At 43.9% G+C, this 57,671-nt stretch carries 50 protein-coding genes and 1 pseudogene (2 of these 51 running past the window's edge); 17 read left to right on the plus strand and 34 right to left on the minus strand.

From position 1 onward, the window contains the following. The 6 genes from AHMF7605_RS16370 to AHMF7605_RS16395 form a co-directional block, all read right to left on the minus strand. Positions 1 to 1,548, minus strand: partial view of a RagB/SusD family nutrient uptake outer membrane protein gene (locus AHMF7605_RS16370; protein ID WP_106931138.1) — the 5' portion only. The gene continues 42 nt to the left of window position 1, outside the view; the window shows 1,548 of its 1,590 coding nt (coding positions 1-1,548); it begins with the start codon at positions 1,546 to 1,548; its stop codon lies beyond the left edge, outside the window. Between the two features lie 26 nt (positions 1,549 to 1,574). Continuing rightward, entirely contained in the window at positions 1,575 to 4,781 is a 3,207-nt protein-coding gene (locus tag AHMF7605_RS16375) for a SusC/RagA family TonB-linked outer membrane protein (protein ID WP_106931139.1), read from the minus strand. A 757-nt stretch (positions 4,782 to 5,538) separates the two neighbouring features. Then, positions 5,539 to 7,227: a RagB/SusD family nutrient uptake outer membrane protein gene (locus AHMF7605_RS16380; RefSeq protein WP_106931140.1), complete on the minus strand. Its 1,689-nt coding sequence runs from the start codon at positions 7,225 to 7,227 to the stop codon at positions 5,539 to 5,541. 32 nt (positions 7,228 to 7,259) lie between these two features. Then, a complete protein-coding gene (locus AHMF7605_RS16385) occupies positions 7,260 to 10,619 on the minus strand; it encodes a SusC/RagA family TonB-linked outer membrane protein (RefSeq protein ID WP_158267528.1) in 3,360 nt (1,119 codons plus the stop codon). 83 nt (positions 10,620 to 10,702) lie between these two features. Next, a complete protein-coding gene (locus AHMF7605_RS16390; RefSeq protein ID WP_158267529.1) occupies positions 10,703 to 11,668 on the minus strand; it encodes a FecR family protein in 966 nt (321 codons plus the stop codon). A gap of 189 nt (positions 11,669 to 11,857) precedes the next feature. Then, the gene (locus tag AHMF7605_RS16395) at positions 11,858 to 12,433 is read right to left on the minus strand and encodes an RNA polymerase sigma-70 factor (RefSeq protein ID WP_106931143.1); all 576 of its coding nucleotides are present in this window, start codon (positions 12,431 to 12,433) and stop codon (positions 11,858 to 11,860) included. A 261-nt stretch (positions 12,434 to 12,694) separates the two neighbouring features. Between AHMF7605_RS16395 and AHMF7605_RS16400 the strand changes: the two genes are divergently transcribed. The 5 genes from AHMF7605_RS16400 to AHMF7605_RS16410 all read left to right on the plus strand — a co-directional run bounded on the left by AHMF7605_RS16400 (position 12,695) and on the right by AHMF7605_RS16410 (position 15,902). After that, positions 12,695 to 13,111, plus strand: coding sequence for a MarR family winged helix-turn-helix transcriptional regulator (locus AHMF7605_RS16400; RefSeq protein ID WP_106931144.1), 417 nt, complete (start codon positions 12,695 to 12,697; stop codon positions 13,109 to 13,111). A gap of 219 nt (positions 13,112 to 13,330) precedes the next feature. Continuing rightward, positions 13,331 to 14,407 carry a winged helix DNA-binding domain-containing protein gene (locus tag AHMF7605_RS16405; RefSeq protein ID WP_106931145.1) on the plus strand — a complete coding sequence of 359 codons (1,077 nt, stop codon included), beginning with the start codon at positions 13,331 to 13,333 and terminating at the stop codon, positions 14,405 to 14,407. Between the two features lie 44 nt (positions 14,408 to 14,451). Then, positions 14,452 to 14,592 carry a hypothetical protein gene (locus AHMF7605_RS29780; protein ID WP_158267530.1) on the plus strand — a complete coding sequence of 47 codons (141 nt, stop codon included), beginning with the start codon at positions 14,452 to 14,454 and terminating at the stop codon, positions 14,590 to 14,592. A gap of 37 nt (positions 14,593 to 14,629) precedes the next feature. After that, the gene (locus tag AHMF7605_RS29785) at positions 14,630 to 14,770 is read left to right on the plus strand and encodes a hypothetical protein (protein ID WP_158267531.1); all 141 of its coding nucleotides are present in this window, start codon (positions 14,630 to 14,632) and stop codon (positions 14,768 to 14,770) included. Positions 14,771 to 15,161: 391 nt separating this feature from the next. Beyond that, entirely contained in the window at positions 15,162 to 15,902 is a 741-nt protein-coding gene (locus tag AHMF7605_RS16410; RefSeq protein WP_233219159.1) for a 3-keto-disaccharide hydrolase, read from the plus strand. A 78-nt stretch (positions 15,903 to 15,980) separates the two neighbouring features. On the opposite strand, the gene AHMF7605_RS16415 is transcribed toward AHMF7605_RS16410, so the two are convergent. The 14 genes from AHMF7605_RS16415 to AHMF7605_RS16475 form a co-directional block, all read right to left on the minus strand. After that, the gene (locus tag AHMF7605_RS16415; protein ID WP_106931146.1) at positions 15,981 to 16,604 is read right to left on the minus strand and encodes an FMN-binding negative transcriptional regulator; all 624 of its coding nucleotides are present in this window, start codon (positions 16,602 to 16,604) and stop codon (positions 15,981 to 15,983) included. A 195-nt stretch (positions 16,605 to 16,799) separates the two neighbouring features. After that, a complete protein-coding gene (locus AHMF7605_RS16420; protein WP_106931147.1) occupies positions 16,800 to 18,380 on the minus strand; it encodes a M12 family metallopeptidase in 1,581 nt (526 codons plus the stop codon). 165 nt (positions 18,381 to 18,545) lie between these two features. Continuing rightward, positions 18,546 to 19,787, minus strand: a complete 1,242-nt coding sequence (locus tag AHMF7605_RS16425; protein WP_146153607.1) for a DUF418 domain-containing protein — start codon at positions 19,785 to 19,787, stop codon at positions 18,546 to 18,548. 217 nt (positions 19,788 to 20,004) lie between these two features. Continuing rightward, entirely contained in the window at positions 20,005 to 20,343 is a 339-nt protein-coding gene (locus tag AHMF7605_RS16430) for a nuclear transport factor 2 family protein (RefSeq protein ID WP_199200251.1), read from the minus strand. Positions 20,344 to 20,388: 45 nt separating this feature from the next. After that, positions 20,389 to 21,660: a tail fiber domain-containing protein gene (locus tag AHMF7605_RS16435; protein ID WP_106931150.1), complete on the minus strand. Its 1,272-nt coding sequence runs from the start codon at positions 21,658 to 21,660 to the stop codon at positions 20,389 to 20,391. Positions 21,661 to 21,904: 244 nt separating this feature from the next. After that, on the minus strand, positions 21,905 to 22,363 hold the full coding sequence (locus AHMF7605_RS16440) for a DUF3574 domain-containing protein (protein ID WP_158267532.1): 459 nt from the start codon (positions 22,361 to 22,363) through the stop codon (positions 21,905 to 21,907). Between the two features lie 8 nt (positions 22,364 to 22,371). Next, entirely contained in the window at positions 22,372 to 22,932 is a 561-nt protein-coding gene (locus AHMF7605_RS16445; RefSeq protein WP_106931152.1) for a cupin domain-containing protein, read from the minus strand. Between the two features lie 134 nt (positions 22,933 to 23,066). Next, a complete protein-coding gene (locus AHMF7605_RS29790; protein WP_158267533.1) occupies positions 23,067 to 23,213 on the minus strand; it encodes a hypothetical protein in 147 nt (48 codons plus the stop codon). 112 nt (positions 23,214 to 23,325) lie between these two features. Next, positions 23,326 to 24,024, minus strand: a complete 699-nt coding sequence (locus tag AHMF7605_RS16455; RefSeq protein WP_146153608.1) for a hypothetical protein — start codon at positions 24,022 to 24,024, stop codon at positions 23,326 to 23,328. A 195-nt stretch (positions 24,025 to 24,219) separates the two neighbouring features. After that, complete coding sequence (locus tag AHMF7605_RS29795) at positions 24,220 to 24,375, minus strand: hypothetical protein (protein WP_158267534.1); 156 nt, start codon at positions 24,373 to 24,375, stop codon at positions 24,220 to 24,222. Next, a complete protein-coding gene (locus tag AHMF7605_RS16460; protein WP_106931155.1) occupies positions 24,335 to 24,727 on the minus strand; it encodes a cupin domain-containing protein in 393 nt (130 codons plus the stop codon). Before AHMF7605_RS16460 ends, AHMF7605_RS29795 begins: the two co-directional genes overlap by 41 nt. A gap of 52 nt (positions 24,728 to 24,779) precedes the next feature. Then, complete coding sequence (locus AHMF7605_RS16465; RefSeq protein WP_106931156.1) at positions 24,780 to 25,343, minus strand: hypothetical protein; 564 nt, start codon at positions 25,341 to 25,343, stop codon at positions 24,780 to 24,782. A 69-nt stretch (positions 25,344 to 25,412) separates the two neighbouring features. Beyond that, positions 25,413 to 26,987 carry a M12 family metallopeptidase gene (locus AHMF7605_RS16470; RefSeq protein WP_106931157.1) on the minus strand — a complete coding sequence of 525 codons (1,575 nt, stop codon included), beginning with the start codon at positions 26,985 to 26,987 and terminating at the stop codon, positions 25,413 to 25,415. A 211-nt stretch (positions 26,988 to 27,198) separates the two neighbouring features. Continuing rightward, positions 27,199 to 27,804, minus strand: a complete 606-nt coding sequence (locus AHMF7605_RS16475) for a cupin domain-containing protein (protein ID WP_158267535.1) — start codon at positions 27,802 to 27,804, stop codon at positions 27,199 to 27,201. A 260-nt stretch (positions 27,805 to 28,064) separates the two neighbouring features. Between AHMF7605_RS16475 and AHMF7605_RS31125 the strand changes: the two genes are divergently transcribed. Both AHMF7605_RS31125 and AHMF7605_RS16485 read left to right on the plus strand, forming a co-directional pair. Next, entirely contained in the window at positions 28,065 to 28,274 is a 210-nt protein-coding gene (locus AHMF7605_RS31125) for an AraC family transcriptional regulator ligand-binding domain-containing protein (protein WP_106931159.1), read from the plus strand. A gap of 15 nt (positions 28,275 to 28,289) precedes the next feature. Continuing rightward, positions 28,290 to 29,051, plus strand: a pseudogene (locus AHMF7605_RS16485) (AraC family transcriptional regulator ligand-binding domain-containing protein); the annotation flags it as partial. Here the strand turns inward: AHMF7605_RS16485 and AHMF7605_RS16490 are convergent. From AHMF7605_RS16490 to AHMF7605_RS16540, 11 genes are all read right to left on the minus strand, one after another. Continuing rightward, complete coding sequence (locus tag AHMF7605_RS16490) at positions 29,038 to 29,565, minus strand: hypothetical protein (protein WP_106931161.1); 528 nt, start codon at positions 29,563 to 29,565, stop codon at positions 29,038 to 29,040. The pseudogene AHMF7605_RS16485 and the gene AHMF7605_RS16490 sit on opposite strands and share 14 nt — an antisense overlap. A gap of 257 nt (positions 29,566 to 29,822) precedes the next feature. Further along, on the minus strand, positions 29,823 to 31,109 hold the full coding sequence (locus AHMF7605_RS16495) for a flavin-containing monooxygenase (protein WP_106931162.1): 1,287 nt from the start codon (positions 31,107 to 31,109) through the stop codon (positions 29,823 to 29,825). A gap of 21 nt (positions 31,110 to 31,130) precedes the next feature. Further along, positions 31,131 to 31,769, minus strand: coding sequence for an NAD(P)-dependent oxidoreductase (locus AHMF7605_RS16500; RefSeq protein ID WP_106931163.1), 639 nt, complete (start codon positions 31,767 to 31,769; stop codon positions 31,131 to 31,133). 58 nt (positions 31,770 to 31,827) lie between these two features. Further along, positions 31,828 to 32,751: an RNA polymerase sigma factor gene (locus AHMF7605_RS16505; protein ID WP_106931164.1), complete on the minus strand. Its 924-nt coding sequence runs from the start codon at positions 32,749 to 32,751 to the stop codon at positions 31,828 to 31,830. Positions 32,752 to 33,294: 543 nt separating this feature from the next. Beyond that, positions 33,295 to 33,819 (minus strand): cupin domain-containing protein, encoded by a 525-nt coding sequence (locus tag AHMF7605_RS16510; RefSeq protein ID WP_199200252.1) that lies wholly within the window; start codon positions 33,817 to 33,819, stop codon positions 33,295 to 33,297. 64 nt (positions 33,820 to 33,883) lie between these two features. Next, positions 33,884 to 34,381: an SgcJ/EcaC family oxidoreductase gene (locus AHMF7605_RS16515; RefSeq protein WP_106931165.1), complete on the minus strand. Its 498-nt coding sequence runs from the start codon at positions 34,379 to 34,381 to the stop codon at positions 33,884 to 33,886. Next, a complete protein-coding gene (locus AHMF7605_RS16520; RefSeq protein WP_106931166.1) occupies positions 34,381 to 35,220 on the minus strand; it encodes an alpha/beta fold hydrolase in 840 nt (279 codons plus the stop codon). The genes AHMF7605_RS16515 and AHMF7605_RS16520 overlap by 1 nt, the downstream gene beginning before the upstream one ends. A 256-nt stretch (positions 35,221 to 35,476) precedes the next feature. Further along, positions 35,477 to 36,262, minus strand: coding sequence for an alpha/beta fold hydrolase (locus tag AHMF7605_RS16525; protein WP_106931167.1), 786 nt, complete (start codon positions 36,260 to 36,262; stop codon positions 35,477 to 35,479). A gap of 130 nt (positions 36,263 to 36,392) precedes the next feature. Then, positions 36,393 to 37,265: a helix-turn-helix domain-containing protein gene (locus AHMF7605_RS16530; protein WP_106931168.1), complete on the minus strand. Its 873-nt coding sequence runs from the start codon at positions 37,263 to 37,265 to the stop codon at positions 36,393 to 36,395. A 528-nt stretch (positions 37,266 to 37,793) separates the two neighbouring features. Further along, the gene (locus AHMF7605_RS16535) at positions 37,794 to 38,846 is read right to left on the minus strand and encodes an acyltransferase family protein (protein WP_106931169.1); all 1,053 of its coding nucleotides are present in this window, start codon (positions 38,844 to 38,846) and stop codon (positions 37,794 to 37,796) included. A 26-nt stretch (positions 38,847 to 38,872) separates the two neighbouring features. Continuing rightward, positions 38,873 to 39,469, minus strand: a complete 597-nt coding sequence (locus AHMF7605_RS16540) for an ankyrin repeat domain-containing protein (protein WP_106931170.1) — start codon at positions 39,467 to 39,469, stop codon at positions 38,873 to 38,875. 287 nt (positions 39,470 to 39,756) lie between these two features. Between AHMF7605_RS16540 and AHMF7605_RS16545 the strand changes: the two genes are divergently transcribed. The 6 genes from AHMF7605_RS16545 to AHMF7605_RS16570 all read left to right on the plus strand — a co-directional run bounded on the left by AHMF7605_RS16545 (position 39,757) and on the right by AHMF7605_RS16570 (position 53,130). Continuing rightward, on the plus strand, positions 39,757 to 41,832 hold the full coding sequence (locus AHMF7605_RS16545; protein WP_106931171.1) for a helix-turn-helix domain-containing protein: 2,076 nt from the start codon (positions 39,757 to 39,759) through the stop codon (positions 41,830 to 41,832). 311 nt (positions 41,833 to 42,143) lie between these two features. After that, on the plus strand, positions 42,144 to 44,561 hold the full coding sequence (locus tag AHMF7605_RS16550; protein WP_106931172.1) for an ABC transporter permease: 2,418 nt from the start codon (positions 42,144 to 42,146) through the stop codon (positions 44,559 to 44,561). A gap of 189 nt (positions 44,562 to 44,750) precedes the next feature. After that, positions 44,751 to 47,174, plus strand: coding sequence for an ABC transporter permease (locus AHMF7605_RS16555; protein WP_106931173.1), 2,424 nt, complete (start codon positions 44,751 to 44,753; stop codon positions 47,172 to 47,174). Between the two features lie 168 nt (positions 47,175 to 47,342). Continuing rightward, entirely contained in the window at positions 47,343 to 49,763 is a 2,421-nt protein-coding gene (locus AHMF7605_RS16560; protein ID WP_106931174.1) for an ABC transporter permease, read from the plus strand. 196 nt (positions 49,764 to 49,959) lie between these two features. After that, positions 49,960 to 52,332, plus strand: coding sequence for an ABC transporter permease (locus tag AHMF7605_RS16565; protein ID WP_106931175.1), 2,373 nt, complete (start codon positions 49,960 to 49,962; stop codon positions 52,330 to 52,332). A gap of 66 nt (positions 52,333 to 52,398) precedes the next feature. After that, positions 52,399 to 53,130 (plus strand): head GIN domain-containing protein, encoded by a 732-nt coding sequence (locus AHMF7605_RS16570; RefSeq protein WP_106931176.1) that lies wholly within the window; start codon positions 52,399 to 52,401, stop codon positions 53,128 to 53,130. Between the two features lie 121 nt (positions 53,131 to 53,251). Here the strand turns inward: AHMF7605_RS16570 and AHMF7605_RS16575 are convergent, their stop codons facing one another. Further along, entirely contained in the window at positions 53,252 to 53,749 is a 498-nt protein-coding gene (locus AHMF7605_RS16575; RefSeq protein ID WP_106931177.1) for a hypothetical protein, read from the minus strand. Between the two features lie 265 nt (positions 53,750 to 54,014). After that, complete coding sequence (locus AHMF7605_RS29800) at positions 54,015 to 54,155, minus strand: hypothetical protein (RefSeq protein ID WP_158267536.1); 141 nt, start codon at positions 54,153 to 54,155, stop codon at positions 54,015 to 54,017. A 138-nt stretch (positions 54,156 to 54,293) separates the two neighbouring features. On the opposite strand from AHMF7605_RS29800, the gene AHMF7605_RS16580 reads away from it, so the two are divergent. Together AHMF7605_RS16580 and AHMF7605_RS16585 are read left to right on the plus strand one after the other, a co-directional pair. Next, the gene (locus AHMF7605_RS16580; RefSeq protein WP_106931178.1) at positions 54,294 to 54,539 is read left to right on the plus strand and encodes a hypothetical protein; all 246 of its coding nucleotides are present in this window, start codon (positions 54,294 to 54,296) and stop codon (positions 54,537 to 54,539) included. A gap of 45 nt (positions 54,540 to 54,584) precedes the next feature. Then, complete coding sequence (locus AHMF7605_RS16585; RefSeq protein WP_106931179.1) at positions 54,585 to 54,815, plus strand: hypothetical protein; 231 nt, start codon at positions 54,585 to 54,587, stop codon at positions 54,813 to 54,815. 161 nt (positions 54,816 to 54,976) lie between these two features. Here the strand turns inward: AHMF7605_RS16585 and AHMF7605_RS16590 are convergent, their stop codons facing one another. Beyond that, a complete protein-coding gene (locus tag AHMF7605_RS16590) occupies positions 54,977 to 56,098 on the minus strand; it encodes an alpha/beta hydrolase (RefSeq protein WP_106931180.1) in 1,122 nt (373 codons plus the stop codon). Between the two features lie 131 nt (positions 56,099 to 56,229). On the opposite strand from AHMF7605_RS16590, the gene AHMF7605_RS29805 reads away from it, so the two are divergent. Together AHMF7605_RS29805 and AHMF7605_RS16595 are read left to right on the plus strand one after the other, a co-directional pair. Continuing rightward, positions 56,230 to 56,382: a hypothetical protein gene (locus tag AHMF7605_RS29805; RefSeq protein WP_158267537.1), complete on the plus strand. Its 153-nt coding sequence runs from the start codon at positions 56,230 to 56,232 to the stop codon at positions 56,380 to 56,382. Positions 56,383 to 56,465: 83 nt separating this feature from the next. Then, positions 56,466 to 57,671 carry the 5' portion of a Fic family protein gene (locus AHMF7605_RS16595; protein ID WP_106931181.1) on the plus strand. Its footprint extends 129 nt past the window's final position, so the window shows 1,206 of its 1,335 coding nt (coding positions 1-1,206); its start codon is at positions 56,466 to 56,468; the stop codon falls past the right edge of the window.

The following is a 57,671-nucleotide window of genomic DNA, read 5'->3' on the forward strand; positions in this document are numbered from 1 at the left end:
TATTTCAGGAACTGGAACAGGAAACAAAAGATTCTTTGCGGTTAAAGGCTGATTGGAGCTTTTGTTAACATGGCCTACAAAATCATCAAACCCTTTAGTAGTTTCGTTGTAAACTTTGCGCAGCCGCACCATATCAAACCAGGTTATTTGTTCGTAGCAGAGCTCGTGCCAGCGCTCCTGCCAAACCGCTTCCCGGAATTGCTGTTGACTTAAGCCATTTAATTCAGGAATTTTGGCTCTTCTTCTTACTTTATTGATAGCCTCATAAGTATCTACCGTTGGGCCACCTACTTCATTCTGCGCTTCGGCGTAAATTAACAGCACTTCGGCGTAACGAATCTGAGGCACGTTCAGGTTATTATTACGCGTGCCGTTCACACTAGTTTTAGTAATAGTGCCGTTAGGCTCGATCTTAGTAATAACAGTACCACTAGAAGTTAGGTTAAAGTGTTTAAAAATGTAGGGAGCACCCAATTGAAATTCATCTCCATTACCATTTGTGTAATAGCTGGTATAAAAATATCCTTCCTGGTTTTTAGCTCGCAAATCTCCTGGCTCATAAGAAGCATAAAACGCCGGAGTAGGAATGGTGCTGCCGGTTCCGCCCGGACCATTGTACGTAACGGGTTTAAAGTTAGGATACATATTCTCCATAGGATTACCCGCTACCACGTTATTATACTGGAGCATAAAAATATGTTCTACTTTATTCTCCGTGGCTTCACTGTGTACCTCATAATAGGTTTGGAAAAGATTTATAACACTAGGATTAGCATTGGCGTAGGTAATTACCTCGAAGGCTTTATCGGCGGCTAATTTATAATACTCCGCGCCTTTGTTTAACGGTTGGCCAGCCATGGTTAAATATACCCGGGCTAACTCTGATTTTACCGCTGCCATGGAGGCATGGCCACTAGCATCCATCCAAGGCAAACCCGATGCTTCGGCCGCCTTCAAATCCTCTACAATTAAATTGTAAATCTCTTGTTGAGGAGTCCGGGTCGGAAAAAAATCTTCCGACTCAATAGTCTGCGGTTCGGTAATTAAGGGAATATCGCCCCATAACCGGACGGCATTAAAGTAAGCCCAAGCGCGTAAAAACCGCGCCTGACCCAATACCCGGTTTTTCTGTCCTTCGTCCATGGGGGTAATATTTGGCACTTTCGACAGCAATTGGTTGGACTGGGCAATTACCCGGTATAAGCCATTCCACCAGTTAATAACGTGTTGGGTATTACCGTCGTAATTCAGTCCGTACAGGTTATTTAAATCCGAATTCTGAGCGGTTTCGGTAGTAGAGGTACCGGTAGGCGCTTCCAGCAATTGCCAGCTGGATGAAAAAATACCGGCTCCATCGTATACAGTTCGCATATCAGCGTACACAGCAGCCAAGGCCGCTTCGGCATGATCCGGAATAGTGTAAAAGTTATCAGGGGTTAAGTTAGACGGTGCTTCTTCGTCCAGAAAATCTTTACAAGAAGTAGGACCAAGCAGTATGGCGCCGCAAAGCAATATCTTGCTTATATTTTTTATTATCGTCAGCTTCATATTTAGATGTCTTTTCTATTTATATGTTATAAAGTAACCTGCAGACCAAACATAAAGGTTCTAGGTTTTGGATAACCGTGCCAGTTAATACCCTGCGAGAAAGCACTGCTATCATCGCCTTGGTTAGTAGGAGTTACTTCCGGATCGCCAACGATATCATCGCCGACAAGCAGGAAAGCATTCTGCACGGAGGCGTATACGCGCAACCGGTTTAAGCGAATTTTATTCGTAAAACCTGCCGGAACAGTATAGCCTAATAAAATATTCCGGCCGCGGATAAAGGAACCATCTTTCACCCAGTGCGAATCTACGTTGGTAACGTAGCCAGCTCTGGTATCACGGATTTCAGCTATATCCGAGTTTTGGTTCTGCGGCGTCCAGGCACCTAAAACAGATTTATAGCTGTTGGCCAAGGCTTGACGGTCTTCGCTGGCGTGTAGGGTAAGATCCAGCACGTCGTTACCATAAGAATATTGCAACTCAACGGTTAAATCCAGGGCTTTATAGCGGAAAGTATTTAAGAGCGCTCCCCAAGCTTTCGGGCTGCCGTTACCAATAATGCTCCGGTCTGCGTCGGTAATAGCGTGGTCGCCGTTCACATCCAGGTATTTAATATCACCGGGCAGGATAGTTAAGCCATTACGGTAGCTGGTAAATTTGGCCGCTTCATCTTTCTCGGCTTCGCTCCATACGCCTAAACGGGTAAGACCCCAGAAAGAGCCTACTGGTTCGCCAATACGAATAATGCTGGTCTGGTTTGTAAAGTTAGGTCCACCCACACCAAAGATATCGGCCGGAGTAGCTAAAGTAAGTACCTTATTCCGGTTCATCGAAATATTAAAGGTAGTGTTCCAGGAGAAATCGCCGGAGTTTACGTTGGTGGTATTTAAAGCCAGTTCAATACCTTTGTTTTCCATGGAGCCTACGTTTTTCCGGATAGAGCCATAACCACTGGTACGCGGCACGGGAGCATCCAACAACATATCGGTAGTTTTACGGTAGTAAACATCGGCTTCTAAGCTAATCCGGTTGTTAAGCAAACCTATTTCTAACCCGGCGTCATACTGAGCAGTTTTTTCCCATTTTAAATCAGGGTTGGCTAAACGGTTAATACCCGTTCCGCTTACCCTTGTATCGTTAAATATAGTAGCAAAATTAGAGCTTAACAGAGCTAAAGAAGAATAAGGCGGTATTTCGGAGTTACCGGTTAAGCCATAACTCGTGCGTAATTTTAAGTTAGAGATCAGACTGTTATCCTTCAAGAAATCTTCTTCCGATATCCGCCAGGCTAAGGCGGCGGAAGGGAAGAAGGCAAATTTATGATTTTCCCCGAATTTAGAAGAACCATCGGCCCGACCGGTTACAGTCAGTAAATATTTATCTTTCAGGCTGTAATTAATCCGGCCAAAGTAAGAGTTAAAGGCACTCCGGGATGCTCCGGAACCAACTTCCGGACGAACTGCGCCGGCACCTAGGTTATTAAAGCCAAAATAATCGGTCGAAAAGCCCCGTACCAGCGCACTAATGTTAAAGAAGTTAGTTTCCTGCCAAGAAATACCCGCTAGTGCCGTAATAGAGTGGATTTCAGCAAACCGCTTATTATAAGTTAAATAATTTTCCAAAGACCAGAAACTTTCTTTCCGGTTACGGGTGGCGGCAAAACCCTGATCGCCGATGGATAAAGTCCGGGTGCTGGATTCGTTGTTTTCCTGAGTCATTACGTTTACTCCCAACACGGTACGCATTTCCAAACCTTTTGCCAGGTTTAAATTAGAAAACAAGCTACCGGTAGTAGTTTGGGTATTTAAAATATACTTCCGGTCGTATAGGCGGTGCATGGAACTCATGGTACCTTCGGCAAAAGGATAATCGCGGTTTTCGGCAAAGATCCCCGTCTCATATCTTACCGGCAAGAAGGGGAAGTCTTCCACAATCTGGCGGGCTACGGCATCGTTAATATCTACCAGGTTTTCGGTTTGGTTATTATAAGCCAGTGAACCGCCTATTTTTAACCATTTTTTCACCTGATCGTCGATGGTAAACCGGCCGGAATAACGTTTCATGTAGGAGGTTCTCACCAGTCCTTCGTCGTCGCGGTAACCCAGCGAAAGCGAATAAGTAGTGCGGTCGTTACCCCCGCTAAAGCCTAACTGGTGGTTTTGAGAAAGTTTATTCTGGGTGGTTTCTTTCAGCCAGTCGGTGTCGTGTAATGGCTGAAGATTGGCATCAAAAACCCCCGGATGAGCGGCGCTAAATTGAGCTCTTCTAATTTTAGGATCTAAATAAGCCCATTTGCCTGCGGCCCAGCCAACCGGGTCGTATTTAGCCATATTGGCCCAGGCCAAATCTTCGGTAGCCAAGTATTCTTTGGCATTTAACGCTTCCGGCCGATTCGGGCCAATGGTATTCACTCCAAAATCCACGTTATAAGTTACTTGACCATCGCCGGATCTGCCTCTTTTAGTTGTAACCAAAATAACGCCGTTTGCCCCTCTGGCACCGTAAATAGCCGTAGAAGAAGCATCTTTCAATACTTCCACGGACACAATGTCATTTGGGTTAATATAGTCAATGGCATTACTAAATTGGGCTTGGTTACCTTGGGGCAGCATTACTCCATCTACCACGTACAAAGGGTTGTTAGAGGAGTTAATAGAGCTAAAGCCCCGCACCCGCACCGTAGTACGGCCCCCCGGACGACCGGAGTTGTTATTTACTTGTACCCCCGCCATCCGGCCGGCTAAGGCTTGGTTTAAGGAAGGAGCCGGCCGCTCTTGTAATTGTTCGGCTTTTACGGTAGCTACCGCCCCAGTTAAATCGGATTTGCGTTGCGTACCGTAACCAATTACTACTACTTCTTCCAGCGCTTTGGTATCGGGTGCCAAGGTTACGTTTATAGTAGCTTGGTTATTAATCGGCACTTCTTTGGTTTGGTACCCGATAAAGGATATAACTAAAGTACCGTTGCCATTAGGAGCGTTCAGCGTAAAACTGCCGCTGGGGTCGGTAGTAGCCCCGTTGGTGGTACCCTTCACCAAAACGGTAGCTCCCGGAACGCCTTCGCCTTTTTCGTCGGATATTTTACCGGAAATAGCTGTTTGCGCAAAAGAGAAGCTAAGAGTACTTAAAAAAATCAAAAGGAAACACGTAAATTTTAAAATGGCTCCAACGGATGGTAGTAACTTAGGTACACCATGGTGGTTCCGGATCTTAGCGGGTAAATTAATTTTCATGTTAATTTCTTTTCCTGGATTAGAATTGCACTTACAGTAGCGGCCAGGTAATAGTACAAGCCGCACAAGAACAGCAGGTTAGGAATTAAAACCTGAACGGAGAGAAAAACAGGTGTTGGGAGAAACCAATCTACGCAAATAGAAAGATGCTGCCACACCAACTGATAAGAAAACAATGGCCTTTTGCCATTTGACGAGAGAAGTATGGTAACTGGTTTATTTCATAGGTGACTTATGGTTTAGTTGGTTTTTAGCATTAATAACTTATAATATTTTAAAGTGAAACTTTAATCGTAAATCTTACGAAGCAATAACAGATTAAAAAGACGTAGAGAAAAAATATTAATTACTGGTTGATAACACTAAATTGTAACCTAAAACCATAAGGAGCGCACGTTTAAAAACTACCTATTTCAGGCGCTGCTCTACCGGGAAGGAAATGCTGTATTAATAGGAAATATAGTTAGAATATTCCGTTAAAAATACGCTTTTTTAACATTTATCAGTAAGCGTTTTTAATATTTATTAATAAAATCATCCTCATTGGAATATTAAAGCTTTGTTTCTTTACTAGTTTATCAATGCAAATAGGAATAACTGTAAAGGCTAAAAACTTACTTCTGACAAAAGCATTCTTTAAGGGGAAAGCTTTATTTTTAAGATCAAATTATACTTTATAAAATCTAATGAAAACCAAGAGGATACCTAAAAGCTATCCCCTTGGTAAGTTTGCTATTAGTTTTTTATCAAAAGAAAATTAAAATCCATTTGACTTAAGAAGTGGATTCGCATTCAAGACCCGGGCCGGTATTGGGAACACGCTCACATCTTTGGCATCTTTCGGTTTAGCCCACCATTCCTCGCCAAACCGGTTCCAACGAACTAAATCAGTGCGCCGGTGCCGCTCGCCAATAAACTCTCGGCCCAATTCGTCTAAAAATTCATCGTCCGTTAAAAGACTTAAGTTATTTACGTAGCTATTAGCTGGCCAGGATTCCGCAGAAAAGTTTCTTTGCCGTACAGCATCTAACAAAACAGCCGCTCCTGCTTTATCGCCTGCCCGGTATTTTGCTTCGGCCAAAGCATAGTAAATCTCCGCTAAACGAATTTCGGGAACTGAATTATTTTGAAACAAACCTTTTGAGTCGGGTAACCACGGAAATTTGAGTAATCTTACGCCCGAGTTTTCTTCGCCGGTAGTAACCATAGAGCCTTTGGTAATTCCGGCCGCCCCTTCAGAAAAGCGACCCACCTGATCTACGTAACGCAATGGCTTGTTATTGTACTCTTCGGTGCCATTAACCATTTTGGTACTGTCAAAGCCAAAGCCTTGGGCTTTATTAAATTCGTATTGCTGGCCAACCAGGAAGAATCCTTCATAATCACCATTGGCGCTAGTAGTCCGGAAAGGCTGTTTCCGTTTATCCTGATCGGAGTACTTTCCGTAAGGTTTTCCTAATTTATAAGGATAAGGGTTGCCCTCCATATCCAACGAAGGAGTTAAGGTAATGCCATTCCAACCACCCCAATCATTATCCAAGGAATACCGGGCTTGGTAATGCATCATGGCGTTGTACATCCAGCCCATTTCGTACAGATTACGCGCGTGCGGGAATTCAAAAATATTTTCCGGAGAGCGATAGCCTTTTATGCCCGAACGGAAAGGTCCCCGATAATCGGAATCAAGGCTGTAAGTACCGTATTTGCCATCAATAATTTCCTGAGCAATTTGAGCCGTTTCCGTGTATTTAGCCGTACCGATCCATTTCTCAGCGTTTAAGTAGAGGCGTACTAACAACGCCGCGGCTCCCCCTTGATCAAACCGGCCCGCTCGGGTATTCTTGGGCAGATTGGGCAATGATTCTTTTACTTCTTTTTCGATATAAGCAAATACTTCCTGCGGAGTGGAGTTTGGATTTAAGGTAGAAGCATCTTCCGAAATAGGCACGTTCCGGAAATAGTCGATCAAAAATAAGTAGAACCAGGCCCGCAACGTTCTCAATTCAGAAATGTGCTGCGTTTTTTCGGCTTCTGTTAAACCTAGTTTAGTGTAATCCAGCTTGTTTATATCGTTAATAATAACGTTACATTGCCCAATTCCTTGGTAAGGACCATTCCAAGCGCCATAAATATGACCATCATCGGAATTCCATGCGTGCCCGTGTAAACGCACCCAGTCACCGCCGTCGTATCCGTGCTTCCCTTTTTGCGGCCATACGAAATGGTCAGCGGTTAATTCAGAAAGCAACCAACGGTCTCCGTCCCATCCAGTCCAATGGCCATGTTCGTAAGGCCGGGTTACCGCGGCAATAATACTATTTCTATCGCTGTAATAATTATTAGCGGTTATAATATCGAAAGGTTCCTCATCCAGATCAGTACAAGCCGGAGTCAGCCAGACAATGGCTACTAATGGTATTAAATATAAAAATTTATATCGGTTCATATTTTTAAGCACTTAAATTCTACACGCACAAATTAAAAAGTTACCTGTACTCCTAAGACAAAATTCCGAGCGATAGGGTACAAGTCGAGACTGCCCAGGCCTGGCTCTAAACCAGTAACACTAATAGCGGCTGGATCCAGACCGGTAAATTTGGTTAGAGTAAATACATTCCGGATAGTGCCATACAACCGGAAATTTTCAATTTGCTTCACGCCTAATTTGGGTGCCCAACCTAAAGTCAAATTATCTAACCGGAAATAGTTACCGCTCTCCAGGAAATAATCGGTAATTACTTTACCAGATTTGATGTGCGCATTACGACCATAAGCATCCTTCAACAGGTTTACCCCTGGTTCGGAAGTAAGCCCATAATACATTTGGTACAAATTAAGAATGTCATAGTCAAAACGGCCCCGGAAAAAGAGGGTCAGGTCGAAGTTGTGATAAGTAAAAGAGTTGTTCCAAGCTACATCGTAGCGCGGCATGCCATGACCAATTTGTGTACGGTCACGGTTCCGGTCACCTTCCTCCGAAGCTTTAATCTTTTCGGTACCTTCCTGGCCATTTTTCCAGATTAAAATGTTACCATCATCATCTACACCGGCGTACTTATAACCATAAAAACTACCTATTTCAGAACCTTCCTGCAAACGGTAGGCCTCCCCGGGGTTACCCGGAGAAGGTAATGATCCTAAATCCTGGTAGTCGGCTCTATAAATGCCACTGGAAAATTCATCCATTCTGGATTTTGCATAAGAAGCAGTAAGACTAGTTGAATAATTAAAAGCTTCGGTATTTACTAATTGGGCATTTAAGGTTAATTCAAAACCACGAGAGCTTTGCGTACCTACGTTCACGTACATCCGGTCGTGGAGATAAGGGGGAACCGGAACCTGGTAATCATTTATTAAATCGCTGCTCTTCCGAATAAAGGCATCAAATGATCCGCTTAGCTTACTAGAAAACAAGGTAAAATCTAACCCGGCATTATAAGCAACGGATCTTTCCCAACGCAAATCGGGGTTGTAATTATTAGCCGGGCCCCATACCTGGATCCATTCTCCCTGGTCGTTTTGATAACGGCCATATCCTGTATAACGAGGCATAGCGGTATAACGATCAAAACCAGAACGGCCAGTTACGCCGTACGATACCCGTAATTTTAAATCGTTAATGACTTTTAGATTTTGAAGACCAGGTAAGTTAGAAATCCGCCAGGCCGCTGAACCAGCCGGGAATAAACCCCATTTATTATTAGGCCCAAACTTGGTATTACCTTCGTACCGTACTGAACCGGTCAAGAAGTAGGTATCGGCAAAGCCATAATTTACCCGGCTCAGAAAACCAATGGTTTTTTCTTTACTTTTCCAGGAATCCATCCCCAACCGACCTGCTTCGTTACTATAAAGCCCCGATTCTAAGTTATTATAAGAAAAAGCATCCGATAAGAAATCCTCATTTTCGGCCCAAAAACCTTGGTTATTAAATTCCTGGTAAGAATATCCAGCTAACGCTTTTAAATCGTGCTTTCCGAAAGTTGCATTGTAATTGCCGGTCCACTCTAAAGTATAATCTCTCCAACGTTCATTCTGAAGTCGGGCCCGACCTAAACGTCCGGAGTTAATGGAACCAGAATTCTGAGAACCATAATACTCTCGACGTAACATATCCTGACTTTGGCGGGCTACCTTGAGATCCGTACTCAAATTTTTCAGAATATTCAGGCGGGTAGTAATATCGATAATGGAATAAGATCGGTCAGCGCCATTTTCGCGGGTGGTTAAATCCTGCACCGGGTTGAACGTATTATACCCCTGTAAATTATTGTACCGTAAAGGGTTGTTAGGGTCCATTAACGGTATCGTCGGATTCAGCTGAACAGCTTGTCTAAAAGCACCATAGTTAGTGTATTCTTCGCCGGCATCGCGGAAAGACAAATTACCGTTAAACTCCAGTAACCCGTCTAATGCCCGCTGCATAAAATTAGCCCGTAGACCGTATTCTTTGCGGTCAGTGGCAATATCAATGCCTTGTTTAGTCCGGTATTGGCCCGAAATCCGAAAAACAGAATTCTCGTTACCCCCGGAAACTGCCAGGGAGTGGTTCTGACCAAAATTATTTTCCCGAATTAGTTCATCGTACCAGTTGGTACGGGCGCCCCGATCCGTATCTCGTTGCTTCTCCAAAAACTCTTCTGCCGAAAGTATATCCGGCTTGACGGCTACAGCATCATGTTCTACATAACTATCATAAGTAACGTTTACTTTACCGCTGCGACCTCTTTTGGTTTGTACCAGAATTACGCCATTAGCTCCCCTTGAACCGTAGATGGCCGCCGAAGCGGCATCGCGCAGTACGGTAATAGATTCAATGTCCTGTTGCGCTACGTTCCGGAGGTCACCACCCGGCATACCATCAATTACTACCAGTGGTCCGTTACCTGCCTTATAGGACGAAGCACCCCTTACCTGAACATCGGTACTCCGGTTCGGGTCAGCCGCCGCTGGGTTAGAAATAGTTACGCCCGGTACTTTTCCATCAATCAATTGCAAAGGACTGTTAACGGCTCCCTGCACAAAATCTTTACTGGTAACGGTAGTTACCGCGCTGGTTAATTCCCGTTTTTGTACGGTACCATAACCTACAATTACTACTTCTTCCAGGGCTTTGGTATCGGGTACTAGGCCAATGTTAAAGGTAGTTTGGTTATTAATGGCTATTTCTTTGGTTTGATAGCCAATAAACGATATTACTAAAGTACCGGTACCATCGGGAGTACTCAGCGTGAAATTACCATTCGGGTCGGTGGTGGCTCCGGTGGTAGTGCCTTTTAACAGCACCGTTGCCCCCGGAATACCTTCGCCTTTTTCATCGGTTACTTTACCGCTAATATCCAGGACAACCGCTACGTTCGTATTAATTGGTTCTGCAATAATATTAACCGACTGCGGCAATAAAGCTAAATAACTGCCGCGTGCTGTTCCGGCGCTATCCAATTGTAGGGCTTCTTTATTGATTTTATCGGCATCGCTTACTTTTACCGGCGATATAACGTAAGTATTGGCGCCAATCTTCTCAAATTTAAGTTGCAGCGGACTTAGAATAGCTTCTAATTCACTCTCTATACTCTGCCTCCGGTTGCTTTTCTCGTTTATTACAACCGTTTTGTTTTGCACAAATTCGTCTTTGTAGAAGAAAGCTACATCGTATTTTCTTTCTAAAATTTTTAACATTCCTTCCAGGCTGCTTCTTTTGTTTAAAGAAGTGGCTGTTTCCGTGCCGGTATTATTGGCCGTGAGTTGCGAGGAGAGTACTTGTTGCCCATTCACATGAAAGCTAATCAACGCTGCAGCTACGCACGCGACGCTTTTGTATGGTATTTTTACTTTCATAAAAACTAGAATTAAAGGTTTACAACGCATAAGTAATTAAGTAATGGCATTAACCGTCCGAAAGCGGCCCCAACAATAAGAGCCTATTCCTTTTGAATAGTTATCTGGTTATTATTCTTTGATATTTTTAAGTCAAATGCTTTGCTCAGGCTCAGTAATAATACTTCTACATCTTGTTTCGGTACCCGGCCCGAAAAAGTATGATGGAGCAAACTTGTGTCCGTTACTGTTACCCGCAAACCGTAGGTATCTTCCAGAATAGCCACTAATTCCCGCAGAGAGGTTTTATCTAAAACCAGCAGTTTGCTGCTCCACGAGGAGTATTTTTCGGGGTTTACTTTGGTTTTGGCTACTTTAGTAGTATGAGGCACGAGCTCTACCATTTCGCCGGGCTGCATAATAATTTCCTGCTCTAAATCCGGCAGATGCAACCGTACTTTACCAGATTTTAAAACCACCCGCGAGTCGTTGCGCCGGCTGGTTACATTAAACTCGGTACCCAGCACTTCTACCTGCATTTTACCGGGCACATTCACTAAAAATTTTTGATGGTTTTGCGTGTGCTTTACCGAGAAAAAAGCTTCGCCTTGCAGAATTATTTCGCGGTTTTGCGTCGTATTCCAAGGAGTATATTCCACTACCGAGTTGCCGTTTAAAGTAATCTTGGAACTATCGGGCAAGGTAAAAGTAGCTATCTCGCCGTAATCGGTAGTTAAAACAACTTTATTCGCCCGGAAAAACAGTTTATAAGAAATAGCCAGCGCCAACAATCCAACAACTGCCGCGGCTACTCTAAGGTACTTAACCGGCCGCATTCTAATAATTTTAGCTTCTTTTTCTGCTTTTAGTATTACTGTTCCTTGAATCTTTTGCCGGATACCTGCTAAAATTTTTTCTTCCAGTCTTCTTTTTTCTTCCGCGGATAAAGCAGGGGTGTAGGGTTGCTCTCCGGAAAAAGCATTATAGTACTGCTCTACTAAAGCCCGTTCTTCGGGAGTAGCAGTTCCCTGTAAATATTTTTGAATAAGCAGGTGAATAGGGGTTTTCATCGCCGGGGTTTTGCGGTACATCTATAGGACACTGCTCCCCTGCCCTTACCGCCATCCCGACAGAAAATATTTTTTATTTTTTAATAAATTTAGAAAAGCACTACCCCATAACTGGTAATAGCTACAAAAGAAAGGAGGACACGAAAAATAGGAAAGAATAAGAATTTAGTTATAACTTATTTTTGTGGCTTAGAATAGCCACAAAAACAGCAGCGTGAAGGTGAAATCTTTTAAATTAAACCGTAATACGCGTAAAGCCTTACCCACCTGCTTTTCCACGGTATTTACCGATACGTTTAATTTAAGCGCAATTTCTTTAAAAGAAAGTTGTTCCCGCCGGCTTAACTCGAAAGCAGCCCGGCATTTTTCGGGCAAATTACTTACCTGGTTTTGATACGCCGATTCTAAATCATTCACGTAAATTTCTTCTTCTAAATTATTAGTAATAGCAGAGGCTTCTTCCCGGACAACCTGCAGGTGGGTTTCCCGAACCTTTTCGTGCCGCAGGTGATTTAAAATCCGGAACTTTAACGCGCCAAACAAATAGGCGGCTACTGATTCTTTAATTTGAATCTGATCTTTTTTTTCCCAAAGCTCCACGAACAAATCCTGAATGATTTCTTCGGCTTTTTCCGGAGAATGCACACGTTTATAGGCCACATCGAATAATTCCGGCCAATACTGCCGGTAAATACTATCGAATGTTGTTAAATCCTTTATTTTAAAGGGTGTGTCTGTTTGTTTGGTAGTAGTTGGAGCAGCCAATTATGTAATATATTTATACCTAATTGTTTATATAATTCCGTCGAAAAATATAACCAATTTACCGGCTTAACTTTACATATCCAATCTTTGCCAAATTAGGTGCAAAATAGTACTGCAAAAATTTCAGTGTGCGCGGCAACACACTAAAAAAGTAATAAAAAGATGCCGAATAGTATTAAAATTTACTCCTTAACTAAATATTTTTTTGCAAGAAAATTATTTTAAAAAATAGCTCTTACCCCTCAACCAGCAACAGTAAACATGCAAGCAAAAAACCTTCCCATTGGCTATTGGATAAAACAAGCGGATACTTTACTTACCCAGGGCATTGATGCGCTACAAAGCTCTTTGGGACTAACCAGATTAAAATGGCAGATGCTGCATACCATTCGGGAAAAAGAGCCAATACATACCAACGAATTAACCGCCCTGTTAAAGCCCTTCGCCGAAAAAAGTGTCTTAGAAACTACTTTAGAAGCGCTGAAGCAAGACTCATTGATTTTGGAAAAAGAGGAACCACTATCTCTTACAGCTAAAGGAATAACCTTACACGCAGTTTGCTTTGAGCAGCAAAAAACTTTCCGGCAAAAGGCTATGGCGGGTATTACCGAGCAACAATACGAACAAACCGTGGCTACTTTGCAAAAAATAGCAGAAAACCTTTCGCCCCAAATATAGCTTTGGGCTGCCCGTATAAATAGTTAAAAGGCAACCCGAAGATAAAAATTGCCTAACGAACAAGTATTTACCCCTTAATTAAGAAGAAATAGCCCATTCATTTACCCAAGCCGCTTTCTTTAATTTACTTTTATATTTAGTATCTGGTTATTTAATAGAATCGTCCGGTTCTGATTTTGAGTCTGTCTTATATTTACACCACCATTACCCCATCAAGAAATGACTTCAGCTGATATTGCCCTGAATCGCCTTTTTAATCAGCAAATTGAACGAACGAAGTTTACGGCTCCGGGCGAGCTGGTGCATTGGCTAGGAGCCATCCAAGCGCAAGACTATGCAATGGCCAAATGGGCGATTGGTTTACGCGTGCCGGATGGCACCGACCAAGTTGTAGAAGATGCCATTAACCAAGGCCATATTATCCGGACCCATATCTTACGCCCTACCTGGCATTTTGTGGCTGCTCCCGATATCCGGTGGATGTTACAGTTAACCGCGCCGCACCTAAAAAGAATAGCCGCTTCCATAAACCGGAAATTAGAATTAGACGATCTACTATTTCCGAAAATTTACCAGATTCTGACAAAATCTTTAGCGGGCGGCCAGCAGCTTACCCGGCAAGAACTAATGGCGGCACTTAACCAGGCGGGTATTCCAACCAATGCTTTACGAGCTAGTTATATTATGTTTCAGGCAGAAATAGAGGGAATTGTGTGTAACGGGGCCAGACGAAATAAACAATTTACCTACGCCTTACTAGACGAAATAATACCTCCCGCCACCCAAACTTTTTCCCGGAACGAGGCTTTGGCCGAACTGGCTAAGCGTTATTTTACCAGCCACGGCCCCGCCACCATTCAGGATTTTGCCTGGTGGAGTGGCTTGTCTTTAACCGATGCCCGCCTGGGTCTGGCTCATACTAAAGCTAATCTAATCTTTGAAATTGTAGTTGGCCAAACGTATTGGTTCGCGGAAAAAGCTGCTATTGAAATACCTAAGCAGGAAAACTTGCATTTACTGCCGGCTTTCGACGAGTTTATGGTGAGCTACAAAGACCGAACGGCTTCCCTTTTACCCGCTTATTCAAAAGCAACTATTACCGGTAATGGCATATTTAAACCTATACTGGTGGTAAACGGAAAAGTAGCTGGGCTTTGGCAACCTGTTCCGCAAAAAAATAAAATAAAAGTGCTGCTTTCCCTTTTTGATTCGTCCGCTAATTTGAATGAAGAATTATTGGCAACTGCGGTTAAGAAATATGGGATTTTCCGGAATGCCCCCCTTAAGATCAGTTAATTTGAGCTGTTTATAACATTTATTTTCAGGATTTTGTATTCTCCATGGCGAAAAATAAATTACAGGATGTTGCTTTCCAGAGCGTAGATGATTTTCTGGCGTATCTGCCCGAAGATGAATTACCGGTAGTAGAATTTTTACGGAAATTTTTTTTTATTGCCTGCCTAACTGCACCGAAAAATTAGCTTACAATGTGCCGTATTACCGGGTAAACAAGAATATTTGTTTTATTTAGCCGGCATCTATAAAGTGGGGCAAGCAGGTAACTTACCAGGAGTAAGATTTGGTTTTACCAACGGCAACTTACTTCACGACGAAATAAACTACCTGAACCAAGGGAGCTGGAAACAAGTTTGCTGGTAAGATTTCACGAATGTCACCAATATAGAGGCTGACCTTCTGAAAGCTTATATTTTTGAAGCGGCTCTGGTAGATGAGCAATTTAAAAAAGTAAAAAAGAAAGGGTATTAAGTATTTAAATTACAGGTCATAAAATAACATGGCAGAAAAAGCCTCACCATATTAAGAAGACCCGAAGAAATTAAATAAATACTCCCGAGAAACAGTAAATTACCGGACCGATTGTATGTGCTGCTTACAAGCCAGGAGCAAAGCTCATTATATTTTCCTTGATTTATAGTAGGAAAGTACCAGAATAAGTTGCTGATTTTGTAATTGAAAAGAAATCAGTTAAAATATGTAAGCAACCCTTAAGAACGGGTAATACCAAAAGAATATTTTAAAATAAAAAAACATGGGTAGCAATATGAACAAAATGAGCATCCTACTTTTACTGGTTCTTGGATTTTTCTCTTTCACTAAGTCTAATAACGCGGGAGGTCCTTCGGCCAGTGATTCTTTACAAATAAAATCCAAAAGTTTATTCAACGGCAAAGATTTAACGGGCTGGCATGTAGATGTCCCTCAAATGGATAATAATGCAAAAGCTAGAAATCCCTTTATTGTTCGCAAGGGGCTATTAGTTAGTTTGGGAACTCCCGAAGGCCACTTGATTACCGATGCTAAATACCAGAACTATCGCCTTGAACTAGAATACCGGTTCGCGGCAAAACCGGGTAACTGCGGCGCTCTGGTGCATGTTTCTACCCCAAGGGCGCTTTACGAAATGTTCCCTAAATCCATCGAAGTGCAAATGATGCATCAGAATGCCGGCGATTTTTGGTGTATCGAAGAAGATATAACCGTACCTAACATGGAAAAGCGCCGGGGTCCAAAGGAAAAATGGGGTGTAAACGGCGATAAACTGCGCCGGATTCCCAACCTAACCGATGGCTCCGAAAAACCACTAGGCCAGTGGAACTCGCTTACTATTGAATGCCTGGACAATGCCGTAAAAGTTTGGGTAAATAACGATTTGGTGAACTATGGCTTTAACGCTACCGCCCGGCAGGGCCAGATTGCGTTACAGGCGGAAGGTTCCGAAGTAGAATTCAGAAAAGTGTTGTTAACGCCCATCACGAAACTGAGCAAATAATCTGAAAGCCAACTAACTGCAGCTAATAGGATAGGTGTGACTGACGGAGTTGTATTTTCTTTTATCGAATTTTACTGGTTACTTTAAAGTAGTTTGATTCTCTTCTTTCATGTAAAAACTAATTTGCTTTTCTGTGTCGTATTTACTGTTTTCCAGGGCGGCTATTATTCTCTGCTTCTCCGCTTCGGTTTTGTTCTGACTTAACTTCTTCTTGGCTTGCAAATCCGTTACTTCTATTTCAAAGGCCACAATACCATGCAGCATTTTTAATTTAAAATCAATCGGCAAACGATGCCATTGTTCTAGATAATCGGCTTCGTAGGTAGTAATCATAGCCTCTAACTTTTTAAAAACTTCTTCCTTTTCCGAAATAATTTTACCCGTACCGTAGGCGTGAACAGCTAAGTAATTCCAGGTGGGTACGTTTAAATCTTTATCGTAATGCTGAGGTGAAATATAGGCGTGCGGCTCCGTAAAAATAACTAATACCTTATTGTCCGTTACTTCTTGCCATTGCGTATTCGCCTTCGCGAAATGAGACGTCAGAATAATTGTATCATCTCTTTTGCTAATACTAAAGGGCAAATGCGTAGCCGTTGGCAGATTATCTTTTACCGTTATTATGGTAGCAAAACTATACTGCTGCATGAAGCTTAAAATCTCGGATTCCTCCGTCATGGCGTTTAGCTTGGGTATGTACATGGTCGTTTATTTAATTATTAGGAAAATCAAGCTTGCATTTAGTATTATTATAGACGGTACTTACTTAAATATTATAAAGATGAAACGGTAAAGCTTCCCAAACCCGGCAGATTTTAAAACCTGCCGGGTTTCAGGCAAAAATAAGCTTAAAAAGCAAATACTTTATAGAATACTCACGGTTGCTGTTCCGGTGGCCTACTGTAAATCAATAAGTTTAGGATTGCGGGTTGCCCCCATAGCCTCGGTGAAACCATAGAGCTTAGATAGAATCTGCTTATTACTAAACTCATCCATTTTAATCAGATTAGCGCCGGAAACAATATATAAATAGCCTGCCACGCCGGTCATGGCTTTTACATCGGTAAAGTTCTCCCCGCCCAGGATGGCTCCGGTAACCGTGTTTACTTGGAATAAAGCGTTTTTGCGCATCACATACATTTTGTCTGAGTTGCCATGCACCGCGGCAATACCTTTTACATCATACCAGGTTACCCCGGCATATTTCTTTTCTACCTGCCCGGTTGTAGTATTTACTTTATACAAAATATCCTTCCAAACCACGTATAGGGCATTTTTGTGATAATAAATGGCTGTGGTGCCCGACCAGTCCGCAATAGAGCCCCATCCGCCCACTGGGGCGTGGTTGCCGAATTTATCAATTTTCCAAAGCTTAGTGCCTTGCTGGGCGTATAAGTTACCCTGCGGGTCTTTACCCGTTACGCCCACCGGATTCTCCCAATAACCGTTACCTACCTTTTCGTAGGCACCGTTAAAGCGGTCTACTTTCCATAAGTTACGGCCCTGCATGCCCCAAATGTAGCGGTCGTCTTCGGCCAAGGTTTTCGCGGCGCCACTCCAACCCGCGCCCAGGTTTACCGATGAGCCATCTTTGGGATTTACGGAGTATAGTACTCCCTTCCGGATAATGTACAAATTAGAGTACATTGAGATTACCGTGCGAACGTCAGTAGGCGATAAGGAGGCGCCGGCCACATAGGTCAGACCATCCTTTCGCGTAATGGAGGGTTGGCCATTCTGGGAGAAGGCGTGAGAAGGATACATCATCACCGAATTGTAGTCAAAAGGACCATAGTCAAAGCCCTGGCCTAAAGGCCAGCGGTTAAATTGTTCCCGCTTGTCCGGCTGGATGTTATCCCAGTGAATACTGATGTAAGTATCCCGGTCGCGGCGGTTGTGTTCGTGGAATAAGCCAACCGCATGCCCAATTTCATGGGTGATAACCGCTTGACTGCCAATATCCTCTAAATTGATTACCTGCATTCCCCCTTTTCGGCCGATGAAGGAGTTATTTCCATCATTCGATTTCGTAAATTGGATATAATCTTTCTCATTAGTCCGGGGAACAAACTCTAGCGGCGTGTTATCTTCCCAATGATGGATAGCTTTATTAATCACTTCGTTATTGAGATTCGGCCCGATTACATAAGGCACTTTCCAGTTTTGCCAACGGTAATCTTTGTTGGCCAGGCCGGCTCCGCCTACCCGGCCATTCGGAATTTCCGGACTTTTTACGGGAGCTAAGTCTTCGGCGGATAGCAAAATGTCGCCTTCCCAGATAGCCTTGCCTTTAATTTCCCGGTAGGTAATGGGCATCCCTTTAAACGTACCTTGTTTTACAATACCGATACTGTCTGACTTAGAAGTATCAACCGGCGGAGCCGGTTTGGTTGGTTCCAGCTCTTTTTCGCAGGAACTAAGTAATGAACTAGCCAATATGAGGCCGGTTGCCCATAAGGGCAAGTAATGGATTTTCATAGAAATTTAAAGGTTTGAAAAAATAAAAATGAATAAAAAGTAGAATCTTTTGATTTAAGGTTTTGATTGAGCCAGATAAAAAATGTTTTAGAAGCTGCTAACGATCCGGTTGTTTAGTAAAAATAATTTGGCTTGATGCCTGACTGAAATTAGACGGCGAATCTATCAGCTCACAGCAATGGACTGATTACTAAACCGGCTCTTGCGCAATGGCTGCCATGCTTTGTAGGTTAGCGAGCGCCAGAGCCATTCGGCCGGCCCGAAGAAAAAGTAACGCACCCAGATATGGCTAAAAATTACCTGGGAACTGTAAATAGCAAAAGCAATGAGTAGCAATTTTGTGGGGCCCACCTGCGCTTCCATGGCGAAGCCGTAACTCTTAAAAATGAATACACAAATCAGCGATTGCAGGAGGTAGTTGCTAAGAGCTATCTGACCCACTGGGGCAAAAAAAGCGAAGCGCTTTTTCCAAGCCGGCTTTTCGTATAATAAGGCAAAAATAGCCGCATAGCCCAGGCACAAAGCCGGTACCCCGTAGGCATAGGCCAAAGGTTGAATAATTCCTGCTGGTTGAAGTTCCTTGTAATCGCTCATGTTTACCATGGTGGCCAGCACCAGGTTGCAGGGAATCCCGATGATGACTCCCCCAAGTATTACCTTCTTTAAAAGTGGCCGATAAGCTGACACCTGGGCGTATATTTTATTTCGGGCGATATAAAAACCCATCAGGAACATGGCTAAAACTTTAAAAAAGCGTCCGGTAAACAAAAGGTCGGGGTACCGCCCGAAAATCAATCCTCCTAAATTCGCTTTTATTATATCGAGGTAACTTCCGGTCCGGAACATCTGGATCATCTGATCCAGCATTCGGGGACCAGCCGGTTTAGGAAGAGGGGGATTAACGAAGTGGACTCCCAACATTATGGCGTATTGAATTAAAGGGAGCAGCAGTAGGATTAAGGCCGCGCGCAGTAAATTTTTGTCCGAGAAATTCCGGAAAAGCAACAGAACGAAGCCCAGCAACGCATACACCGTAAGAATATCGCCCGGGTACAAAAAAATAGCGTGACATAAGCCCAGGATTAACAAAATTAGTAAGCGCCGCCGGAAAAGTGATGGAAAGTTCATTCCGCTGGTGAAGGATCGCTGCAGTTGCAATCCAAAGCCAATCCCAAAGAGCAACGAAAAGAGTGAATAAAATTTACCGTCGATAATTAGCAAGAGGAGGCTGCTAATGAAATGGTCCGTCGGGTAAGAGCTGAATGCTTTTTTCGCCTCTTCCGTTAAGAAGAAGTAGCCGGAGAGCGTCGCCATATTGGCTACGAGCACCCCGAGTAAGGCAAAGCCCCGTAAAACGTCCAGCAAGCGGTAACGTTCGCCGGGCAAGATTGGTTGAATAGTTGTCAAAATGTTAAATTTTTGGTGGTTATGTAGGTCTTATCTTGGGATTCAACTCCGTTAGCATCGTGGTATACCCCGCATTACTTGCATTATCACTTACTGCGTAGCGGGTGGGTAATACTTTAGGATATTCGCTGAATATTTAATCGTAAATGGCTAGTGAGTTAAGCTAATTACTGATGCAAGGTCTGACAGAATAGGATATAGTTTTATTTTTAAAATTTTACACTTGGAAACAACTTCCTCCTATAACCTTTAACCCATCCGTGAACATTTTCCAAACGCGGATGTAGCGAAATTGACCTTGGATAGGATTGCCTAACATCTTTCCTTTGGTGTCATACACAACTACTACAATGGCATTGTCGCCAATTATTTTTACGTCCTCAAACGTTGCCAGTAGGTGTTCCACTTCCATTTCACCCGCCTTATGAGAGGCCAAATCCATTTCTTTGGTTACCACTTGTCCGTTTGGGGTTATAAATAGTAAATCGTCATGCAGCATTTGGTCTAGCAATTCTACGTCACTGGATTTTATTCCTTGTAGTAGTTTGTTTTCCATTGCAATGATTTCTTCAATTTTCATTTCCGGGTCTTTTTAAAGGTCCTATTTTAGTACTACCAACTTCTTGCTTTCTATCTGGACTCCATCTACCAACAGCGCATACACGTAGGTTCCGGCAGCCAGGGTTCCCGTTGGTAAAGTAATTTCTCCTTCGCCGGTTTTCAGATGATAGCTACTTACTTGCTGCCCGTTGCTATTGAAAAGCGTAATAGCGGCAAAGGTGGCAGATGAGGGTACCCAATATTTTATGACCGTGGTACGGTCAGTGGGATTGGGGGCGTTTTGCCACAAGCGAGCAGTGCTGCCATTAACTTCTGTCAGGTGGCCGGGAAGTTTGGCCACCACCGCTATAATCTGGCCCATTTGCTGCTTTAGTTCCTGGTTTTCTGCCTGCATAGCCTGAATAATTTTCTGCTGTTCTTTCACCGAATTAACTAGTATATAGGTGAGGGCCGATGCATCGTAGTTGAGGTATTTTTCTTCTTGGCCGGTAGTGTTCTCGTAGAGGAATTCGTCTACCATGTAGGGAGCTACTTTTTTTATTTCCTGGGCAATTACCCCGACGTATTCTTTCTCGGTGGGCATTTGGGCCTTACCGTTGTAGTAGTACTTAACCGGATTTACCTTCAAGAGCACATTTAAACCATCAGTAAACGCCTGCACATCTTTCTTCAACCTTCCGTCGGAAGCTACGGTCCAACTGCTGCTGCCGGGCTTGGCCGCCGAATTTTTAGACAAGTGCAGTTGAAAAGTGGGCGCATCTACGCCGATGCCGACGTTCACATCCGACGTAGCGCCATTCTTACCAGCGATGCTGCCTAAGACTAATGCGTTGGAGCGGGATACTATGGCTCGGTGGCCAATGGCCGTGGCATTGGTGAGGTTAGTCTGAGAAGAAAGAATACCGGCTCGAAAACCAAAGTAAGAGTTACCATTACCGGTAAAGTTGTTTTCTCCGGCAGTACTGCCTATGAAAGTATTCTCTATGCCACTTGTGCTACGTCGTCCTGCCGAGCTACCTACGAAAGTGTTAGAACTACCGGTAAAATTGCTCAGTCCAGCGGAACGACCAAAGAAAGCATTGCTGCTACCGGTACTATTGTTAAATCCGGAAGAATGACCAAAGAAAGCATTGTCGCTGCCGCTTCGATTGCTGAATCCGGTAAAAGTACCCACGAACGTATTTCTATTACCAGTAATATTGTTTGCACCCGCCTGCTGTCCGATGAAGAAATTTTCAACTTGGGCATCAGCCGGTTGCGTAAAAAGTAAAGTGGCAGCCAGTAGGCTACCTAAGAGTCGGAATGTATTCATTTGAGAAATAAAATTTTAGTGAAAAATGAATCTTTTAATGGAGAATCTAAGTTGAGCGCCCGCTTCGGATTCATTCAGAAAGCCAATGAGCGAAGTCTGTAAAGGATATGGATAGAAAAGTGCTATTAAATATCTTCATTACCACTTTCACCAGCATAAGTGTTATGGCTTTTTTGCCGACATTTGCCTTCTTGTTAACCCTATAAACCGGCTGCTTGATTAAGCAGGTAAGCAGGAGAAAATTTTAAAATTCTACCTCGGCCGGATGCGTTACCCGCAATACCGATTCCTGTTGAAAGCGTTTTTTGTACTCCGCAATAATGGTATCTAGTTTCTCATCATCGGCTTTACTTTCCGGATGGACAATTTCCAAAATAAAGGTAGATTCCCGGATAATAGCCCCATCTTCTTCCTGCCATTGACCTTCGGCATCTAATAAGGTGAGGCCGTCCGGAAAGCGGGGAGTGATAACTTGATCCACAAATAAACTCCAGTCCTTTTCGGATACTTCTTTTCCGTTGGGCATCGAGCGGCCAAAATATAACCGGTCGAGTACCCACTGCTCCGTTTTTTCCGGCTGGGGTTTTACCTCTTCTTTCTCACAGCTCATTAATCCCCCCGATAAAAGTAAACCGAGTAACGTGTAGAGCCAGACGAGCCGGAGACGGAGTACGGCAAGAGAGAACATAGTTCTGGTTTTCATATTTGCTATCATGAATAAAGCTGATAATACTTTTCTAAATCCTTGTGCTTGCCCAACTTACGGGCAATTTTGGCCATTAGTCCGAACAGACCGTTCAGCAGGCGGACACCGCCGGCAATTTTGGTTTCCGATAATTCTACCAGTAGGGCCAAATGCCAGATATTTTTGGGCATTCCATTAGGCTGCATTAGCCCATCGGTGGCCAAGCCATAGCCGGCCTGCAAGGCTTTTTCAAACCCTTCGTTTCCCGGTTCCAGAATTACATCACATACCAGCCTTTCTTGGGCGGTATTGGACCAGGCATGCAATGTATTAACCGGCACAGTAGCTTTTTCTCCGGCCTGCAATACCAACTTGCGGCTACCTAATTGCAAACCCAGGGTTCCGGAACGCACGATAAAGGTTTCGGAAAAAGTTTTGTGGTAATGCGGATTTACTTTGCCTCCCGGCGCCACTTCCAACAAGCCGTGGGTACGTTTGCCGCCGCTTTCCCGGGAAGTTTCTAAAAAAGTGACGTAATCTTTCTGGACGGGATTATAAAACCGTCTTTGCAGGGTATTTGGATTCATAATTAAATTGTTTAAATTATTTAGAATGATTTAGAGTTTGAAATAGAAAAAATTGAGGACGGTCCTGAAATTCTGATGCGACTACTATCGCACAAATTTTTGTTAACCATTTAAGTTGAAAATTCCAGCCGGAACTAAACCGCTAGTTTGTCGGGTGGCAGAAACTCCATGTATTTTTCCAGAACCTGCCGCATGGCTTGCCATTGCTGTGAGGCAGGAAGTTCCTCCTCAGCCACCAATAAGGAAGGCTCCTCCCAAGGCTGACTTAATTCCTGCAGCAAACCTTCTGAACACTAGCAGAATACGCCCGGGGGTATCACCCGTATTTTTAAAATTACGCCAGGCCATGGACGGAACAGCCAGTACATCGCCGGATTGTGGACATAGTTGAGTTTAATAAAAAATAGCCGCAAAGTTTTCGCCAACGGCCTGCCATAGAAAGCCATCCCTGAACTGCCAGGCCAGGTGTCCCACTACCATCACCAGCAGGGTAATTAAATACGGCGCAACAGGCTTTTTCTGAAAAATATCTGATACCAACAGCAGGAAAGCAATAGCCATTATAAGGTAATTAGCATAGTCAACGGCTTCCAGAAACGGTACATTGAAATATATAATTTGCACCCTGCCCAGCGCCGGGCCAATCATAAGCAGGGAGGTTCCCAACATATACCGCATGTGAATGCGGGATTTCTTCTTTTTCCAAATGGCTAGGCCATAAAGAACAGCAAAGGCAAAGAGTGCAGGAATGATCTGCGCGGTGCTGGCAATGGCTTGCTGTGGTGATGCGGGAATCATTTTGTTGTAACTAATCTTGCCAACCATAAAAATGGAAAGAAGCAGCAATGGCACGACAACATAAGATGCTTTACCGACAGCCCTGTGCAGCGACAGCTTTCCGGCCCTGATCAATAGCGGCTGAACAATAAGCATCAAGATCCACATCATCATCAGTAGTCCATGCATGTGGTGCGTATATCCAAACCCTTGGAAAGAGGGAAAGAACACAATATATGTTTTCCAGAATCCCCATACGACAACCAACAAAATACTTATAAAGAATAGGTAAATATAGTTGTAAGCTCTTTCCATAACGGTGATTTTAAGTATAAATAAAAATGATACCTCCTTGTTATTGTTCAAGGATTGTTCGGATTAACAGTTAGATTTTTTTAAAAGATTTAAAAGTTTTATTCATAATGAATAGCCTTTATCTAAGGTTGAGCCTTTACCCATAAGAGTTCAAGCATTTGTCGAATTGTTTACTTTCAAAAATTTCAGCGGTAATTAATTCAGGAGTTGGCCTGAGGGCAGAAACTCCATGTATTTTTCCAGCACCTGCCGCATGGCCTGCAATTGCTGCGGAGTAGGTGGTGTTTCCGGCGCATTTGGTAAGATAGGCTCACTTAAAGGTTGGCCTAAGTCCTGCAGCAAGCCTTCCATTACCGGCGAACTGTGCACCACCAAAAACGCCCGGGAATATCACTTGCATTTTGAAGTTGTGCCAAGCCATGGAAGGAATAGCCAGCACATCGCCGGGTTGTACGATTTGGGTCTGCAGCCGGGAATGGCTGTTAGTGGTACTTACCATAAAATCACCCTCCAGAAAGTAGAAAGTTTCGGAGTATATATGCCGGTGCAACATGGGTGGGCCGCTGCCGGCCGGTACGGTTACTTCTAATACCAGCATCGTTCCGGCTGTTTCCTGGCTGCCGGCTTTTACTACAACCAGGTCGGAGCCTAATTTAAAATACTTGCCGGTTCCGGCTTTTGTTAAATGAATGGACTGCATCATTGTGGTTTGATAATGAGTTTTGATGGATAATGCGTTGCTGACCGAAATTGATTTAAAACTCGTATTGAGGCGTAGTTTTTAATGTGCTTCTTTCGGTAACCATGCCTATACCCAGGAAAAGCCAAGGCACGCCCCAGCCCATGATGGCCACTAAGTCCGGGTGGCCGGTAATAATTAGCAGCGGGAACATCACCAGAAAAGGATAGAGCCCGACGAAGAGCGGCAAGGTGCCTTTAAAGCCCGGCCAGCGTTTGCCCGCCAGTACCTGAATGCCCGTAATTACCATACCAACGCCTGATAATAAGGCACCTAAAGGCAGGAACATTCTGGTATTTAAATTAAACCAGTAACCGAAAATGTAATTAATCGAGTAGGATATAGCTCCCGCGGCCGCGATTGAAACGCCTAGTATTTTCCATTTGCTCCCGCCGGCGATTTTCCAGCGGTACAAATTCGATAAGATAATAAGAATGCCAACTTGGCCCAGGGTCCATAAACCACCCAGAATAGCGTTAAGGGAATGACTCGGCGGATAAGAAGACCACACCACGAACTCGGCCAGGTAGCAAATGCCGGGCAACAAGAATAATGCGCTTGAATTGTTATTTTTTTTCATGATTGAATTGTTGGATAGGTCCTCCGAGCCGGAGTAACCCGGAGGAAAGGTTAGAACTTTTAAAATAGACTATTGCAGGAGAGCCGGATTAGTGGTGGCCCCAATGGAAGTAGTGCCTTGAAAACCAGCGGATATGGATTGCTTTTCGCCGAACACATTTACGCTGAATAATTTACTGCCACTTATCAGGTACAGCTTACCCGAGTAACCCGTCATCAGGGTTGTTCCGGGGAAAACCGCGCCACCTGTAACGGCACCGGTAACCACATTCACCCGAAATAATTGCTCACCGCGCATGACATAAATTTCGTCCGAGGAGCCCTCCATGGCCGCAATGCCTTTTACATCGTACCAGGGCTGATTCATGTACATCTTTTCGGGCTTACCGGTGGTGGTATTTATTTGGTAAAGAATATTTTTCCAAACCACGTACAAGAAATTTTTATGATAGTAGACGGCCTGCGTGCCGCTCCAATTTTCCAGGGCTTGGGGTCCGCCCAGGCGGCTGTGGTTTCCGTATTTATCAATTTTCCAAAGATAGATGCCTTGTTGCGCATATAAATTGCCCTGGGGATCTTTCCCCGTTACGCCCACCGGATTTTCCCAATAACCGTTACCTACCTTTTCGTAGGCCCCATTAAAGCGGTTGGTCTTCCATAAGCTACGGCCTTGCATGCCCCAGATGTAGCGATCGTCTTCGGCTAGCGTTTTGCCTGCACCGGACCAGCCCCCTCCCAAGTTCGCCATGCCGCCATCTTTAATATTTACGGCGAAAAGGGATCCATTTTTCACAATGTACAGGTTCGAATACATCGAAATTACGGTCTCGGCATCCTGATTAGATGGAGTGAGGCCGGGGTCAATAGGCTGACCGTCTTTCCGGGTCATGGTAGGTTGGCTGCCTTGCGCGAAGACTAAAGGGCCGTACATCATTACCGACTGATAGTCGAAGGTTCCGAAATCAAATCCATAACCAACCGGCCATTTGTTAAAGTGGGGCCTTGCTTCAGGTTTAATGTTGTTCCAATGAATGGTGATATAATTATCCCGGTCCTGCCGGATGTGTTCGTGGAACAAGCCAATGGCGTGGCCGATTTCGTGGGTTACCACCCGCAGGCTCCAATCATCCACTAACCAGATGTTTTGCGGACCACCTATTCGGCCCACACTGGATAAGTTAATATTCTGGTCTTTTACAAATTTTATATAATCTTTCTGATTGGTACGGGGTACAAACTCGAGCGGGGTTTTTACTTCCCAGGCGGCAATCGCCTTTAGGATAATATCCTTCCGCATACCCGGCTCAATTTCGTAGGGAACCGTAAAGTTTTGCCAGCGGTAGTTCTTGTTGGCCATGCCGGCGCCGGAGGTGCGGGCAATTGGACTAGTAGTACTTGTGCTCTCAAATAAATCTTCGGCGGTAAGGGCCATGTCCCCTTCCAGAATAGCCTGTCCATTTACTAACTGGTACGTAATGGGCACTCCCCGGAAAACACCTTTTTTAATTGTCGAACTGCTATCGCCTGGTTTACCAGCTGGTTTAACTAGTGGCAGTTGTTTTTCTAAGTCCTTCTCGCAAGAGGTAAGCATGGTAAAAGACAATAAAATACCGGTTGCCCAAAAGGGCAAAAATTTTGTTTTCATAGAATTGATGAATTGTTTACTGATATAAAGTCAATGGAGCCCAATTGGAATAAGGGGTTGGGCCTACCCCAATAAGGAAGCGTTTAAAAGAGTATTCGTCAGCTAGTTGATGGCTTAAAAATTAAAATAAAGGCCTAAATAGCTAAGTATTTTTACATCTGCATGGTAAAGCAAATAGGCATTCGCCTTCATTCCTGTTCCGGAGTTATAATTAAGATACGTTTTTACAATACGTATTCATGAGCCTTTGCTCCTCGCCGCGTTTTCGGGCCCGGGCCGCCAGAGACTTAAGTAATGGCGCGAGTAGTACAAATATACCGGGGAGGGAGGTATCGCCAATTTCGGCTATTAAGGCGGTAAGGGCTAAACTCTTAGGTAGACCTTTCTTATTCGTTTGCCCATCTCTAGCCATGCCGTACAAAATGCGGAGCATGTACTCAAAGCCTGCAAAGCCAGGCGAGAGAACAATATTAAACCGGATAGTCTCCGGGCCAGGATTAAAAAAGCAATGCACCATCCCAATCGGTACCGTAAAGGTTTCCCCCGGATTTAAAATAATCGTTTTACCGCCTGCTTTTACACCTAAGTTTCCTTGCAAAGCCGTGAACTTTTCGCTGTATTTTTGGTGAATATGGGGTACATTCTTCCCTCCGGGTAAAAGAGTTACTTCACACTCGCTGTATTTCCCGCCCGTTTCGGCAGCACTTTTCAGGAACGTGGCGGTATCCTTAAAAATAGGATTGACAATGGTGCGGTCCATGCCGTTGTCCGTTCCCCAGCGTACCCTCCCGGCTGTTTTTAGCCCAGGTTTTTCCATAATTTTACTTGCATTCAAACAATCCATCTTTGCGTTAAATTTTTCTTTTTGTAAGTTTATTTTGTTTTTATTTACTACGTGGCTGGTAAACAGGAATCCGAAATTCGATTCTGGTAAATAAGCTGTTTGGTAGTTGCCTATAGTGCCAGGCTTTCTAGTTTACTCCCATTGTTTTAATAGCCAGTAATTTGATTACAAAATTATTACAGGTATTCTTGCTTGGGTAATGTACTTTGCGACAAAATACTGCTCCAGATACCATGAAATTTCAAATGTCCATTTTACGTGATTTGGTTTATGGTGCCGCGGCCCGGGGCGTCAACTTTAACCAATTATGCGACAGAGCCGGCATTCGACCAGATGCCCTGAACGAGGCGGAACAAATGATTGATTGGGAAACAGCACCCTATCTTTGGGACCACATCGTTGATTTAAGCGGGGATGCGTTCGCCGGATTACACATGGGGTAGGACGTACGCCCCTCGGTATTCGGTATCATGGGGCACCTCTTACAAACCTGCCGGGATGTACAAGAAGTACTCGAAGCCATTGTGAAGTATGGAAATACATGGTCCACTATTTTTAAATTTTCGATTAAAAAGATTAATTCGGCGGTTTATTTCTACTTCGACCCCGTGCTGTTGTATACCGCTAAATACCCCCTCAGTGCCCGGCAATCTACCGATATCGCCTTATCCGGAACCCTTCGCCTATTGTATATTCTTTCGGGCAGAAATATTTACCCGGAAAAATTATACTTGGCTTATCCCAAAATGGACAGTAAAGCGTACCAGAAAATCTGTCAGTGCGAAGTTAGTTTTAACGCTGCCCAAAGTTATTTTGTCTTCCACCCAGACCAACTAAAGGTGCCGGTTCTCAGCCACGACCGGTCATTATTCTTTTTGTTCAACAGCCTGTTGGAGCAAAAGCAAAAGCACCTGGAAAACGAAAATAGCTTTGCTGAAAAAGTACAACGTATCATCCTCACCGAGTTTAAAGGCCAGATCCCCCCTATTGATGTGATGGCTTCCCGGTTATGTTTAAATACCCGGTCGCTGCAACGAAAATTAGCGGCGGATAATACGACTTACCGGAAGCTTTGTCAGAACCTGCAAAAACATCTTTCCTCGGCCATTATGAAAAATCAAAATAAAAAAGTTTCCGATGTGGCCTTATTAATGGGTTATGCCGATCATACTACCTTCCGACGAGCTTTCAATAAATGGAATAATACTACTTCGGAATAGTTACTTCCTTATTGTTAGCGCTTATCTTGCTAAATGGTATTATGCAAAGAGTAGCGAAGGAAGCGAGCGCCAATACCAGCCGGTTTTGAAAATTAGCAATGGCAATTGTTTGAACTCGGGCCAGCTCCGTTAGGTCATTTGGGGTCATATTTTGCAAGTCTAGTTGGTTAATATAGGTATTAATGGGCAACTGTTTTTTTACGGTAAAGGCCACATCTAACCCGAAAAACACAAAGGAGACCATTAGAAGAAGAAAAGTCAGGCTTTTCCAGTTTTTTAAATGTAGGGCCAGGTTCAGTCCAAATAAACCTATCATTAAAGGGCCCATAACTCCCATGCGCGAATGCATAAAAGTACCGTCCACTATTTTCCAGTACCGGCCGTATTCCAAAGGCGTTAATTGCGTTTCGACGGGGCACATTTCATGGAAAAAGTGCATGCCGGCATACAAGCCAACAATCAGGAGCAACAGGTAGAGCAATACATTCTTTACTAAAAAAATGAAACGTGACATAGAATTTATATTAATTACGGATTGATTAATAACGGGAACAAACACAACGCGAAGCCAGCAAAACCAGAAAACAACTCACCTATCCAAAGAAAAATAGCTCCTTGGTTATAGAATCAAATGGATAAGAACGATATTATTCATACTCATTCATCATCCCCCAACCCCTTCAAAGGAAAACTTTTGATGATATTGCGAAGGTTTCATTACTTAGATAATCGCTTATAAGTTGTTGGACGAAGTAGCCAAACTTACTTCGATCAAAGGACTGCCCTTACTCTTTTTTGAGAGAATTTATGAACGCAATCTATAATAAACTGAGCATCTTCTTTTATACCCATTAGCAAACTGGATTTACGGTTTCTTAGCCAGGGAAGCCCCAAAAAGTACAAACCTTCTACTAAGGATTTACCTTGTTCGTGTACCGGATTTCCCGAATCGTCAAAAACCGGCAATTGCATATACGCCATATCCAGCCGGAAACCCGTTGCCCAAATTATGGTAGAGATACCCTCCTTTTTAAGCTGAATAGAACTCGGTACCGCGGAAAAATTCAATAAATCATCTGGTTCATCGTCGGAATCCAACTCAGCTGAAGAGGCTTCGAGTTTATTTTCGGCGATGAAACCGTCAATGAAACCTTTCACCCGTTTGGAGAATTCGTCGGCGAATTGAACATGCGCCAGCGTATCAGTAGTAAAAGAAGCAGAATCACCTTTTACATCCTGAAGTTTCCCTAATAAGGTTACGCCCATACGGGCCAGAGACTGCAAGCTAAGCGTTTTTCGGCCATGGTCGTTGCCCTTCAGCAGCGGTGTCCGCAAATGCAGTTGGGCGGAATCCGTAATATCCTCCGGACGGGCGTTAAAAAAACCGGTGAGTAGCAGCCAATCCATAATGTCTTTGCCCCGATAATACCGGGGGCACCGGGGAACCTTACTGGTGGAAAGAAAAACCTTTCGTCCAGCTTGAACCAAATCTTCGGCAATTTGGCAACCCGATTGCGCACTTCCCACAATTAACACGTTGCCTTGGGGTAAATCAGCCGCATTTCGGTATTCACTGCTATGTAACTGTTTTATGTTCGCGTCGATTTTACTGGCCAGCAAGGCGGGTTGTTTTTGACTTTGCGCTCCAGAGGCGACAATAACTTGCCGGCTAAGGTAAATTTTGGTGGTTCCATTTTGCTGGACCTTTACCCGAAACAGGTCCGATTCAGGAGCTTTATCCAGGCTACTAACCGTTGCATTGGTTAGTACCGGCAGTTCATGCATTTGAACGTACTTCGCCATCGATGCTACCAAAGATGGAGCCGTTCCGAAACTTTCCGATTCTGTTGCACCCGGCTCCCATCCGGGCAGGGTATTCCATTTATTGGCCGTGTTCATCCGGAAACTATCCCATCTTTGAGAAGCCCAGGATTCCCCGATAGTGCCCCGTTCCAATACCACATGCCGGAGTTGGTGTTGTTTTAGAAAGTAGCTGGCACTCAGCCCCGCATGACCGGCACCGATCACAATAACATCTAATGGATTTGCATTCATCATGTTCAGAAAAATTTATAAAATTTACTTTAAAGCGGGCATCAGTCGGACCGGTTTGCGCAAATAGCGGAAATCAGTTAATTGGCTCAGCATAAAATCTGCCGTATCCGCCCGGGATAAGGAAGTGACAAACTGGTTAGATTTTAAGTTTTCGCCGCTCTGGTACTTTTTCGTTAAGGGGCCATTGGTTAAAATAGGCGCCCGGACAATCTGCCATTCCAGATTCGATTTCCGAATCATTTTTTCCCTTAGCTCGTGGCCTTTGAATTCGGTCCGTAAAAGGATAGGGGCCAGGTTGCGGATCATAAATCCCGCCTCCTTCCGGCTTTCTGGCAGGCCTAAAGTCGATAAATAAATTATCCGGCGGACATCGTTGGATTCCATGGCTTTAATAACATTGGCCATTCCATCAACTAAAACCTGGTCGAACTGAAACATACGGTTAGCACCTAAAGCCGAAACCACTGCTTCCTGGCCCACAATAGCTCGTTGAACGGTTGCTAAATCGCTTACATTCCCTTGCACCAACGTTAGTTGCGGATGAGAAGCATTTAATTTTGTTAAATCACGGACAAAGGCCGTTACCTGGTGTTTCTGTTCCAACGCTTGCTGGACCAGATGTTGCCCGGTAGCACCGGATGCGCCCAGAATCAGAATTTTCATGTTATTCTTTTTCCCTAGGAGACAGCACCTGGTTGTAAAGTTCGGTCTAAACCCGAATTTATTTTTCGGAGGGGTGAATAAAGACCTGGCTGGCTTTTCCTTTATCCCGGCTAATAATAGCCACCGAAGCAGGCGGACAATGGTCCGGGTGTTCGCTGGAATTAAAGTGCTGGGCCTCAATAACCGAAAGGCTGCCGCTGCTAAAAACCTTGACTGGTTGCAGCCAGCTCCCCACTTGACGATCTTCTTCCACCATTTTCTCTAAAACCAGCCCTCCGGAAAATTTTTTGCCGTTCGTAAACCGGATTTGACTATGCTGTACATGATGCAGGAACTTAATTTTACTGCTTTCCTGCGCGTGCATTTCTCCGTAAAGTGTTTGGTAAAAATCATTCCATTCCTCGTTTTCCAGGAGGTTACTATTACTGGCGTCTTCGTGTTTTTCCCAGGCTTCTTCCAGTTTGCGTTTAGCCTCATTTAGTCGGCTACGCACGGTTCCTACCGGCACCGCCAAAATAGCCGCAATTTGTTCATACGCTTGGTAATTAGAAAAATAGCGAAGCAGTAAGGTTTTATGCAGTACATCGGGCAATTGCGCCAAAGCACTGTGGAGTTGATGTTGGGCGGAATGCTGCTCCATCTGCCGGTTAATTTCATCCTCCCAATAAGTTTCTTTTTCTAAAGCCAAGCTTTCCAGCGGTACATTTTTCTGGTAACGCGCTATAACCCGATAACTCATGCGCGTTACAATTTGCCGGAGCCAACCCCCAAATTTTTGCGGATCCTTGAGCTGAGCAAGTTGCAAATAAGCCTTGATAAAGGCATCCTGCACCGCATCGGTAGCCAGTTCCGGACTACGACAAATACGAAGAGCGATTACGTACATTCCCGGGTAAAATTGGCTATGCAGCTTATTCCAGGCGGTAGTTTCTCCGGCTACGGCGGCTTTCACCCATTCGGTATAAGAGAGGATTGGCGTCATTGTTAAAAGCTGATAAAGTACGGTTTAAGATGAAAGTTAATAACAAAAACAGCTAAGGAAAATGCTTGATAATCATTAACAAATTGCGGGAATTTAACCATTAACCGCAATACCCAAAAAGGGTGGTTTTAGTAAGAAAAAGCCACAACCTGTAAAATCAGGAAAGTAACCTATCCCCATGTTTGGGGAATTTCTTTTAAAATCGATCCTTGAATGAGTTGTACTAAAATTTTTAAATTTCTTGGCATTATTCTAATAGCAAAGGTTAGAAATCATCCGCTCGCGTGGTAGCATTAACTACTCCTGGCAACTCTTCAGAAAAAACTTATGAAGCACCACCACCTAGCGTTTTATTCCGAGCAACTTAACCCGCTCCCGAAGACAATTTTATACCGTTTTTTTCCATTTCTTAGAATAGTGCGGTCGCCAGGTCCGGTAACCCAAGAGCCTTGCTGTTGGCGCCAGAAGGAATGACAGAATTCTTTGGGCGGGTATAGGTATATCGGCGGTATACGTTCTATAATAATCCACAAATAGCATGGCCTAAAGAAAAAATTCTCCTTTAGATCTGGGTTGGTCTTTTTCCGTTAAAAATCCGTGCGTCTGGGCCAGCATCAAATCATGCCTGGCTGCCGGGGAGACTCTATTAATAGTAACCAGTTCCACAGTACCTTTATTAATCGGTTGGTGCGCCGTCCCTCTGGGGATTGTCAAGGAATCTCCCGGTCGTAGTACGTGCTCCGAGCCGTTGCAAATCACCGTAAGCCTTCCTTGTATAACTTTAAACGTTTCCTCATAGTCCCGATGGATGTGCGCGCGGGGCACTGCACCGCCTGGCTTCAGGTGAAACTCTCGGATAGAATAGGCGCCTTTTGTCTCCATTCCCGATTGCATAAAAATAATCTTTTCACCAGCAAAGTCGTTGACAATACTGTCACCAGTCACCGGATACATATCGACGGGAGGTTCTGGCTCTGGAAAAATATAGTGGTGAATTAGATTTCCCACCCCAACGTAAATGACCAAGCCAAGCCCGAAGACGGTCGTTATTTTTTTCTTTTTCCACATATGTATTTATAGTTTATCCTTTAAAAATCCGACTGGTTTGAAATAGTACTTTAAGCGCGGCTACTTACTTGCGACCCGCAACAGGAGTGTCTTCTTTCAAGTCGATATTATGATAAGCTACTATCTTCCAGACGCCCGATTCTTTTTGAAAAACTTGTAGTAGTTGCGTAAAGATACGCCCTTGTGAATCTAGGTATACTCCTTTGGGTGCATTCTCTGGGGAGAATCCGGAGAGCCAGGTAAGCGATTCCACAATGGCTACATCCGGCTTCAGAAACCGGAAAGATATTACTTCCTGCTGCAATACTGTTGTCGAAAATAACCCTTCGAACAGGTCCGCATGGCGGTCAAAAAATTGTTTGTGCCCGGTAAAAAACATCCCCCGGATATTGGTAAAGGTGCCCTGTTCGGAGAAATTTTTGGCATAAGTAAGTGCATCTTTGCTATTCCAGGAACTTACTTCTTCCTGTAGAATGGCGCGGATGGCCAGCGAATCTGCCGTATGTTGCGCTTTTAAGGTGGTGGCTAAGAGCAGAAATATACAAATCGATGCAGTCGTCATTAGTAGTTTATGTTAAAGCTGTTGATCAAATCAGTCAGAACTTCCGGCTGAGAAAAGAAAGGCGAATGACTGGTTTTCATGGTAACTGTTTTCTTCACGGACACATTAGTAGCCATTTGGGACATGTTACCATTCCGGGCTTCCGAACAAATGAGGTAATACTTAGGAATAGCGCCGTAAACAGCATCGCTGACCTGGACCGGCGTGGCGAACGGAGCCACGGGTTGCTTACTTAAATTTGCTTTCGCGAACGCAATATCTATAGCGGAACAGTCGTGATAAAGAAAGTGGGCCACTTTAGCGGTATCTAAAGTAAAGGTAGCGCCAGTTGGGTCAAAGATAAAACTATCGGCAAAGGTAGGTTCTCCGGTACCGGAAGGTGGCAAAAATTTGGCGGCCAGCGAAAAAACCGATTCTCCATTTTTAGGCAGGAAAGCATCCAGAAAAATTAATTTTTCCACCTTGCTGGTTCCCAACTGCTCCGCCGCCTGGGCAATAGTAACGCCGCCCGCCGAATGGCCGACCAGAATAATAGGTCCGGGTTGGGCCTGGGCGACATCCACCACTTTGCGCACATAATCAGCCAGCGTAACTTTTTCCGGAGGCGCTTTGTCATTACCATGACTGGGCAGGTCAATTGCCAGAACCCGATGGCCCTGGGCTTGTAAAAGGGGAGCTACTTTCTTCCAGGCCCACGCCCCATGGTTAGCCCCATGCACCAACAAGTAAGTTTTGGGTGAGTTGGTTTTTGTGTTTTCCAGATCATCTTTACAAGCGATCAATAATAAAAGAGGCAATAGTACCCCGGTTGCCCAAACGGGCAGAAACTTTGTTTTCATAATATTTGGATTTGGATAATTGATTAAATATGCTCTGAAATGAGAATGGATAGGGATTAGACAGGCTCCCGAAGTTGATTGGACTTACAAAAATATGCTCATGCTTCGCTTTAAGTAAATAGCACAAAAAAAAACGAATGAATATAGCAGATAGCCTGTCCGGAAACCCGGCGCCAGGAAGAAGCTAAGCTATAAGGGCAACTTTCCTTATTTATATTAATAAATTGATTGCTGTAACACCTTTGCGACTGATAACTTAAACAGAAAAGATAGGAATGGATAAGCTTATCTCGTCTATTATCTCCGCCAGTTTCTCGGGCATGGAGAAAAAAGGTGAATGGCTACTGTGTAGGGTATACACTTTTTCACAGGGCACGTGGGTTGACAGGAAGGTCTTATCCATATCCTGGCTTTCGGTGCAAAGAATAAAGTATTTGGGGATTACTCCGTAAACTTCTTCCGTCAATTGAACGGGTGTTGCCAACGGTGCAATGGGTTCTTTGGAAAGCCGGGTTAAGGCAAACTTTTTATCCGCTTCGGAGCAATCGTGATAGAAAATCTGCGCCGCTAATTCCGGATTTACCCAATTGGTTTGGTGATCTTCCGCCGTAATCAGGTTTTCGACAAGGTTGGGTTTTCTTGAATTTGGTGACAGCTGTTTTAGCGTCGCCTCTACCAACGCGAACAGCGATTCCCCGTTGCGGGGCAGGAAGGCATCCAGATAGATTAAAGCCGAAACTTTTTTGCTACCTAGTTTTTCTGCTGCTTGTGAAATGACCATACCCGCCATGGAATGTCCCACCAATAGCACCTCCCCTTCCTGCTCATTGGCCGTTTTCATTACGGCATTGACGTAATCCTTTAAACTGACCTCCGAGGTACGTTCGATATCCTGGCCATGTCCCGGTAGCTCAATGGCGATGGCAGTATGCCCTTTGGCTTGTACCAACGGAATTACTTTATCCCAGCACCAGGCACCGTGCCAGGCGCCGTGCACGAACAGGTACGTTTTACCCGCGGGAGAAATTGCATTATTTGTCATGGTTACTAAAAATTAATGGTAGAAAACAGATTGACTTCTAAATCAAATATTTGATGAAGCAAAATTGCGGGTTATCTACCAATAACTGGTGGTAAAAAAAGGACAACTAAGTGGTAAAAAAAGGACATTGTTAAACCATGGAAACCGAAGCTTCCGCGCGGCTTTTATATAGCTCGGCGGTAAGGCCTAACCGACTCTCCGGGGAGTTGCTTTCCAGGAAGTGATAGTCGTTGGGGGTTTGTTTTGTAAATTCTTTGTAATCCTTAACCAGGTGTTGGTAGTCGAAGTAGCCGCATTCCAACGCAATGCGCAACCAATCCCGGTGAGGGTAAGCGTTTTTTATATGGATGGCCTTGGTAAAGCGGATGATTCTCAAGTAGGTTTTCGGATTTACCCCGGTTCTTTCGTAGAACTTTCTGGTAAACTGTTTTGTAGATAAGCAAGCCTCCCCGGCAAGCCAGTCCAGCGAAGCTTTCCCCCCGGCCTGGATCATCAACCGGGTTACAGTGTCCAGCCGGTGCGCCTCTTTCCGGGCATTGCTTATTAAGGAATTTACAAACTGGTCCCCAATGGATACCATTTGGTGGTAGCTGCCGGCATTTTGCAACTGCTCCAAAATTAGCCGAATTTTTTTGGAAAAGATAAGCTCCGCATCCAAGTACTGATTGGTTAACTCGAAAGCTGAAATACCCGTTAGCTGAAACAAGGCCGTGGGCTGAAAAGCAATGTTGAAGGTTATAAAATCTTTACCCAGCAAATACCGGTTAAGAACCGAAGTTTGCTGGCCGGTCAGAACTACCGGAAATTTGTAGTCTGTTTTTGGGCCCTTACCTAATTGAACAAGCTCCCGTTCCCGAAGAAAAAAATGAAGACATACTTCCGGCCGGGGCGCATACGCTTTAAACACCGGTTCGGGCGCCTGCACAAAGTTAAAGTGAACAATCCGGTAACACTGCACAAATTCCGTCAGCGATGGATGAGGGGCTAAATCTTGTAAAATCATCCCGAATAAAGTAAGTATGAAGGAGAAACGTAGATCTCTAAAATCAATTTTCAAACTTGCCCTGAAAGGCCTGACCGTTTATTTAATTTATCCAGGCGGCCCCAATAGGCATCAGACTAAATTAATTTATTATATTCCTTTAACCAAATCTATGGCGGTGAGCAAAATTTAGGTATTTCTTAGCATTTTTAAATTAAGCAGGATGTTCCTAACTATTTTTCGTTTGCTGTATTCCAATCTTTTGCTCTGGAATATTTAGTTAACATTAGAAAATCTGCGACAAGGCCCATTCTTAATTATTATCCTGCAAAGAGCAGAAATTTAAAATTTAACGACAATCCCCAAAATAGGGGATTTTGGCAGCAAAAAGATGCGGCTTGTACAATCGGGTAAGTTACTTCTCTCTAAGGGTGGGAATTGTTCCTTCGAAAACCTAATGAGCTACTCCAGTAGGCAGCCCCCGGGCAGTTGCGCCGTAAGACAAAAGTGTTTTATATTTTAGGAGTATACCGGTAGTAACTTCATCCATTACTTCCTCTTCAAGCCAAACAGCGGCCGCAAAAGGTTTACTCTCCGGATAAGGAACTCATAGAGAGTAAAGCAGCCTACGGCGGTAAAAAGTAAAACTAAAGTAAATTGCAGCGGTGCATTTACCTGCACCGGAAAAAAGAGCAAAGAGCCTAAGTACAGAAATACCATGTGAATAATGTAAACCGGGTAAGCCGCCTGGCTTAAATAGCGGAGCGCTTTACTCGGTCGATTTAGGTATTTGTAGCTAAATGCCAGCACCGCCACAATCCAAAATACCGATTCTATGGCCAGCAAATAATTGAGGGCAAACCGTTGAAAGTAAATTATCCGGATAGTAAATAGCAGGGCTGCTATACAAACAAACAACCAGCGTCCTTTTAAAAGCATTTCCCAGAAAGCCGGGCCGCTCCACACAAAACAAAACCCAAAGAAAAAGGCCAGCAATCCCAAAAAGAATCCGTGCCAGGTCATGGCATACAAGGTGTAAGCACCGGGATTAACCAGAATGGCTTCGGCCGCAAAGGCCACTAATAAGACGATTAAACCTAAGGGGCTACTTATAACCTTTTTTACGCCAGCGGTTAGCCTCGCAGTTTGGTTATTTTTAAGATAAAAGAAAAAAGGCAACAGCGCTACCACGTAAATAAAAATATTACCTAAAAACCATAAGTGACCCGGATTAGGCAAATAAGTTTGTTGCATGTGATAGTTATGCTGCCAAAGTAATAAATGCAGCGGCACGATGCAGAAGTATCCGAACAGGAAAGGCAGTAAGATCCGGCTGGCGCGTTCCCACAAGAGTTGTTTCCAGGTCCGGTTTTGAATGGCAAAGTAAACGCCCATGCCAGACACAAAAAATAACAGCGGGATGCGCCAGATATTCAACATCGACATGGGAATCCATAAAGACTCCCACGTTTTTTCGGTGGTAATAAATCCAATCAGCATGCCCCAGGACTGGAAACCTATTGCTACATGGTAAATTAAAAGTAAGCCAATGGCAATGACTCTGACCCAATCAATATCGTATCTTCTGGGGTTAATTTCCATTTTTGTGGCCGGTTTAAGTAGATTAATTATTTTAACAGAGCCGCAATTTGGGGTCGCGTTTTTTCCAGGTAAGCGTAATCCAGTTTTAAGCCCATGGGGCCGAGTGCCTTGCCCAACATATCGTAAGCCGGTTTGGCTTCAGTAAACGGCGAGTTTACCGATTCGTAGGCCGTGACGCCGTAACCGTTCTTTATGGTTTTATCAGCCCCTTTATCCAGCAACATTTTTACCATCTGCGGCCGACAAAAAAAAGCGGCGGTGTGCAGGGCCGTAGAGCCTTCTTTGTTTTTAAAATTTACATCCGCTCCGGCTTCCAGCAATAACTTAGCTTCGGCGGGCTTGTCAAAAATAGTAGCGGTTATTAAGGGGCTGGACCCGCCGAAAGGATCTTTCTCGTTTACATCCGTGCCCGCCTGAATGTGCTGCTGCAAAGCCGCCAGGTTTCCCGTGAGTACAGCGGTATGAATATCTATTTGGGGCGGCTTTATATTACGGGAAGTGGCCATGGTTGCCTTTTCCGGATTAGAGGCGGGAGCGTTGTTGCAGGAAACGCCTTTAAAAAGAACTATTAATAATAGAAATGGGGTAGCTACCCGAAGCAAATTTACTGGTTGCGTTTTCATGATTGAAGGGTTAAAATTTTCGACATATTCGATAGTCCAAAGGTCCGCTGAGCGGGAGGGCCGGACTAAATACCTATGCGGAAAAAACCATCAAGTTTGCGGGAAGCAATATAAATTATGATGAATTTGTATAAATTATGATGCAAATGGGTGATTTTAAGAATAAATTAGGCTGGAAAAAATATAGCCCGACTCAGAAAGGATAAATCTGAAAACCATTATTTTCGACTTTGTTTACAGTCTTACTTTGTAAGTCAGAAACCAATTAGCGCCCACTTTTAAAAGTCATGCCGGATTCCAGTATTATCGATAACGATTTCATAAGCCAGATTACCGCCGTGGTGGAAAAAAACCTCGCGAACGAGCAGTTTGGCGTGTCGGAGCTGGCCGACGAAATGAACATGAGCCGGTCGAACTTGCTGCGCAAAATAAAAAAGCTCACCCATTTATCGGTAAGTCAGCTAATCCGGGAGGTGCGTTTGCGGCGCGGCATGGATCTTTTGCGGCAAACTTCTTTAAACGTGTCGGAGGTAGCGCACCAGGTAGGTTTTAGCAGTACGTCGTATTTTATTAAATGCTTCCGGGAGCACTATGGTTACCCACCCGGCGAAGTAGGCAAAAGAGCCGAAGAAAAAATAGCGGAAGAAATTACCGGCGAGCCAGTTTTGTTGGTACCGCCAAAGCCCAAAGCAAAATACCCTTGGCTGGTTTTGGGCGGGTTGGTGATAGTTGCAGCGCTCGGATTCGGGTATTTTTTAAAATTTCAAGCTACTTCAGCGGTGCCGCTGGAGAAATCCATTGTGGTGTTACCTTTTAAAAACGACAGCAGCGATTCCACGAACGTTTATTTGATCAACGGCTTAATGGAATCTACTTTAAACAACCTGCAAAAAATAAAAGATTTAAAGGTAATCAGCCGCACTTCCGCCGAAAAGTACCGCCGCACCACCAAGTCTATTCCGGAAATGGCGCAAGAACTACACGCCAACTATTTTGTAGAGGGCAGCGGCCAGAAAATCGGCAACCAGATCTTACTCAATATTCAGTTAATTGATGCCACCACCGATAAACACTTATGGGCGAAACAATACAAAAGAGAAACCCGGGATATTTTTGCCTTGCAGCAAGAAATTGCCCGCAATATAGCCCAGGAAATTCAGGCCATTATTACGCCGGAAGAAGAAAAAAGAATTAATAAAAACCCGACGAACAATCTGGTAGCGTACGATTTATTTTTAAAAGGCCAGCATCTTTTTCGCCAGGGGAGGCGCGAAAACCAGGAAAAAGCCATTCCTTTTTTCAAAAAAGCATTAGAAGAGGATCCCACCTTTGCCCTGGCCTACGCTGAGTTAGCTATGGTGTATTATTACCTCGATTTGCACCAAACCGATAAAAAATATCCGCTGGAAGTAAACCGCCATGCCGATAAAGCTTTGCTGTACGATGCCAAATTGCCGGAAAGTTTAGTAGCCAAAGCCATGTATTACATGTTGCAAAAAGAATACAAATCGGCCGCTACTTACCTGGAAAAAGCGCTGGAATACCATCCCAATTCGGCTTTGGTTATTCATTTTCTGGCGGATTTATACAACCTGTATCTCCCGAATGCTCCCAAATACCTGGAATATGCCCTAAAAGGGTTGCAACTGGAAATGGCCGCCCATGATTCCGTTACCACCAGTTACACGTATCTGCACCTGAGCAATGCCTTTATTCAGACCGGGTTTGTGGACGAAGCCCTCCGGTATATAAATAAATCCTTGCAATACAATCCGCAAAATCCTTTTTCGGGCTACCTGAAAGTTTATATTTTATACGCCAAAACCCATAACCTGCCGCAAACCAGGCAATTAATGCTGCAGGAACTAAACAAAGACACTACCCGCTTTGACATTATGCTGCAAATGGGGCAAATCTGTTACCAAATGCGGGACTATAAAAGTGCTTACCACTATTACAAAAGATTTATTCAGATCCGGGAGCAGCAGCAGTTGGAGGTGTATCGAAACGAAGATATCCATATTGGCATGACGCTGGCCAAAATGGGCTACCCAAAAGAAGCCGAAAAATTGGTCTCTAGTTTTAAAAAATTTGCCGATCAGGATCAATCGATTTACCATCATTTGTACCAGTCCATCTATTACGCTTACCGGAAAAATACCAGTCAGGCCATTGCGCATTTAGAGTTATTTTCCCGGGAAAACAACTACCAGTATTGGGTGCTTTTAATGGACAAAGACCCGGTAGCCGAACCGTTTAAAGATTTACCGGAATATAAAAAAGTAGTACAAACAATTACCACCAAGTTCTGGCAAACGCACCAAAAAATTAAAAAAAACCTGGAAGCGCAGAAATTGCTGTAACTAACCACCCCAGCCCACTAGGAACGTCTTTGGTCGGGTTTGTAAAATCAAGATTTTTAAAAAAAATAGGCCATGCTGGTTTAAGTAAAACGTGTTCTAAAAGCGAACGAAACCTGTATCAAAACCGGACATTTTTTTGCCTTAACCTTCCAGAATTACGACGCAAGTAGCTGATTTATAAATTTGTAGCAGTCTGGCATTTTTATTCCTTGTATTGGGGCAGGTAGGGTTAAACCGGGGGCACCAATTAACCGGGTGGCTCCCGGTCTTCTACCGCTAGGTTCCCTGTTTCTACTTTTAGTACTGCGGCCATGTTTCGAAATTATTTTGTAATAGCATTGCGTAATCTGCGTCGGCATAAAGCTTTTTCCGCGATCAATATTTTTGGTTTGGCGCTGGGCATGGCCACCTGCCTACTGATTGTATTATTTGTGCAGCACGAATACAGCTACGACCGTTTTAACACCAAGGCCGACCGCATCGTGCGGGTAATTTTCCGGGGTTCTATTCAGAACGAAATGATGGAAGAAGCGCACGTGATGCCCCCGGTAGCGCAAGCCTTACGCACCGATTATCCTGAAGTACAAGAAGCTACCCGCCTGCGGCAATACGGTTCGCCGCGGATCGTGTACGGCGATAAATCTTTCCGCGAAAACGCTTTTGCCTTCGTGGATGCCAATTTTTTTCAGGTATTTACTTTGCCTTTCGTACAGGGCGACCCTAAAACTGCTTTAACCCAGCCCAACAGCATTGTTATTTCGCAGGAAGTTGCCCGCAAGTTTTTTGGCACCGCCGACCCGATAGGTAAAGTACTTTATTTTAAAGACTTTAACGCTTCGCTGAAAGTAACCGGGGTCATTGAAAAAGTGCCCGCTAATTCGCATTTCCATTTTGCTATTTTTGCTTCCATGGCCAGTTTCCCGGATGCTAAATCACCTTCCTGGATGACTTCGGAGTTTTATACCTACCTGGTGCTGCCGAAAGGGTACGATTACAAGCAACTCGAAGCCAAACTGCCCCAGGTAGTAGAAAAATACATGGGGCCGCAACTTTTGCAAGCCATAGGTACCAGTTTGGCCCATTTCCGGCAAAACGGCAACGATTTAGGTTTGTTTCTGCAACCGCTCACCAGCATTCACCTGAACTCCCACCTGAAAGGCGAACTGGGCAACAACAGCAATAGGCAGTACATCTACATTTTTGGAGCAGTGGCTATTATCATGCTGCTGATTGCGGCCATTAATTTCATGAATCTTTCTACGGCCAGCGCTTCCAAGCGGGCTAAAGAAGTAGGTATTCGCAAAGTGCTGGGCTCGGTAAAAAAAGAACTCATTACCCAGTTCCTCACCGAATCTATTATCCTCACCAGTATCGGGCTGGTTCTGGCGGTGGGTCTGGTGTACCTGGCTTTGCCACTTTTTAATAGTTTGGCGGGTACTACTTTAACCCTCAATTTCTTTTCTAACACTTGGTTGCTCCCTTGTCTGCTATTTTTTGGCTTGTTCGTGGGTGTTTTAGCAGGCAGTTACCCGGCGTTTTTTTTATCGTCGTTTCGGCCGGTAGCGGTATTAAAAGGCCGGTTTACGGCGGGTAAAGAAAGTCTGAATTTGCGCAGCGGCCTGGTGGTTTTTCAGTTTTTTATTTCCATTGCTTTAATAATTGGTACCACTGTGGTATACCGGCAATTGCGCTACATCCAGAGCAAAGAATTAGGCTACAACCGCGGCCAGGTATTGTTACTGCCGGAATATGCCTTAGGTAAAAAAGCCACTTTTTTCCGGCAGCAATTAGCGCAAGATGCCCGGGTAGTCAGCGTGAGCTCCTCTGGTTACCTGCCGGCTGGCCCAAGTAACAACAACAACTACATGGTTTATCCCAACGATAAAACCAGCCAATTAGTAAAAACTTTGCGCTACGAGGTAGATGACCAATATATTCCTACGCTGGGCATGAAGCTAGTGGCCGGCCGTAATTTTTCGCCCACTATGGCTACCGACTCCACGGGCATTATCTTAAACGAAAAAGCGGCCCTTGCTTTTGGCTGGGGTAAAAAAGCTTTGGGCCACACGCTCACTTATACCAATAACGAAGGCGTGAAAACCACTTACCGCGTGATTGGGGTAGTTAAAGATTTTCATTTTAAATCTTTTCACGAGCCTATTTCGCCGCTGGTCATGACTTTGGGCCAGAATGGCGGAACCTTAATTGTCAAAGTAAAAACTACCGATATGGCCGGTTTATTAGCCACTGCCCGGAAACAATGGAACGCGCTAAGTCCCGAAGAGCCGTTTGATTATGCTTTCCTGGACGAACGTTTTAACCAGACGTACCAAGCCGAGCAACGCATTGGTAAAATCTTGGGGATTTTTGCCGGACTTACTATTTTTGTGGCCTGCCTGGGTTTATTCGGGTTGGCTACTTTTACCGCCGAGCAGCGCACCAAAGAAATCGGAATCCGCAAAGTTCTGGGAGCATCGGTTCCGAACATTGTGACCTTACTTTCCCGCGATTTTTTAAAATTAGTGCTGCTAGCCAACCTGATTGCCTGGCCGCTGGCTGGGTATGTGATGCACCAATGGCTCCGGGAGTTTGCTTACCGCATTGATTTAGGCTGGTGGGTATTTGCTCTGGCGGGAGTAGCGGCTATGGTAGTGGCTTTGTTCACCGTGAGTTTTCAGGCAGTTAAAGCCGCAGTAGCCAACCCGGTAAACTCCCTGCGCAGTGAGTGAGAATTTAAATGAATGAATGTTGGAATGAGTGAATGAGTGAATGAATAGATAAATGACTGCATAGTAGCTAGTCTAATCATGCGCAAATAAAATTTATAGCATTAAAAATTACTCGTTCATTATTCAATTATTCTACATTCAAAATTCACTCATCCACTCATTCAAGCATTTAAACAAATTATTACGTATATGTTTCAAAATTATCTCAAAATCGCTCTGCGCAACTTGTGGCGCAACAAAGCTTTCTCAGCCATTAATATTTTTGGATTGGCCATCGGCATTGCTACCTGTCTGGTGATTATGTTGTTCGTGGCCGATGAACTTAGCTACGACCGGTTTAATACCAAAGCCGACCGCATGGTGCGGATTATTTTTAAAGTTACCCTGAACGGGGAAACCCTGGAAACGCCTACGGCCGCGGCCCCCACCGGCGAAACGCTCCGGCGCGATTACCCCGAAGTAGAAGAAGCCACTCGGGTACGGGTAAATAGCGCGCCCATTATTTCGTACCAAAACAATACCTTCAAGGAAGATAAGTTTGCCTACGCCGATGCGAATTTTTTTCAGGTGTTTACTTTGCCACTCATCCAAGGCGATGCTAAAACCGCTTTGCGGGAACCCAATACCGTGGTGATTACCCGGGCTACGGCGCAAAAGTATTTCGGCAACGAAAACCCAATGGGCAAAATCCTGCTGTTTAAAAACGAAAAAACCAGCTACAAAGTAACCGGCGTCATCGATAAAATACCCGCCAACTCGCATTTTCATTTTAATATGATTGCCTCTATGGCCGGTTTAGAAGAAGCCAAACAAACCACCTGGATGAGCAATAATTTTAACACGTATTTGGTTTTGCGCCCTGGTTACGACTATAAACAACTGGAAGCCAAGTTTCCGCAGGTGATTGAAAAATACATGGGCCCCGAAGTGCAAAAAGCCATGGGCATGAGCCTGCAGCAGTTCCGGGAAAAAGGCGACGACGTGGGTTTGTTTCTGCAACCCATCACCGATATTCATTTGCGGTCGGATTTAACCAACGACTTGGAGCCGGGCGGTGATATCCGGTACGTGTATATTTTTGGCGCGATTGCGGTATTTATGTTGCTCATTGCGGCCATTAATTTCATGAACTTATCTACGGCGGGCGCTTCCAAGCGGGCCCGCGAAGTAGGCATCCGCAAAGTGTTGGGCTCGGTGAAGAAAGAATTAGTGCAGCAATTCCTGCTCGAATCTATTTTGCTGAGCGCCATTGCTTTAATCGTAGCCTTACTATTGGTGTATCTGGCCTTGCCGGTTTTCAACGATTTAGCGGGCAAAGAACTAAGCCTGGGTTTTACGGTTAATTTCTGGTTGTTACCCGGCTTGCTCTTGTTCGGACTACTCGTGGGCATATTGGCGGGCAGCTACCCGGCTTTTTTCCTGTCGTCCTTTCAGCCGGTAAAAGTTTTAAAAGGCGCTCTTACCGCCGGTAAAGAAAGTTTAAGCTTACGCAGCGGCTTGGTGGTGTTTCAGTTCTTTATTTCGGTGGCTTTAATGATTGGTACCACGGTCGTTTATCAACAACTCAATTACATCCAGAACAAGAAAGTAGGTTACGAAAAAGACCAGGTAGTGGTAGTACACGATACGTACGTGCTGGGCAAACAAGAAGAAGTATTCCGGCAGCAGCTCTTGCAAGACCCGCGGGTAGTAAATGCCAGCGTTTCGGGGTTTGTGCCCGTTGGCCCTTCTAATTCCGAAAACTCGGTGGTATTGCCCGAAAACAACGCCGCTCAAAGCGTGAGCACCCGGCAATACTTCGTGGATTACAATTACATTCCTACGCTGGGCATGCAGCTGGTTACCGGCCGTAATTTCTCAAAAGATTTTGCTTCGGATTCTACCGGCATGGTCATTAACGAGGCGGCGGCCCGGGCCTTTGGTTGGGGAAAAAACATCCTGAACCGCAAAGTTTTCCGGTTTGTTAGTAACGAGGGCGATAAAAAAGAATACCACGTAATCGGCGTCGTCAAAGATTTTCATTTTGAATCGCTGCACGAACGCATTACGCCCCTGCTCATGATTATTAACAATAACTCCGGTTCTATTATCGTGAAAGCCAAAACCAAAGATATTGCCGGCCTGCTTACCTCTATGAAACAGCAGTGGAGCACTTTTACCGCCGACGCGCCTTTTGCTTATACGTTCATGGACGAGCGTTTTGCCGAAACCTACCGGGCCGAGCAAAAAATCGGCCGCATCTTAACTATATTTTCGGGCCTTACCATTTTTGTGGCTTGTTTAGGTTTATTTGGCTTAGCTACGTTTACCGCCGAGCAGCGCACCAAAGAAATTGGCATCCGCAAAGTATTAGGCGCCTCACTCACCAGTATCGTTTCCCTGCTTTCCAAAGATTTCTTAAAATTAGTATTAATTGCCAATGTTCTGGCTTGGCCGATTGCCTGGTGGGCGATGCATAAGTGGTTACAGGATTTTGAGTACCGCACGACTATTGGCTGGTGGGTATTTGCTTTAGCCGGCGTGGGAGCCTTACTGATTGCTTTAATAACTATCAGTTTCCAAGCCATAAGAGCGGCCATCGCTAACCCGGTAAAGAGTTTGCGGAGTGAGTGAATTTGGAATGAGTGAATGCTTGAATGATAGCAGAATAGTCATGGGGAATGATATAAAAAGAATGAAAACCTAATTTCTTTCGCTTCCAGTATTTGTTTTACATTCCCTCATTCAAGCATTCACTCATTCCAAATTCATTCACTCATTCACTCATTTAATAATTTTCTTATGCTGCGCAACTATCTCAAAATTGCCGTCCGAAACCTGCTTCGGCACAAAGGTTTTTCTTTTATAAATATTGCCGGCCTCACTCTGGGGCTCACGGCTTGTTTGTTAATTGGTTTATTTGTGCACGATGAAAAACAATTTGATAAATTCCTGCCGGGAGGAGACCAAATTTACCGGATCTATATAGAGCGTACCAGCCACGAGGGCACCGAAAATAGCGCCGGTACGCCGCCTATGTTTACCACTACCTTACAACAGGAGTACCCCGAAGTAGCGGAAACCCTCCGCATCCTGCGCATACCGTCTAAAGACCTTTTCGAAGCGGGCGATAAAAAATTGTACGAGGAAGGCGGCATTGCGCCCGATTCCACTTTTTTCGATTTTTTCCCGCTAGCCTTTACGCATGGCTCGCCGGTGAAAGCGCTGCAGGATCCAAATTCCATTGTTCTTTCCCAGAAAATGGCCGAAAGGTATTTTGGCCCGGAAAACCCGGTTGGTAAAATTATTTTATTTAACAAGGCCCTTTTTACGGTAAAAGGAGTATTTAAAGAAAACCCAAAATTCCACTTATCCCTGAATTTTGTGGTTCCGCTGGCTTCCCAGCAAATTCCGAAAGAACGCATGGCCAGTTGGGGTTGGCAACAATTTTACAGTTATGTAAAACTTAAAAAAGAAGTAAATTCTAGGGCCGTAGAAGCTAAATTTCAAAAGCTGATTAAAGAAAAAGTACATCCGCTTTTAAAAGACGGCGGTATGACCTACCTGCCCTTCTTGCAGCCTTTACATCAAGTACATTTATATTCTGCCGACTTTAAGTTTGACCTCTTAGTGATTAAAGGCAACAGCACGTATGTAAACGCCTTAAGCCTGGTAGCGCTTTTTATTTTACTCATTGCCTGTTTTAATTTTGTCAATCTGGCTACGGCTAAGTCCTTGCAGCGGGCCAAAGAAGTAGGCGTTCGGAAAGCCATTGGGGCCAGTCGCCAGCAGCTGATGGGGCAGTTTATTAGTGAAACCATGCTGCTTACATTTATCAGTATTTTTATTTCCGGGGTGCTTACTTCTTTGGCGTTACCCTGGCTAAACAGCTTTACCGGCAAGCAAATTACTTTTAATCTCCTGACCCAACCAATGTTCCTGCTGTTGTTGCTCGCGCTTAACGGAGTAGTAGGTATTCTAGCCGGTTTTTACCCCGCCTTGGTTTTATCGGGTTTTAAACCGGTAAAGGTGCTGAAAGGAACCGTAGTACCGGATAGCTTACCCGGACAAATTCCCTGGCTGCGGCACGGCCTGGTGGTGGTTCAATTTTCCTTATCGGTTTTATTAATTATTAGCGCCCTGATCGTTATCAATCAGGTAGATTACCTCCACCAGAAAGACTTAGGGTTTAACAAAGAAGAGATTATGTTTTTCCCGATGCGCGGGGATAACATGAGCCAGAACCACGAAGCTTTTAAAAATGAACTGCTGCAAACTCCGGGAGTTTCTTCGGTTTCCATTGGCTATGGGTTTCCGGGGGATATGTTTGCCGGCGACGAAATAATTGTACCCCGGAATGGGGAACAAAAAGCCCAATCGGTTACCCAATTAATGGTCGACCATGATTACATTAAAACCTTGGGGCTGCAGGTAGTAGCCGGAAGAGATTTTTCGAAAAGCATAAAAACCGATGCCGATGCGGCTTATATTATTAACGAAACGGCCGTTACTTCTTTAGGCTTTGAAACCCCGCAAAAAGCGCTTGGTCAACCTTTATGGTGGAAGACCTGGGCCAACCAAGACTCGCTCAAAAAAGGAAAAATTATTGGGGTAGTAAAAGACTTTCATTATAAAAGTTTATACGATAAAATAGAACCGGCCGTGCTGCAAATTTACCCGGATGCTTATTGGAAAGTAGCCGTGAAAGTAAAAACCGCTGGCCTCGAAAATACACTCGCTCAGGTAAAAAATGCCTGGAGCAAGTTCTCCCCCGAATATCCCCTGGAATACAATTTCTTGGACGAAAATTTTAACCAAATGTACCAGGCCGATGATAAATTAAAATCGCTGCTTTCCCTATTTACCCTCGTCACCATTTTTGTGGCCTGCCTGGGCTTGTTTGGTTTAGCCGCTTATGCCGCCGAACGCCGCCGGAAAGAAATTGGTATCCGGAAGGTATTAGGCGCCAGTATGAATCAGATTGCGTTTCTTTTATCGAAAGATTTTATAAAATTAGTAGGCATTGCGCTGCTTATCGCTTCGCCGATTGCCTGGTATTGCATGGATAAGTGGTTGCAGGATTTTGCCTACCGCATTACGTTAAGTTGGGAAGTATTTGTGGCGGCTGGTTTGCTGGCCATTTTAATTGCCTTACTAACCGTCAGTTTTCAAGCTATAAAAGCCGCTGCGGTAAACCCGGTAGATTCGCTGCGCAGCGAGTAATGTTTCCCCCCTAATTTATTCGATTGCCAGGATTAATAAAAACTAAATAAAAAAGTCTGTAACTTATTTAGAATACCTGAGTTACCCCTTCAAACTTAAATATTTTATCAGAGCAGTCAAAGTACAGGCATTTATCACTGGGTAGTCTTTTAACCAGCTACAATAAGGTTCCGACCATTATCAAACTACTTTACTCATGTTCAAAAATTATTTTAAAACCGCCTGGCGGCATATTGTCCGGAATAAAGGGTACAGTGCGCTTAATATTTTGGGGTTGGGTACGGGCATGGCAGTAGCTTTGTTAATTGGCTTGTGGGTGCATTACGAGTATTCGTACGATAAATTTTTACCCGATTACGAACGCTTGTACCAGGTCCGCCGGAACTTTAACAGCAACGGCGACATCCTCAACTTTCCCACTACCTCGCTGGCTTTGGCCGATGCTCTGCGGAACGAAATTCCCGAGATGGAATACGTAGCCGAAACCGACTGGATGAATTCTCACGGTCTGAGGGTAGGCGATAAAAAAATTTTTCTGGCTGGCGGCCAGGTGAATAGCGATTTCCTGAAAATGTTCCCATATCCCTTACTCAAGGGTACTGCCGATGTTGTTTTAAAAGATCCGTATTCGATTGTGCTGACGGAGTCAACCGCCAAAGCTTTGTTCGGAGATGAAAATCCGCTGAACCAAACGGTGCGGTTCAACAACAAAAATGATTTAAAAGTTACCGGTATTTTAAAAGATTTGCCCGGTAACTCTACTTTCCAATTTAAATACCTGGTTCCTTTTAGTTATTACGAAGCCACGGAGGCTTATGTAAAAGAACAGCGCCGGGGAAGTTTTGGCGAAAATTCGTATCAGATTTTTACCAAATTAAAACCTGGAACCACTTATGCCCAGGTAGCACCCAAAATAAAGAATATTCAAAAGCGGGAGAAAGATAGTTTTAACGCGCAAAACTCGGAAGTGATTATGCAGCCGATGCAGAACTGGCATTTGTTCTCCGAATATATAAACGGCAAAGATACCGGTGGCTTTATTCAATACGTCCGGATGTTCCGTGTGATTGGGGTATTAATATTACTAATTGCCTGTATCAACTTTGTAAATTTAACTACGGCCCGGTCCGAGAAAAGAGCCCGCGAAGTGGGAGTGCGAAAAGCCATTGGCTCGCAGCGGAAAGATTTAGTTATTCAGTTTTTAGCGGAGTCGCTGGTGTTTGCTTTGCTGGCTTTTGTTTTGGCGCTTATTATGGTGCAACTGGCCTTGCCCGCCTTTAATACACTTACGGGTCGTACCATCCAGCTGCCGGTATTTAATATTAATTTCTGGCTAATTGCCTGGGGTAGTGTGTTGCTGACGGCTCTTCTGGCCGGTAGCCGGCCGGCTTTTTACTTTTCTTCCTTTAACCCGGTTAAAGTTTTAAAAGGTTCGCTGCACGTGGGCAAAGCCGCCGCCTTGCCCCGCAAAGTACTGGTGGTATTACAGTTTAGCTGTTCCATTACTTTAATTATTAGTACCATTATTATTTACCGGCAAATTCAGCATGCCAAAGACCGGCCTACTGGTTACGATTTAAACCGGTTGTTAGTAACCGAAATTAACAACGACCTGAGTAAGAATTATACAATACTTAAAAATGAATTACAGCAGCAAGGTATTGTTTCGGAAATGACGCAGGCCAGCAGCCCGGCTACCGGTATTTACTGGCACGGGGACATTGACCGTTGGCCGGGAAAACACGCTGGTGAGTCGGTAGAAATGGGTTTTATTGTGGTAAGCAATGATTATTTTAAAACGCTAGGCTTTCCTATTTTACAAGGGCGGGATTTTACGGGTGTTTCGGATACCATGAGCGTTATTTTGAACGAGATGGCTATTAAACGGATGCGTTTACAAGATCCGGTTAATCAAACCATTACCTTTAACGGCCGTCAAATGCGCATCGTAGGCGTAGCGAAAGATGCTTTAATGACCTCGCCGTTTGCCGCCGCCGAACCTTCTATGTTTATGTATAGCCCTTATCCGCAAACGTTTATCACCTACCGCCTGGCGCCGAACATAAAAACTCAGGATGCTATTGCCCGGCTGAATACTATATTTAATAAATACAGTCCGGCTTTTCCGTTCAGTTATCAGTTTGCCGACCAATCGTACGCGAACAAATTTGCCCAGGAAGAACTCATTGGCAAGCTCGCCGGAATTTTTGCCAGTTTCGCTATTTTTATTTCGTGCTTAGGCTTGTTTGGCCTGGCTGCTTACGTAGCCGAACAGCGCACCAAAGAAATTGGCATTCGTAAAGTATTAGGCGCCTCGGTGTGGCAGCTATGGCTTTTACTTTCCAGAGATTTTGTGTTGTTGGTCTTAATCAGTTGTGTGGTAGCCTCGCCGGTAGCCTGGTACTTTTTGCAAAACTGGCTGCAAAAATACACTTACCGCATTCACATTGGCCTCGCAGTATTTATTCTGGCAGGTATACTAGTCTTATTCATCACTATTTTTACAATTAGTTTCCAGGCCATTAAAGCCGCTATGGCCAACCCGGTAAAAAGCCTAAAGACCGAATAATATTCAACGTAAAACTATACTAACCCCAACGGTTAAAAACTTTACTTATCTTTAAAAACTACTATTATGAAAAAAGCATTTTTATCTTTTGCCGGCTTTATGTTTCTGTTTACTCTAACAACTTTAGCCGCAAGTCCAACCAAACAACTTAATAAGCATTTCAGCCTGTTAGACGACCAAACCCGCCCAGTAGATTCTTTTTCGGGCGTGGCTTCGGCAGTTCCCTTTAACGTGTTTGTTACCATTGGCCCTAAGGAGAGCCTGCGCTTAGAAGGCGACAGCGACCTTATTGATAAAATTGAAACGCCCGTAAAAAACGGCGTTTTACAGATTAAAATGCAGAAAGGAAGCGAACGATGGTTCGGGAGTTCTAAAAAAGTAACTATTTACATTACAGCTCCTAACCTGAACAAATTATCGGTAAGTGGAGCTGGCAATGTGGAGGTGAAAGGAACCGTAAAAGGAGACCGGGTTACGACCGATGTAAGTGGTTCGGGTCATCTTTCCGCCGCGGTGGCTTCCTCCAGTTTATCGTCTTCCATAAGCGGGTCCGGCGGAATGGAATTACAAGGAAAGGCCGATGAAGCGCACATAGATATAAGTGGCTCCGGTAAGTTTGAAGGAGAAGATTTAAATACCAAAACCGCTAAAATTTCCGTGAGTGGCTCGGGTATAGCATCTATTCAAGCCGAAGAAACGTTAAATGCTACCTTAAGTGGTTCCGGAAAAGTTACTTATTCTGGCAACGCCAAAGTAAACGTGGTTAAAAGCGGCTCCGGCTCGGTTAGTAAAATTTAAAAACGGAACAGCAGCCACACAAACCAAGGCGCAGATTTACTTCTCCGCCTTGGTTTGCTATAACCAGACCGCTCTTTTTTAATGATTATTCCATGGTTTTGAATACAAAAACTTAATGGCATTACTCAGAAATTAGCTCTGCATTGACCTTTACCCGGCTAGTATCCGCATAATAGTTTTTAATCCAGTTTTCAGTAACTTCCGGATTAGTAAAAAAGTGTTCGTCTTCTTTCCCAAATAAGATTTCGTATTTCTGTATTTTGGTTGCGTCCTGGTGCACGTGGGCCGCTGCTACGCATTGAATGCCCCGCTTATTGGTTAGTTTCAGATCAGCCGCTTCTTCAAACAGATTCAGGTACCCGGTTCTCCAACCGTAGCTGGCCAGGGTTTCCGGAATAACAGTTCTGAATTTTTTATGCGCGGCAAAATCCATGGCTTTAAAGCCAAACAGATTCACTAAAATTTTAAAAGTACCTTGGTCCTCTACTAGGTTTAAACTTTTATGTAAAGATTGCTCCCACCCATTGATAGCTGCGCTATCTACGTTGCCGCTGAGTTGAGTAATAATTAATTTTTGACTGGGATACCAGTCGGTACGCGTTATTTGGTTTAATTCCATGGTTTTGTTCCTAAACTTTAAGTGGATGAAACAAAATTAGATCAGGAATTTTATTTTTGCGTGGAAGTCCTTCACTTTTAGAAGTATCCTCCAGGAAACCCTTACCCTGCCGGGTAAAATGGAAGAAGATGAAAAGCCCCTCTTTGTACTGGCTAAGTGCCGGAATCGCATCGTGGCTATCCGGGATACGCTGGATGTTTTGAATGGCAAATAGAAAGTGCCTTTAATTGCCGCTTTGAGTTTTGGCAACCGTAGTTTCAGCGAACTAGTAATCATTTCCCCCTTGGCTATTCTGGGTTTTGTCGCTGCTCACGCCCCAGATAGTAGCGCCGCCGCTCAGGTAACCGTCATCAGTGGTTTTGATAACCGCGGAGAAAGCATCCGTATCAGAACCACCATACCGCATATTCCAGTTGTAGGCTACGGTAGTAGGCGTTTCATCGTTTCATTTAATCTACCCAAAAGTCAGATTTTTTCGCATCAGTGGCAGATTTATACCACTTATTAAGAAGAACATTGCGTAGAATGAAGCTGTTGTTGGGGTATGGGGAGAGTAAAAAAGCTAGAGATCCAGGAGAGTGCCACCGAGTTGCTAAAGTGGATGCGAGCGGAAAACCGCTCCTTGGGGCAAGCCTGGTGGCAGGCCTTGTACGCTTCCCAGGTCAACACGCTCTTCTTCGAAGTCTTCTTGCAAGAGTTTGCGGTGGATAAGATGATCTTTTTAGATAAAGCGGGCCAAGCACTTGCAGGGGCCGGAGAAGATCCGGTTGGTGTACCTGCCTTCTGCTAATCCGGAGCTTAAACCCGCTAGAAAGGTTCTGGCGCGACAGGAAAGATGGCTTTTCACAACTTTAAAGAGGAACCCGAACTCGAAGCGGGGCTGACTAATACCATAAACGCCTACGCCAAAGAACAAGTTGCGTCTCTTACCGCCTATAAGTACATTATTAATGCTGTCAATTATACTAAACTACTAGGGAAATACCTTACTACTATTCGGTATAATACCTGCCAAATAAAGCTTAATTCCGAAGCCAATACTATAGTCCGGACAAAAGGAATATGAATCAGCGGCAAGAACAATACCAATGTATTAAGCTATTGTAATACAGTTAATTAGTCTAATGATTTAAGCTGGGTACTCTTAAAAATGTACAGTTTCATGTTCGCTTCCGAAACACTCTATAACGAGCCGTTGTCTAAGCCAATAAAGAATACAAAATAGCATCAATCTGTTTTCTTGACAAAGGTTATCCCATCAAATTGTTCTAATTGGAAACCGGAAACCTTATTTGCTTTATCTTTTTGGAAATGAAGTAGCAAAAACCTACCCGGAACAAAGAAATCTTTTTCTGTTTCCGCACCTAGAACCGTTTTCTCCTTTCTGGCATCAATGGCCACTAAAGCATTATTTTCAATAATTACTTTTAAAGGTTCTTTCCCAAGGAGATAAGTGCCGACATAAGGTTTTAACTGAGTAGTCGTTAAAGAAACCGGTATTTTTTTAAAGGCCCACTGTAAACCCTGCGTGTACCCTATGGGTTTGGTACCAGAATGGCCAATATTCTCGAGTAATTTTGTTTGCAGGTTTAAACCGAAATAATTTCTTCCCTTTACGGTGTTCAGCCATTTATTAAAAACTGCTACATCTTCCATTTCTCCTACTGCCATATAAAGCCGCACGGGTAAGGACTTATTTTTATTCCAATATTCATTTTCTATTTTATAAATAGCGTCATTGTCCCAGGGGGTAGCAGGGCTGGTTAAAATATAATTCTGAAAAAAATCTGTAGCGTTAAAGAGCGCGTATAAAGTAAACAAACCGCCTAAAGAACTGCCGATTAAAGTCCGGTTATTTTTGGTAACCCGGTAATTAGCTTCTATAAAAGGGGTAAGCTCATTTTTTATAAACAGAAGGAAATTGGCCGCATTCCCATATTGCGTTCCCTGGCCCAGGTTGGTAGGCGTAAAATCCCGGCCTCTTAGCTGCCCATAGTTAGGGTTTTCCCCGCCCCAGGTTATTCCTACAAGGATTACTTCCGGCATAAACCCATCGTAATACTGTCCGCCATATATACCACTTACTAACGGAAAATCCCATTGACTATCTAACAAGTAAACAACGGGAAACCGCTTGGTGGTGTCGCTGTAGTGACTCGGCAGGTTTACTTGCAAGGTATATTCCTGCCCCGAAACTATTTTTGAAGTTAATTTTAGCTGTTGCGTTCCCGTTATTGTAACCAAGGGCGCCTTTAAAGGAACAGCTTTATTTTGCGCATAACTAGCAGAGATAACAAAAATAAAAGCGAGAAAAACCAGGAGAGTTAATTTTTGAAGAGATTGCTTCATAGGGATATTTCTGAGTTAAATGCTTGAGCTAAAGGTAAGTAAACGTACAATTATCCGGGTATAGGTAAAGAATAAATATTTATTGTTTCGGTATTTTACCGGGTTTTGCCGAGTGCAAAGCCACTAAGGCGATGCATCAATCCGTAGATAGTAGTATCTATGGGGATTTTAGGTATAAAGCCCTATCCAGCTTGCAATTAGATGTATTTGGCGGAACCAGCGTATCCGAAGCTGCTCATGATTTTTACATGGGAGCCGGTGTTACTTGGCGCATTCCTCGTTAATGTTTGTAGTGTTTTAGTTAAAGTAAGTAGTTTAATTTGTGTTAGTATGATATATTTAAATACTATTGAATAGCTAATAATTAATGGAACACATTGAGAAGGCGTTACAGCTTAAAGGACAATTAGATAAACTTAGACCAATCGAGAAAGAACAAGAAGCTATTATTACGCAGAAGTTTCGCCTTGATTGGAACTATCACTCAAACAATTTGGAGGGCAATTCTCTAACCTTTGGTGAAACGAAAGCGCTTATACTGTTCGGAATTACGGCGCAAGGTAAGCCTTTAAAGGACCACTTTGAGATAAAAGGTCATGATGAAGCCTTAAAATGGGTGATAGACGTTGTACAAGGTGATTATCCATTAACAGAAAACTTTATTCGGGAACTGCATGCCCTACTTTTGAAAGAATCTTACGAAGTAAATGCTATTACTCCCGACGGGCAACCCACCAAAAAGAGAGTAGCCGTAGGTAGTTATAAAACAACTCCTAATCATGTATTAACGAAAACCGGCGAGATTTTCCGGTTTGCCTCACCCGAAGAAACCCCGGCTTTAATGCACGACTTAATTAATTGGTATAAGGATAAAAAAGATGTTCCCGATGTAAATCCCATACTTTTAGCAGCTGAGTTTCATTATAGATTTATCCGTATTCACCCCTTCGATGATGGAAATGGTCGAACGGCCAGGATTCTAATGAACTTTATCTTAATGCAGTTTGGCTACCCGCCTGTTATAATTAAAACCGAAGATAAAGCAAACTACTTTTCTGTCCTACAATTAGCAGATAGCGGATCAATAGAACCGTTTATGGACTACATCGCCAAAAATTTAATTCGTTCTTTAGAACTCATGATTGCCGGCGCATCTGGCCAAAGCATTGAAGAACCGGATGATTTAGATAAAGAAATCGCCTTGCTTGAACAAAGGTTTAAGACATCTATAAAAGAAAATCAAGTGCTACGAACTAAAGAAGCGGTACTCGATATTTACGATAATTCAATTGCTAAGCTTTGGGAAAGGTTTCTTTCTTCTTGTAAAAGGTTTGATAGTTTCTATGCGATAAATGAATCTACATTATACATACTTGGAAAAGCTTGGAAAGGCGTAGATGCACCTAAAATGATTAGACAATTTATTGATGAAAATTTAAGCTTTATTTACTTGATATATAATTTTACTAGCATTAATTACGAAGGTCTGACAAATTATAATTTTCGAAGCCAAATAGAAGTAAAATTTAACTTCACCGAAGGTTATACAATTCACCTTCCAGATAATTCTAAA

It is taken from the genome of Adhaeribacter arboris (assembly GCF_003023845.1).
Lineage (GTDB): Bacteria > Bacteroidota > Bacteroidia > Cytophagales > Hymenobacteraceae > Adhaeribacter > Adhaeribacter arboris.

Excerpts from the sequence above, each read along its gene's own strand:
- AHMF7605_RS16375 (WP_106931139.1), bottom strand. The coding sequence starts at position 4,781 with ATGAAAATTAATTTACCCGCTAAGATCCGGAACCACCATGGTGTACCT.
- AHMF7605_RS16380 (WP_106931140.1), bottom strand. The coding sequence starts at position 7,227 with ATGAACCGATATAAATTTTTATATTTAATACCATTAGTAGCCATTGTC.
- AHMF7605_RS16385 (WP_158267528.1), bottom strand. The coding sequence starts at position 10,619 with ATGAAAGTAAAAATACCATACAAAAGCGTCGCGTGCGTAGCTGCAGCG.
- AHMF7605_RS16390 (WP_158267529.1), bottom strand. The coding sequence starts at position 11,668 with ATGAAAACCCCTATTCACCTGCTTATTCAAAAATATTTACAGGGAACT.
- AHMF7605_RS16400 (WP_106931144.1), top strand. The coding sequence starts at position 12,695 with ATGCAAGCAAAAAACCTTCCCATTGGCTATTGGATAAAACAAGCGGAT.
- AHMF7605_RS16405 (WP_106931145.1), top strand. The coding sequence starts at position 13,331 with ATGACTTCAGCTGATATTGCCCTGAATCGCCTTTTTAATCAGCAAATT.
- AHMF7605_RS29780 (WP_158267530.1), top strand. The coding sequence starts at position 14,452 with ATGGCGAAAAATAAATTACAGGATGTTGCTTTCCAGAGCGTAGATGAT.
- AHMF7605_RS16410 (WP_233219159.1), top strand. The coding sequence starts at position 15,162 with ATGGGTAGCAATATGAACAAAATGAGCATCCTACTTTTACTGGTTCTT.
- AHMF7605_RS16415 (WP_106931146.1), bottom strand. The coding sequence starts at position 16,604 with ATGTACATACCCAAGCTAAACGCCATGACGGAGGAATCCGAGATTTTA.
- AHMF7605_RS16420 (WP_106931147.1), bottom strand. The coding sequence starts at position 18,380 with ATGAAAATCCATTACTTGCCCTTATGGGCAACCGGCCTCATATTGGCT.
- AHMF7605_RS16430 (WP_199200251.1), bottom strand. The coding sequence starts at position 20,343 with ATGGAAAACAAACTACTACAAGGAATAAAATCCAGTGACGTAGAATTG.
- AHMF7605_RS16435 (WP_106931150.1), bottom strand. The coding sequence starts at position 21,660 with ATGAATACATTCCGACTCTTAGGTAGCCTACTGGCTGCCACTTTACTT.
- AHMF7605_RS16440 (WP_158267532.1), bottom strand. The coding sequence starts at position 22,363 with ATGAAAACCAGAACTATGTTCTCTCTTGCCGTACTCCGTCTCCGGCTC.
- AHMF7605_RS16445 (WP_106931152.1), bottom strand. The coding sequence starts at position 22,932 with ATGAATCCAAATACCCTGCAAAGACGGTTTTATAATCCCGTCCAGAAA.
- AHMF7605_RS16455 (WP_146153608.1), bottom strand. The coding sequence starts at position 24,024 with ATGGAAAGAGCTTACAACTATATTTACCTATTCTTTATAAGTATTTTG.
- AHMF7605_RS29795 (WP_158267534.1), bottom strand. The coding sequence starts at position 24,375 with ATGGAAGGCTTGCTGCAGGACTTAGGCCAACCTTTAAGTGAGCCTATC.
- AHMF7605_RS16460 (WP_106931155.1), bottom strand. The coding sequence starts at position 24,727 with ATGATGCAGTCCATTCATTTAACAAAAGCCGGAACCGGCAAGTATTTT.
- AHMF7605_RS16465 (WP_106931156.1), bottom strand. The coding sequence starts at position 25,343 with ATGAAAAAAAATAACAATTCAAGCGCATTATTCTTGTTGCCCGGCATT.
- AHMF7605_RS16470 (WP_106931157.1), bottom strand. The coding sequence starts at position 26,987 with ATGAAAACAAAATTTTTGCCCTTTTGGGCAACCGGTATTTTATTGTCT.
- AHMF7605_RS16475 (WP_158267535.1), bottom strand. The coding sequence starts at position 27,804 with ATGGAAAAACCTGGGCTAAAAACAGCCGGGAGGGTACGCTGGGGAACG.
- AHMF7605_RS31125 (WP_106931159.1), top strand. The coding sequence starts at position 28,065 with ATGAAATTTCAAATGTCCATTTTACGTGATTTGGTTTATGGTGCCGCG.
- AHMF7605_RS16490 (WP_106931161.1), bottom strand. The coding sequence starts at position 29,565 with ATGTCACGTTTCATTTTTTTAGTAAAGAATGTATTGCTCTACCTGTTG.
- AHMF7605_RS16495 (WP_106931162.1), bottom strand. The coding sequence starts at position 31,109 with ATGATGAATGCAAATCCATTAGATGTTATTGTGATCGGTGCCGGTCAT.
- AHMF7605_RS16500 (WP_106931163.1), bottom strand. The coding sequence starts at position 31,769 with ATGAAAATTCTGATTCTGGGCGCATCCGGTGCTACCGGGCAACATCTG.
- AHMF7605_RS16505 (WP_106931164.1), bottom strand. The coding sequence starts at position 32,751 with ATGACGCCAATCCTCTCTTATACCGAATGGGTGAAAGCCGCCGTAGCC.
- AHMF7605_RS16510 (WP_199200252.1), bottom strand. The coding sequence starts at position 33,819 with ATGTGGAAAAAGAAAAAAATAACGACCGTCTTCGGGCTTGGCTTGGTC.
- AHMF7605_RS16515 (WP_106931165.1), bottom strand. The coding sequence starts at position 34,381 with ATGACGACTGCATCGATTTGTATATTTCTGCTCTTAGCCACCACCTTA.
- AHMF7605_RS16520 (WP_106931166.1), bottom strand. The coding sequence starts at position 35,220 with ATGAAAACAAAGTTTCTGCCCGTTTGGGCAACCGGGGTACTATTGCCT.
- AHMF7605_RS16525 (WP_106931167.1), bottom strand. The coding sequence starts at position 36,262 with ATGACAAATAATGCAATTTCTCCCGCGGGTAAAACGTACCTGTTCGTG.
- AHMF7605_RS16530 (WP_106931168.1), bottom strand. The coding sequence starts at position 37,265 with ATGATTTTACAAGATTTAGCCCCTCATCCATCGCTGACGGAATTTGTG.
- AHMF7605_RS16535 (WP_106931169.1), bottom strand. The coding sequence starts at position 38,846 with ATGGAAATTAACCCCAGAAGATACGATATTGATTGGGTCAGAGTCATT.
- AHMF7605_RS16540 (WP_106931170.1), bottom strand. The coding sequence starts at position 39,469 with ATGAAAACGCAACCAGTAAATTTGCTTCGGGTAGCTACCCCATTTCTA.
- AHMF7605_RS16545 (WP_106931171.1), top strand. The coding sequence starts at position 39,757 with ATGCCGGATTCCAGTATTATCGATAACGATTTCATAAGCCAGATTACC.
- AHMF7605_RS16550 (WP_106931172.1), top strand. The coding sequence starts at position 42,144 with ATGTTTCGAAATTATTTTGTAATAGCATTGCGTAATCTGCGTCGGCAT.
- AHMF7605_RS16555 (WP_106931173.1), top strand. The coding sequence starts at position 44,751 with ATGTTTCAAAATTATCTCAAAATCGCTCTGCGCAACTTGTGGCGCAAC.
- AHMF7605_RS16560 (WP_106931174.1), top strand. The coding sequence starts at position 47,343 with ATGCTGCGCAACTATCTCAAAATTGCCGTCCGAAACCTGCTTCGGCAC.
- AHMF7605_RS16565 (WP_106931175.1), top strand. The coding sequence starts at position 49,960 with ATGTTCAAAAATTATTTTAAAACCGCCTGGCGGCATATTGTCCGGAAT.
- AHMF7605_RS16570 (WP_106931176.1), top strand. The coding sequence starts at position 52,399 with ATGAAAAAAGCATTTTTATCTTTTGCCGGCTTTATGTTTCTGTTTACT.
- AHMF7605_RS16575 (WP_106931177.1), bottom strand. The coding sequence starts at position 53,749 with ATGGAATTAAACCAAATAACGCGTACCGACTGGTATCCCAGTCAAAAA.
- AHMF7605_RS29800 (WP_158267536.1), bottom strand. The coding sequence starts at position 54,155 with ATGCGGTATGGTGGTTCTGATACGGATGCTTTCTCCGCGGTTATCAAA.
- AHMF7605_RS16580 (WP_106931178.1), top strand. The coding sequence starts at position 54,294 with ATGGGGAGAGTAAAAAAGCTAGAGATCCAGGAGAGTGCCACCGAGTTG.
- AHMF7605_RS16585 (WP_106931179.1), top strand. The coding sequence starts at position 54,585 with ATGGCTTTTCACAACTTTAAAGAGGAACCCGAACTCGAAGCGGGGCTG.
- AHMF7605_RS16590 (WP_106931180.1), bottom strand. The coding sequence starts at position 56,098 with ATGAAGCAATCTCTTCAAAAATTAACTCTCCTGGTTTTTCTCGCTTTT.
- AHMF7605_RS29805 (WP_158267537.1), top strand. The coding sequence starts at position 56,230 with ATGCATCAATCCGTAGATAGTAGTATCTATGGGGATTTTAGGTATAAA.